At 69.5% G+C, this 55,367-nt stretch carries 57 protein-coding genes, 1 tRNA gene, 1 other RNA gene and 1 pseudogene (2 of these 60 only partly in view); 38 read left to right on the top strand and 22 right to left on the bottom strand.

What is annotated here, in order from left to right; genetic code table 11:
* Positions 1-301 carry the 5' portion of a hypothetical protein gene (locus tag VFQ64_RS01715; RefSeq protein ID WP_325101570.1) on the bottom strand. It extends 59 nt beyond the left edge of the window, so only the first 301 of its 360 coding nucleotides appear in the window; the start codon lies at positions 299-301; its stop codon lies off the left edge, out of view.
* Positions 302-488: 187 nt separating this feature from the next.
* Here VFQ64_RS01715 and VFQ64_RS01720 point away from each other — a divergent pair, with 187 nt between their 5' ends.
* Both VFQ64_RS01720 and VFQ64_RS01725 read left to right on the top strand, forming a co-directional pair.
* On the top strand, positions 489-1,538 hold the full coding sequence (locus tag VFQ64_RS01720; protein ID WP_325101571.1) for a Ppx/GppA phosphatase family protein: 1,050 nt from the start codon (positions 489-491) through the stop codon (positions 1,536-1,538).
* On the top strand, positions 1,535-2,197 hold the full coding sequence (locus VFQ64_RS01725) for an RlmE family RNA methyltransferase (RefSeq protein WP_325101572.1): 663 nt from the start codon (positions 1,535-1,537) through the stop codon (positions 2,195-2,197). The genes VFQ64_RS01720 and VFQ64_RS01725 overlap by 4 nt, the downstream gene beginning before the upstream one ends.
* A gap of 463 nt (positions 2,198-2,660) precedes the next feature.
* On the opposite strand, the gene rpoZ is transcribed toward VFQ64_RS01725, so the two are convergent.
* Complete coding sequence (gene rpoZ / locus VFQ64_RS01730) at positions 2,661-3,002, bottom strand: DNA-directed RNA polymerase subunit omega (protein WP_325101573.1); 342 nt, start codon at positions 3,000-3,002, stop codon at positions 2,661-2,663.
* 123 nt (positions 3,003-3,125) lie between these two features.
* Between rpoZ and VFQ64_RS01735 the strand changes: the two genes are divergently transcribed.
* The gene (locus VFQ64_RS01735) at positions 3,126-4,277 is read left to right on the top strand and encodes a phosphatidylserine/phosphatidylglycerophosphate/cardiolipin synthase family protein (RefSeq protein ID WP_325101574.1); all 1,152 of its coding nucleotides are present in this window, start codon (positions 3,126-3,128) and stop codon (positions 4,275-4,277) included.
* An 88-nt stretch (positions 4,278-4,365) separates the two neighbouring features.
* Here VFQ64_RS01735 and VFQ64_RS01740 read toward each other — a convergent pair whose 3' ends face one another.
* Positions 4,366-4,980 carry a class I SAM-dependent methyltransferase gene (locus VFQ64_RS01740; RefSeq protein WP_325101575.1) on the bottom strand — a complete coding sequence of 205 codons (615 nt, stop codon included), beginning with the start codon at positions 4,978-4,980 and terminating at the stop codon, positions 4,366-4,368.
* 127 nt (positions 4,981-5,107) lie between these two features.
* On the opposite strand from VFQ64_RS01740, the gene VFQ64_RS01745 reads away from it, so the two are divergent.
* Entirely contained in the window at positions 5,108-5,431 is a 324-nt protein-coding gene (locus VFQ64_RS01745) for an antibiotic biosynthesis monooxygenase (protein WP_325101576.1), read from the top strand.
* A gap of 29 nt (positions 5,432-5,460) precedes the next feature.
* A complete protein-coding gene (locus tag VFQ64_RS01750; RefSeq protein ID WP_325101666.1) occupies positions 5,461-6,723 on the top strand; it encodes an MFS transporter in 1,263 nt (420 codons plus the stop codon).
* Here the strand turns inward: VFQ64_RS01750 and VFQ64_RS01755 are convergent.
* The 4 genes from VFQ64_RS01755 to VFQ64_RS01770 form a co-directional block, all read right to left on the bottom strand.
* The gene (locus VFQ64_RS01755) at positions 6,690-9,134 is read right to left on the bottom strand and encodes an LpqB family beta-propeller domain-containing protein (protein ID WP_325101577.1); all 2,445 of its coding nucleotides are present in this window, start codon (positions 9,132-9,134) and stop codon (positions 6,690-6,692) included. The genes VFQ64_RS01750 and VFQ64_RS01755 overlap by 34 nt on opposite strands.
* A gap of 28 nt (positions 9,135-9,162) precedes the next feature.
* Positions 9,163-9,738 (bottom strand): hypothetical protein, encoded by a 576-nt coding sequence (locus VFQ64_RS01760; RefSeq protein ID WP_325101578.1) that lies wholly within the window; start codon positions 9,736-9,738, stop codon positions 9,163-9,165.
* 114 nt (positions 9,739-9,852) lie between these two features.
* Entirely contained in the window at positions 9,853-12,354 is a 2,502-nt protein-coding gene (locus tag VFQ64_RS01765; RefSeq protein WP_325101579.1) for an ABC transporter permease, read from the bottom strand.
* Positions 12,351-13,043 carry an ABC transporter ATP-binding protein gene (locus VFQ64_RS01770; RefSeq protein ID WP_325101580.1) on the bottom strand — a complete coding sequence of 231 codons (693 nt, stop codon included), beginning with the start codon at positions 13,041-13,043 and terminating at the stop codon, positions 12,351-12,353. Before VFQ64_RS01770 ends, VFQ64_RS01765 begins: the two co-directional genes overlap by 4 nt.
* A gap of 6 nt (positions 13,044-13,049) precedes the next feature.
* Here VFQ64_RS01770 and VFQ64_RS01775 point away from each other — a divergent pair, with 6 nt between their 5' ends.
* Positions 13,050-13,763, top strand: a complete 714-nt coding sequence (locus VFQ64_RS01775) for an arylesterase (protein WP_414712850.1) — start codon at positions 13,050-13,052, stop codon at positions 13,761-13,763.
* Between the two features lie 66 nt (positions 13,764-13,829).
* Here VFQ64_RS01775 and VFQ64_RS01780 read toward each other — a convergent pair.
* From VFQ64_RS01780 to dapB, 3 genes are all read right to left on the bottom strand, one after another.
* A tRNA-Arg gene (locus VFQ64_RS01780) sits at positions 13,830-13,906 on the bottom strand.
* Positions 13,907-13,960: 54 nt separating this feature from the next.
* Positions 13,961-14,617 carry an endonuclease III gene (gene nth / locus VFQ64_RS01785; protein WP_325101582.1) on the bottom strand — a complete coding sequence of 219 codons (657 nt, stop codon included), beginning with the start codon at positions 14,615-14,617 and terminating at the stop codon, positions 13,961-13,963.
* On the bottom strand, positions 14,614-15,336 hold the full coding sequence (gene dapB / locus VFQ64_RS01790) for a 4-hydroxy-tetrahydrodipicolinate reductase (protein WP_325101583.1): 723 nt from the start codon (positions 15,334-15,336) through the stop codon (positions 14,614-14,616). Before dapB ends, nth begins: the two co-directional genes overlap by 4 nt.
* 361 nt (positions 15,337-15,697) lie before the next feature.
* On the opposite strand from dapB, the gene VFQ64_RS01795 reads away from it, so the two are divergent.
* Together VFQ64_RS01795 and VFQ64_RS01800 are read left to right on the top strand one after the other, a co-directional pair.
* Entirely contained in the window at positions 15,698-17,083 is a 1,386-nt protein-coding gene (locus VFQ64_RS01795; RefSeq protein ID WP_325101584.1) for a DEAD/DEAH box helicase, read from the top strand.
* A gap of 196 nt (positions 17,084-17,279) precedes the next feature.
* Positions 17,280-17,546: a hypothetical protein gene (locus VFQ64_RS01800; protein ID WP_325101585.1), complete on the top strand. Its 267-nt coding sequence runs from the start codon at positions 17,280-17,282 to the stop codon at positions 17,544-17,546.
* A 155-nt stretch (positions 17,547-17,701) separates the two neighbouring features.
* Here the strand turns inward: VFQ64_RS01800 and VFQ64_RS01805 are convergent, their stop codons facing one another.
* The gene (locus VFQ64_RS01805) at positions 17,702-18,364 is read right to left on the bottom strand and encodes a nitroreductase (protein ID WP_325101586.1); all 663 of its coding nucleotides are present in this window, start codon (positions 18,362-18,364) and stop codon (positions 17,702-17,704) included.
* A gap of 71 nt (positions 18,365-18,435) precedes the next feature.
* Between VFQ64_RS01805 and VFQ64_RS01810 the strand changes: the two genes are divergently transcribed.
* From VFQ64_RS01810 to VFQ64_RS01820, 3 genes are all read left to right on the top strand, one after another.
* On the top strand, positions 18,436-19,605 hold the full coding sequence (locus tag VFQ64_RS01810; RefSeq protein ID WP_325101587.1) for an acetyl-CoA C-acetyltransferase: 1,170 nt from the start codon (positions 18,436-18,438) through the stop codon (positions 19,603-19,605).
* 135 nt (positions 19,606-19,740) lie between these two features.
* Complete coding sequence (locus tag VFQ64_RS01815; RefSeq protein WP_325101588.1) at positions 19,741-20,526, top strand: SDR family NAD(P)-dependent oxidoreductase; 786 nt, start codon at positions 19,741-19,743, stop codon at positions 20,524-20,526.
* A 1-nt stretch (position 20,527) separates the two neighbouring features.
* Entirely contained in the window at positions 20,528-20,971 is a 444-nt protein-coding gene (locus VFQ64_RS01820; protein ID WP_325101589.1) for an acyl-CoA thioesterase, read from the top strand.
* Positions 20,972-21,120: 149 nt separating this feature from the next.
* On the opposite strand, the gene VFQ64_RS01825 is transcribed toward VFQ64_RS01820, so the two are convergent.
* The gene (locus tag VFQ64_RS01825; RefSeq protein ID WP_325101590.1) at positions 21,121-21,900 is read right to left on the bottom strand and encodes a crotonase/enoyl-CoA hydratase family protein; all 780 of its coding nucleotides are present in this window, start codon (positions 21,898-21,900) and stop codon (positions 21,121-21,123) included.
* A 22-nt stretch (positions 21,901-21,922) separates the two neighbouring features.
* A complete protein-coding gene (locus VFQ64_RS01830) occupies positions 21,923-22,537 on the bottom strand; it encodes a response regulator transcription factor (protein WP_325101591.1) in 615 nt (204 codons plus the stop codon).
* 196 nt (positions 22,538-22,733) lie between these two features.
* Between VFQ64_RS01830 and VFQ64_RS01835 the strand changes: the two genes are divergently transcribed.
* Positions 22,734-23,156, top strand: coding sequence for a PaaI family thioesterase (locus tag VFQ64_RS01835; protein WP_325101592.1), 423 nt, complete (start codon positions 22,734-22,736; stop codon positions 23,154-23,156).
* A complete protein-coding gene (locus VFQ64_RS01840) occupies positions 23,153-23,539 on the top strand; it encodes a PaaI family thioesterase (protein WP_325101593.1) in 387 nt (128 codons plus the stop codon). The genes VFQ64_RS01835 and VFQ64_RS01840 overlap by 4 nt, the downstream gene beginning before the upstream one ends.
* Here the strand turns inward: VFQ64_RS01840 and VFQ64_RS01845 are convergent.
* Both VFQ64_RS01845 and VFQ64_RS01850 read right to left on the bottom strand, forming a co-directional pair.
* The gene (locus VFQ64_RS01845) at positions 23,518-24,093 is read right to left on the bottom strand and encodes a hypothetical protein (protein WP_325101594.1); all 576 of its coding nucleotides are present in this window, start codon (positions 24,091-24,093) and stop codon (positions 23,518-23,520) included. The genes VFQ64_RS01840 and VFQ64_RS01845 overlap by 22 nt on opposite strands.
* Positions 24,094-24,116: 23 nt before the next feature.
* The gene (locus tag VFQ64_RS01850; protein WP_325101595.1) at positions 24,117-25,100 is read right to left on the bottom strand and encodes a PQQ-dependent sugar dehydrogenase; all 984 of its coding nucleotides are present in this window, start codon (positions 25,098-25,100) and stop codon (positions 24,117-24,119) included.
* Here VFQ64_RS01850 and VFQ64_RS01855 point away from each other — a divergent pair.
* Entirely contained in the window at positions 25,084-25,272 is a 189-nt protein-coding gene (locus VFQ64_RS01855; protein WP_325101596.1) for a hypothetical protein, read from the top strand. The genes VFQ64_RS01850 and VFQ64_RS01855 overlap by 17 nt on opposite strands.
* Here VFQ64_RS01855 and VFQ64_RS01860 read toward each other — a convergent pair.
* Positions 25,256-26,410, bottom strand: coding sequence for a PQQ-dependent sugar dehydrogenase (locus tag VFQ64_RS01860; protein ID WP_325101597.1), 1,155 nt, complete (start codon positions 26,408-26,410; stop codon positions 25,256-25,258). The genes VFQ64_RS01855 and VFQ64_RS01860 overlap by 17 nt on opposite strands.
* Before the next feature lie 134 nt (positions 26,411-26,544).
* On the opposite strand from VFQ64_RS01860, the pseudogene VFQ64_RS01865 reads away from it, so the two are divergent.
* The 13 genes and pseudogenes from VFQ64_RS01865 to pnp all read left to right on the top strand — a co-directional run bounded on the left by VFQ64_RS01865 (position 26,545) and on the right by pnp (position 39,195).
* A pseudogene (locus VFQ64_RS01865) lies at positions 26,545-26,815 on the top strand (GIY-YIG nuclease family protein).
* 182 nt (positions 26,816-26,997) lie between these two features.
* Entirely contained in the window at positions 26,998-27,627 is a 630-nt protein-coding gene (rimP, locus tag VFQ64_RS01870) for a ribosome maturation protein RimP (RefSeq protein ID WP_325101598.1), read from the top strand.
* Complete coding sequence (gene nusA, locus VFQ64_RS01875) at positions 27,627-29,255, top strand: transcription termination factor NusA (protein WP_325101599.1); 1,629 nt, start codon at positions 27,627-27,629, stop codon at positions 29,253-29,255. The genes rimP and nusA overlap by 1 nt, the downstream gene beginning before the upstream one ends.
* A gap of 169 nt (positions 29,256-29,424) precedes the next feature.
* A complete protein-coding gene (locus VFQ64_RS01880) occupies positions 29,425-29,997 on the top strand; it encodes a DUF448 domain-containing protein (RefSeq protein WP_325101600.1) in 573 nt (190 codons plus the stop codon).
* Positions 29,998-30,104: 107 nt separating this feature from the next.
* Positions 30,105-32,819 carry a translation initiation factor IF-2 gene (gene infB / locus VFQ64_RS01885; protein WP_325101601.1) on the top strand — a complete coding sequence of 905 codons (2,715 nt, stop codon included), beginning with the start codon at positions 30,105-30,107 and terminating at the stop codon, positions 32,817-32,819.
* 118 nt (positions 32,820-32,937) lie between these two features.
* Entirely contained in the window at positions 32,938-33,330 is a 393-nt protein-coding gene (rbfA, locus tag VFQ64_RS01890; protein ID WP_325101667.1) for a 30S ribosome-binding factor RbfA, read from the top strand.
* Positions 33,331-33,361: 31 nt separating this feature from the next.
* Positions 33,362-33,622, top strand: coding sequence for an AbrB/MazE/SpoVT family DNA-binding domain-containing protein (locus VFQ64_RS01895; RefSeq protein ID WP_325101602.1), 261 nt, complete (start codon positions 33,362-33,364; stop codon positions 33,620-33,622).
* Positions 33,623-33,627: 5 nt separating this feature from the next.
* Positions 33,628-34,011, top strand: a complete 384-nt coding sequence (locus VFQ64_RS01900; protein WP_325101603.1) for a type II toxin-antitoxin system VapC family toxin — start codon at positions 33,628-33,630, stop codon at positions 34,009-34,011.
* A complete protein-coding gene (locus VFQ64_RS01905) occupies positions 34,011-34,598 on the top strand; it encodes a thymidine kinase (protein WP_325101604.1) in 588 nt (195 codons plus the stop codon). Before VFQ64_RS01900 ends, VFQ64_RS01905 begins: the two co-directional genes overlap by 1 nt.
* A gap of 55 nt (positions 34,599-34,653) precedes the next feature.
* Positions 34,654-35,343 carry an FkbM family methyltransferase gene (locus tag VFQ64_RS01910; protein WP_325101605.1) on the top strand — a complete coding sequence of 230 codons (690 nt, stop codon included), beginning with the start codon at positions 34,654-34,656 and terminating at the stop codon, positions 35,341-35,343.
* A gap of 2 nt (positions 35,344-35,345) precedes the next feature.
* Positions 35,346-36,350 carry a tRNA pseudouridine(55) synthase TruB gene (gene truB, locus VFQ64_RS01915; RefSeq protein ID WP_325101606.1) on the top strand — a complete coding sequence of 335 codons (1,005 nt, stop codon included), beginning with the start codon at positions 35,346-35,348 and terminating at the stop codon, positions 36,348-36,350.
* A gap of 22 nt (positions 36,351-36,372) precedes the next feature.
* On the top strand, positions 36,373-36,642 hold the full coding sequence (gene rpsO / locus VFQ64_RS01920; protein ID WP_325101607.1) for a 30S ribosomal protein S15: 270 nt from the start codon (positions 36,373-36,375) through the stop codon (positions 36,640-36,642).
* A 156-nt stretch (positions 36,643-36,798) separates the two neighbouring features.
* Positions 36,799-39,195, top strand: coding sequence for a polyribonucleotide nucleotidyltransferase (pnp, locus tag VFQ64_RS01925; protein ID WP_325101608.1), 2,397 nt, complete (start codon positions 36,799-36,801; stop codon positions 39,193-39,195).
* 77 nt (positions 39,196-39,272) lie between these two features.
* Here pnp and VFQ64_RS01930 read toward each other — a convergent pair whose 3' ends face one another.
* Both VFQ64_RS01930 and VFQ64_RS01935 read right to left on the bottom strand, forming a co-directional pair.
* Complete coding sequence (locus VFQ64_RS01930; RefSeq protein ID WP_325101609.1) at positions 39,273-39,665, bottom strand: response regulator transcription factor; 393 nt, start codon at positions 39,663-39,665, stop codon at positions 39,273-39,275.
* A 34-nt stretch (positions 39,666-39,699) separates the two neighbouring features.
* On the bottom strand, positions 39,700-42,258 hold the full coding sequence (locus VFQ64_RS01935) for a response regulator (protein WP_325101610.1): 2,559 nt from the start codon (positions 42,256-42,258) through the stop codon (positions 39,700-39,702).
* Between the two features lie 205 nt (positions 42,259-42,463).
* Here VFQ64_RS01935 and VFQ64_RS01940 point away from each other — a divergent pair, with 205 nt between their 5' ends.
* The 3 genes from VFQ64_RS01940 (at position 42,464) to VFQ64_RS01950 (ending at position 46,734) form a co-directional block, all read left to right on the top strand.
* Positions 42,464-43,939 carry an ATPase domain-containing protein gene (locus VFQ64_RS01940; RefSeq protein WP_325101611.1) on the top strand — a complete coding sequence of 492 codons (1,476 nt, stop codon included), beginning with the start codon at positions 42,464-42,466 and terminating at the stop codon, positions 43,937-43,939.
* Positions 43,926-45,959: a hybrid sensor histidine kinase/response regulator gene (locus VFQ64_RS01945; RefSeq protein WP_325101612.1), complete on the top strand. Its 2,034-nt coding sequence runs from the start codon at positions 43,926-43,928 to the stop codon at positions 45,957-45,959. The genes VFQ64_RS01940 and VFQ64_RS01945 overlap by 14 nt, the downstream gene beginning before the upstream one ends.
* 67 nt (positions 45,960-46,026) lie before the next feature.
* Positions 46,027-46,734, top strand: a complete 708-nt coding sequence (locus VFQ64_RS01950) for a TonB family protein (protein WP_325101613.1) — start codon at positions 46,027-46,029, stop codon at positions 46,732-46,734.
* Between the two features lie 250 nt (positions 46,735-46,984).
* Here VFQ64_RS01950 and ssrA read toward each other — a convergent pair.
* Positions 46,985-47,345, bottom strand: a transfer-messenger RNA (tmRNA) gene (gene ssrA / locus VFQ64_RS01955).
* Positions 47,346-47,387: 42 nt separating this feature from the next.
* On the opposite strand from ssrA, the gene VFQ64_RS01960 reads away from it, so the two are divergent.
* On the top strand, positions 47,388-47,819 hold the full coding sequence (locus VFQ64_RS01960) for an Rrf2 family transcriptional regulator (RefSeq protein WP_325101614.1): 432 nt from the start codon (positions 47,388-47,390) through the stop codon (positions 47,817-47,819).
* Between the two features lie 39 nt (positions 47,820-47,858).
* Here the strand turns inward: VFQ64_RS01960 and mscL are convergent, their stop codons facing one another.
* Positions 47,859-48,308, bottom strand: coding sequence for a large conductance mechanosensitive channel protein MscL (gene mscL / locus VFQ64_RS01965; protein WP_325101668.1), 450 nt, complete (start codon positions 48,306-48,308; stop codon positions 47,859-47,861).
* 90 nt (positions 48,309-48,398) lie between these two features.
* Here mscL and VFQ64_RS01970 point away from each other — a divergent pair, with 90 nt between their 5' ends.
* Genes VFQ64_RS01970 through VFQ64_RS01985 form a run of 4 tightly spaced genes read left to right on the top strand, consistent with a single transcriptional unit; the run spans position 48,399 to position 51,002 of the window.
* Complete coding sequence (locus tag VFQ64_RS01970; protein WP_325101615.1) at positions 48,399-48,986, top strand: LemA family protein; 588 nt, start codon at positions 48,399-48,401, stop codon at positions 48,984-48,986.
* A gap of 5 nt (positions 48,987-48,991) precedes the next feature.
* Positions 48,992-49,849 carry a TPM domain-containing protein gene (locus VFQ64_RS01975; RefSeq protein ID WP_325101616.1) on the top strand — a complete coding sequence of 286 codons (858 nt, stop codon included), beginning with the start codon at positions 48,992-48,994 and terminating at the stop codon, positions 49,847-49,849.
* On the top strand, positions 49,843-50,511 hold the full coding sequence (locus VFQ64_RS01980; protein ID WP_325101617.1) for a TPM domain-containing protein: 669 nt from the start codon (positions 49,843-49,845) through the stop codon (positions 50,509-50,511). The genes VFQ64_RS01975 and VFQ64_RS01980 overlap by 7 nt, the downstream gene beginning before the upstream one ends.
* Positions 50,508-51,002, top strand: coding sequence for an NUDIX hydrolase (locus VFQ64_RS01985; protein WP_325101618.1), 495 nt, complete (start codon positions 50,508-50,510; stop codon positions 51,000-51,002). The genes VFQ64_RS01980 and VFQ64_RS01985 overlap by 4 nt, the downstream gene beginning before the upstream one ends.
* 3 nt (positions 51,003-51,005) lie before the next feature.
* Here the strand turns inward: VFQ64_RS01985 and VFQ64_RS01990 are convergent, their stop codons facing one another.
* On the bottom strand, positions 51,006-51,290 hold the full coding sequence (locus VFQ64_RS01990) for an NADH dehydrogenase ubiquinone Fe-S protein 4 (RefSeq protein ID WP_325101619.1): 285 nt from the start codon (positions 51,288-51,290) through the stop codon (positions 51,006-51,008).
* Between the two features lie 10 nt (positions 51,291-51,300).
* A complete protein-coding gene (gene hrpB, locus VFQ64_RS01995) occupies positions 51,301-53,799 on the bottom strand; it encodes an ATP-dependent helicase HrpB (RefSeq protein ID WP_325101620.1) in 2,499 nt (832 codons plus the stop codon).
* Positions 53,800-53,884: 85 nt separating this feature from the next.
* Here hrpB and VFQ64_RS02000 point away from each other — a divergent pair, with 85 nt between their 5' ends.
* The 3 genes in view from VFQ64_RS02000 to VFQ64_RS02010 are tightly spaced (at most 56 nt apart) and all read left to right on the top strand, a layout consistent with a single transcriptional unit that may run on beyond the window.
* On the top strand, positions 53,885-54,787 hold the full coding sequence (locus VFQ64_RS02000; RefSeq protein WP_325101621.1) for a cation diffusion facilitator family transporter: 903 nt from the start codon (positions 53,885-53,887) through the stop codon (positions 54,785-54,787).
* 56 nt (positions 54,788-54,843) lie between these two features.
* Positions 54,844-55,326: a type VI secretion system amidase effector protein Tae4 gene (locus VFQ64_RS02005; RefSeq protein WP_325101622.1), complete on the top strand. Its 483-nt coding sequence runs from the start codon at positions 54,844-54,846 to the stop codon at positions 55,324-55,326.
* Positions 55,323-55,367, top strand: the 5' end (the start) of a protein-coding gene (locus tag VFQ64_RS02010; protein WP_325101623.1) for a T6SS amidase immunity protein Tai4 family protein. 321 nt of this gene lie beyond the right edge of the window; only the first 45 of its 366 coding nucleotides appear in the window; the start codon lies at positions 55,323-55,325; its stop codon lies off the right edge, out of view. Before VFQ64_RS02005 ends, VFQ64_RS02010 begins: the two co-directional genes overlap by 4 nt.

Genomic DNA, 55,367 nt, shown 5'->3' on the forward strand with positions numbered 1-55,367 from the left:
GGCCGGGGAACAGGGCAGGCACTACCGCTTCCTTGAGGTCATGGAGATTACCCTCGAGCAGCCCGGCCCCAACGATCGCAAGGGCGAGTGCGATCAGCACATAGGCGACGAGGCGAAGGTTGACGCGCGGCCGCTGCCCCAACCGGTCGATCAGCACCGACGCGTCGGGCGAGCCCTGCTCGATCGCGACCATCACCGTCCGGTGCAGCGAGCGCAGGTTGAACGCGCGGAACCCCAGCGCGACGATCAGGACGAGGCAGATCGCCAGCGTGACGGTGACGATCATTTCGGTTTCAGGCATCGATGTTCCCCTTGTGCGTTGGTCTTACCCCTATGATGCCGCAACCCGGCCGATCGGATGACGGGTGGATGCGAAAAACCTGCGGTAACCACCGCAGCTTGTCGTTTTCCCGCCCGCGCGCTAGCACTTGCGACAAGCACCGAGCGGGCCTGCCCGTGACGGAATAACAGAAGAGAGAAACTGGCCGATGGGGGACATGTCCACCCAAGGGCCGCAGCGGCAGGCCCCCGTGACGGGACCGGACCGTCCGGCGGCGAACCGGCCCCAGCGAGGCCGCTGGTCCAACGCGCACGCCTTTGCCGCGCTCGACCTGGGCACCAACAATTGCCGCCTGCTGATCGCCCGGCCCCAAGGCGAGGGCTTTGCGGTGATCGACGCCTTTTCGCGCATCGTCCGGCTGGGCGAGGGGCTCGCCGCCTCCAACCGGCTGAGCGACGCGGCGATCGACCGGACGCTCGCGGCGCTGCGGATCTGCGCCGACAAGCTCAAGCGTCGCAACGTCACCCTCGCCCGCTCGGTGGCGACCGAAGCGTGCCGGCGGGCCGAGAATGGCGCGGAGTTCATCGCGCGCGCCTACGCCGAGACGGGCATCCACCTCGACATCATCTCGGCGGAGGAGGAAGCGCGCCTCGCGGTGCTCGGCTGCCATGCGCTGATCGAGCCGGGCGACGACCCGGCGCTGATCTTCGACATCGGCGGCGGCTCGACCGAGCTGGTGCTGGTCGACACCGCGGGACCGGTGCCACGCGTGCTCGACTGGCACTCGGCGCCGTGGGGCGTGGTGTCGCTGACCGAGAGCGCGGGCGGCGGGGACGGCCGCGAGGGAAGGCTGGCGGCCTATGCGCGGATGCGGGCGCTGGTGGCGGAGAGCGTCGCGTCGTTCGCGGCGCGGCTGCCGCGCGACGTCGGAAGACCGCGGTTGTTGGGTACGTCGGGGACGGTGACGACGCTGGGTTCGGTGCATCTGGGGCTCAGCCAATATGACCGCTCGGCGGTCGATGGGCTGATCGTGCCTGCCGCGGCGATGCGCCGGATCAGCGCCGACCTGGCCGGCATGGCCGTGAACGAGCGCGCCGGGCTGGCCTGCATCGGTCACGAGCGCGCCGACCTGGTGGTCGCGGGCTGCGCGATCCTGGAGACGATCATGGACCTGTGGCCGGCAGAACGGATCGGCATCGCCGATCGCGGCATCCGCGAGGGCATCCTGCGGCGGCTGATGGGAGCCGCTCGCCCATGAAGCCTCCGGGTCATCAGAGGGTCAAGACGGCCAGGAAGCGAACCGCGCAGTCGACGCGCTGGCTGGAGCGGCAGCTGAACGACCCCTATGTCCGCCGCGCCAAGGCGGAAGGGTATCGCAGCCGCGCGGCGTACAAGCTGAGCGAGCTGGACGAGCGGTTCGGCTTCCTCAAGGGGGCCAAGCGGGTGATCGACCTGGGGCTGGCGCCGGGCGGGTGGAGCCAGGTGGTCAAGCGGCGGCTGCCGGCGAGCACGGTGGTCGGCATCGATCTGCTGCCGGTCGACCCGATCGAGGGGGTCGAGATCCTGCTGATGGACTTCATGACGGACGCGGCACCCGACGCGTTGCGCGCGGCGCTGGGCGGGCCCGCCGATCTGGTGCTGTCGGACATGGCCGCGAACACCGTCGGGCACCCGCAGACCGACGCGCTCAGGACGATGGCGCTGGTCGAGGCTGCGGCCGAGTTCGCCTATGAGGTGCTGCGGCCGGGGGGAGCGTTCGTGTCGAAGGTGTTCGCGGGCGGGGCGGACACGACGCTGGTCGCGGAGCTGAAGCGGCGGTTCGCGACGGTCAAGCACGCCAAGCCGCCGGCTTCGCGCAAGGGCAGCGTCGAGTGGTTCGTAGTGTGTCAGGGGTTCAAGGGCCAGTCAGCGGAATAGCCTTGCTATTCCGCGTCGCGGACTGGCCCCGGCCGGCATGCGCAGCCATGTCCGACGACGGGGCTTTGCCGCGGCGGGCATTCGGAAGTTTAGGGGAAGTTTAGGGATAAACGCGGTCGACGGGGTGGGTCGAACTTGTCGAAGTTGCCGTGGTGCGCGCTTATCTTCCCCGACTTCATCTTCCCCGGCGGAGGCCGGGGCCCAGAATCGGGCTGCTCGGATGAGAAGCCCGTCCCAGTGAATGCGTGGCGACTGGGCCCCGGCCTTCGCGGGGAGGGGCTGGTGGCGTGGACATGCGAAAGAGCGGCGGCTTTTGGGCCGCGACTCGTCTAAACACATCCGGGGTATGTAGGACAGCGCCGCGGCAAAGCCGCGTCGTGACGTCGGACGGGCTCGGCATGGCCGACCCGCCGGCCGGAGTTCGGCTGATCCTCGGCTAACGCTTACGCGTTAGCTTCGGGCCTCACTCGTAATCCCCACCCATGTTCTGATTACGGGGCGGCGCCGCCGCGGTCAGCCGCAGGGCCTCGGCCGACGCTTGTAGCGAGCCGACCGCATCCGCCTCGTCGTCGTCGTCGATCTGGACCTTCTGCAGGCCGGTAACGATCGATTCGCGCAGGTGATCGGGGCGCACCGTCTCCTCCGCGATCTCGCGCAGCGCCACGACCGGGTTCTTGTCGCGGTCGCGGTCGATGGTCAGCTCCGCCCCACCCGAGATCTGCCGCGCGCGCTGCGCCGCGGACAGCACGAGATCGAAGCGGTTCGGAATCTTGTCGACGCAATCCTCGACGGTGACGCGCGCCATGCCGTGTCCTTAGGTAAAACAGACTATCAGGTAAGGCCGGAGCCGGTAGCGGCGGCCCCGGCGCAAGTCAAGGAAATCGGCCCTGCTTGCCCTTGGCGAGACCCTGCCCCATGCATCCGCACCATGGGGGCGCAGCCGACCTTTGCCGTCGACGGCAACGCGCTGACGCTGCTGGTCACCGGCCGCGACCGGCTGGACGCGCTGTTGGCGCTGATCGACGGGGCCCAGCGATCGGTGCGGCTGCTCTATTACATCTATGCCAATGACGAGGCCGGACGGCTGGTCAACGAAGCGCTGATCCGGGCGCGCGGCCGCGGTGCTGACGTGGCGCTGATCGTCGACGGCTTCGGCGCGGGCATCGCCGCCGACCGCGCCTTCTTCCAGCCGCTGGAAGATGCCGGCGTCCGGCTGTGCTGGTTCTCGCCGCGCTGGGGGCGGCGCTATCTGCTGCGCAACCACCAGAAGCTGGCGCTGGCCGATGAGCGGCGGATCATCGTCGGCGGCTTCAACATCGAGGACGATTATCTCGGCAAGGCGGAAGAGCCGTGGATGGTGTGGCGCGACCTGGGGCTGCTGGTCGAGGGGCCGGCGGCGGCGCGGATGGCAGGCTATTTCGATGCGCTGCACACCTGGACCAGCACGCCCAAGGCGAAGCTGCGGCACCTCAACCGCACGCTGAAGCGGTGGAGCGAGACCGAAGGCCCGGTGCGGTGGCTGATCGGCGGACCGATGCGGCGGCTGTCGCCCTGGGCGCGGGCCTTGCGCGCCGACATGCGGAGCGCGCGCCGGATCGACATCATAGCGGGGTATTTCGCGCCGAGTCCTGCGATCCTCCGTCACCTGGACCGCGCCGGCAAGCGTCACGCGCAGGTCCGGATCATCACCGCGCGGCTGTCCGACCATCCCGCGGCAGTGGAAGCAGGGCGCTTCACCTATGCCGGGCTGCTGCGCAAGAAGGTCCAGATCTTCGAATACGAACCGACCAAGCTGCACACCAAGCTGTATCTGGTCGACGATACCACGCATATCGGCTCGGCCAATTTCGACATGCGCAGCCTGTTCATCAACCTGGAGCTGATGCTGCGGATCGACGATCCTGCGTTCGCCGCGCACATGCGGGAGTATGTGGCGGGGGAGATCGCCAATTCGGAGGCGATCACGCCGGAGCTCTACCGCGCGCGGACCGGTTGGCGAACGCGGGTGAAGCAGTTCGTCGCCTATGCGCTGCTGGCGGTGGTCGACCCGACGGTTTCGCGGCGGCTCAACCTGGGGTGACCGTCCTGCCGCCCTTGAGCCGCCATCCGAGGTAGCGAGGACTCCGCGCTCACGCAAAGCTGGACCCCGGCTCGAGCCGGTGACGGGGTCAGTCCTTATGCGCCCAGTACAGTTGCGCCGGCGGGACGTTCCACCATTCCATGTCGTGGTCGATGCGGTCGAAATGGACCGCGACGTAATCGCGGACCTTGGGGGAGAATTGATAGACCAGGAACGCACCGCCCGGGCGGAGCACCTGGTGAGTGGCGGCGACGATCGCGGGGCCGACGCCCTCGGGGAGCGTCGAGAAGGGAAGGCCCGACAGCACATAATCGGCCGCGTCGTGGCCATGATCGGCGACGATCTGCTCGACGTCGGCGGCCGAGCCGCTCACCGCCGCGAAGCGCGGATCGGTGATGGTGTGGCGCAGGTAGCGGATGAAATCGGCGTTGGTGTCGATCGCGATCAGCTTCGCGTCCGGCGCCATGCGGTCGAGGATCGGCCGGCAGAAGGTGCCGACGCCAGGGCCGTATTCCACGAACAGCTTGCAGTTCGCCCAGTCCACCGGGCCCAGCATCTTGTCGATCAGGCGATCGGACGACGGAATGATCGAGCCGACCATCACCGGATGCTTCAGGAAACCCTGAAAGAACATGCCCCACGGCGTGGGCACCCCGGGGGCACGGGAGCGGTCGCGCCTGACGGCAGTGGTCGAACTCGGCATGAAGGCTCCCTGACAGTCTCTTAGCGCCGTCGCAATTCCGGGCGCGGTAATCAAGCCACGCCCGTCCGACAACCTTTTCGAAAGCCAAGGGTTGCCTCGTGACCGACGCGGCTTATCCAGTTCCGGGATGGACGACAGCCGCATAGGTCAAGTCGCGGTGATCTTCACCTCGCAGCGCAACGGCCGCGATCAGGCCGGGTACGATGCTGCCGTCGTGGCGATGGACGCGCTCGCGGCCGCGCAGCCAGGGTATCGCGGCATGGTCTCGGCGCGCGGAGCGGACGAATTCGGCATCACCGTCAGCTACTGGGCGGACGAGGCAAGCGCGCGGGCGTGGCGGGACCAGCCCGACCATGCGGCGACGCGCCAACGCGGCCGGACGCGGTGGTATGACGGCTACACCGTCACCGTCGCGCGGGTCGAACGCGGCTATGACTGGAGCATCGCGTGACCAAGAGCATCGACCGTAATTTCGCGCTGATGTTTTTGGTCATGCTGACGGTAGCGGCGGCGAACACCGCGCTGCAATCGGTGCTGCCGGCGCTGGGCCGTTCGCTGGGCGTGGCTGATTCGGCGGTGGCGGCGGCGTTCTCGGTTTCGGCGCTGCTGTGGGTGCTCGCCGCGCCGTTCTGGGCCAACCGGCTCGACCGGCATGGGCGGCGCACGATGATCCTGCTCGGCATGAGCGGGCTCGTCACCTCCTTGCTGGTGTGCGGCGTATTCCTGGTGGCGGGCATCAACGGCTGGATCTCGGGCGCGGCGGCGTTCGGGCTCTTCATCTTCGGGCGGCTGATCTATGGTAGCCTGGGTGCCGCCGCGCCGCCGGCCGTGCAGGCGCTGGTCGCCGGATCGACCACGCGCGAGGAGCGGACCAAGGCGCTGACACTGTTGGCGAGCGCATTCGGGCTGGGCACCATTGTCGGTCCCGCGATCGCGCCGTGGCTGATCCTGGGCAGCCTCGGCGGCGTCGAGATCGGCCTCGCCGGCCCCGCCTTCATCATGGCCGCGTTCGGCATGCTGGTCTGGCTATTCGTACGGCGCATGCTGCCCGACGACCGGCCGCAGCCGGCCAGCGACGAGGAGGGCAGCGGCGGCGCGCAGTCGGCTTACCCCTCGATCGGCGGCGCGCCGACCGGTGCGAGCGTCCGCGCGGCGACCGCCGGCAAGGGCAAGCCGGTCGGCTTTCTCGACCGGCGCATCCGCGCCTGGGTGATCGTCGGCCTGGTGATGGGGCATGCGCAGGCGATGACCAGCCAGGCGATCGGCTTTCTGGTCATGGACCGGCTGGGGCTGCCACCCGCGGGCGCGCTGGAATCGACGGGACTTGTGCTGATGATGGGCGCAGGTGCTGCGCTGCTGGTGCAATGGGGGATCATTCCGCTGTTGAACCTCAACCCGCGCCAGCTGGTGCTGGTCGGGCTGGTGATCTCCGCCGCTGGGACTGCGCTGACCGGACTGGCGGACTCGCTGTACGGCATCGCCTGCGCCTTTGCGCTTGCCAGCCTGGGCTTCGGCTTCTCGCGGCCGGGGTTCACCGCCGGCGCCAGTCTGGCGGTCGGGCCGGAGGCGCAGGGGTCGGTGGCGGGCAAGGTGACGAGCGTCAACGGCGCCAGCTTCGTGCTGGGGCCGAGCATCGGCGTCGGATTGTACGAGGCGCAGAACGCCCTACCCTATCTCACCGCCGGCGTGGCTTGCCTGGTGCTCGCGATCTACGGCTGGGCGGCGCTCAAGACCCCGGACTGAGCGGCGCCGGTCAGCCGCGCGCGGGCGGTGGCGAAGCGCGCCTTGATGCCGCCCCCCGCCGCGCCGGGATAGCCGCGGGCGAGCTGCGCGTCGGCAACGTCCAGCCAGCGCGATAGGTCGGCGGCGGCGGCGCGGACGGCGGCGGGATCGCTGCTGCCGCGCCGGCCGATCCACACCGGCGCGGTGTGCGCGAAGGGGTAGCTGTCCTGCGACGGCCAGGCGGTGGTGCCGCCATGCACCCGCGCCGCGACCCAGCCGCCGGCGGGCACCTCGATCGTGCCGCTGTAACGCCGGTGTCCCGCGAGCGCGCCGCCCGACCAGGCGACACGCCCGTTGACCAGCACCTCCACCTGCTCGGCTCCCGACGCGCTCCAGGCCTCGAGCGTGAAGGGCAGCCGCCCGCCGCGCGCGACGATGCCGCCCGGCCCCTGCCCCGCCACTGCGAACTCGAGCATAGGACCGGTGGTGACGAAGCTGCGCCCCGCCTTCACCGCCGCCAGATAGCCGGCGACGGTCAGCGGCCGGGCGGCGCGGGCGTAGATGCGCGCCGCGCCGATCGCCATCGTGCGGTGGAAATTGTGCATCGTGTCGCTGCCGCCCGACGGCATGATCGGCAGACCCAGGTTGAGCAGACGATACCAAGCCTGCGCCGTGCCGAGCTCGTCGCTCCACAGGCACGCGATCTCCAGCGTGTCGACGTCGCCCGCGAGCGCGTCCGGCACCAGCTCCAGCGGCAGGCCCGCAGCCGTCGCGCCGGCGGGGAACGGGTCGCGGCCGGAGACCGGATGGACATAGACGTTCATGCCGCCATGCGCCCGCGCGAACCGGAGCGGCGAGGCGTTGGACAGGTCGATCTGACCGTAGACGGGATAGCCGGGGCCGAAGAACCAGGGGTCATGCAGCCGATCGGCGCCGAGTACCGCGACATGACCGAGGAAGTGCGAGCGCACCTCCTGACTGAAGCGGATCAGCGGCGCCGTCGTGCGGTTGGCGCCCCACCAGCGTTCGTCGACCAGCGTCGTCTGGAGGTTGGCGAGCTGCGGCGTCGCGACATCCAGCCCCTCGGCGCGCATCGCGGTGACGAGGTCGTCGGGTTCGAGCTGGAACGGCCCGCCATAGTTGAGGTGGCTGTGCAGATCGGCCGCGAACCAGCCGCGCGCGGCGGCGTCGAACCCGGTGGCGGGCAGATCGAGGTCGATCGTCACCGCCTCCCCCGCGCGCACGACGCGGCGGACGGTGGCGGCGCCGTCGAAGCCGCGGCTGGCGGTGATACCGATCTCGCCGGCGGGAACCTCGACGGTGGTGACGCCCGCGGAATGAAAGAAGATGCGGCCATGCTGGCCGTCGAAATAGCTGATGCCGGTGGCGGGCGCGGCGGGATGGCCCCGTACGTCGGCGACCGCGATCCGCGCCGCCGAGGGCTTGCCACCCACGCGGGTGCGCACCGTCACGCGGGCGAGCGGCTCGCCACCGTTCCAGCCGCGCGGCGTCATGTCCTGCGACGCGCCGCCGGTCGCGCGGACGCGTTTCAGGAGGAAGCGTTCGTCGCGGCCGGGCTCGACATACCATAGCCAGTCGTCGCCGCCCCAGGCGGGCGTCAGCGGATAGCGCGCGTCGGTCGCGAGTCGGATCGTCTCGCCGCCAGTGGTGGCGGTGAGCAGCAGCGCGGTGCGGTCGCCGCCCTGAAAGGGAGTGAAGGCGAGGCTCCGGCCGTCGGGCGCGGCGGCGAGGCGCATCTGCGGCGCCAGGCCTTCGCGGCGGATCACCGTCGTCTTGCCGCTGGCGAAGTCGAGCGTCGCCACCGTGTCGCTGGCGCCGCTCGGCTTGGCGATGAAGGCTAGGCCCCCGGCGATCGGCTGCGGGTTGAGCTCCTGTCCGCGCGCCTCGGTCAGCCGGGTGCGGCGGTTGTTGGCGAGGTCGATGCGCCAGATGTCGAGATCGCCCGCCTCCGCCGAGGCATAGAAGACGCTGCGGCCGTCGGGCGCGAACACCGGGTCCATGTCCATCGCCGGCGTGTCGACGAGTACCCGGGCCTGTCCGCTCGCGACAGCCACCGTCCAGATGGCAAGATCGCGCGAGGAGTCGCGAACGAAGGCGATCTGCCGCCCGTCCGGCGACCAGGCCGGCCGCGAGTCCACGCCGCCATCGCGGGTCAGCGGCCGCGCCTGGCGGGTGCCCACGTCCATCACCCACAGCCAGCCGCGCGCCGCGAACGCCACCTGCCGCCCGTCGGGCGAAGGCGCGGGGTCGGTCGGACTGGTCGCAAAGGTCGGGAGGTTGAAGCCCTCCAGATAGACATGGTGCGAGACGTTGGCGATCTTGGGGTAGCGGTTGGTCCACTCCGCCGCCGTCGGCACCGCCAGTGCCACCACCGCCACGCCCGCCCATCGCAGCCACTTATGCCTGCTCATCCTCGCGAACTCCGTTTGCGTCGTCGGATCATGCCGTTGGCGGAGACATGCTGTCCAGCGGCGGGTGCGGATTGGACGCGAGCGCTGCTTGCCATAGAAGCCGCGACCAACGCCTGTTCTCCGCAGGAGCGAAATGCACCCCATCCTGGGTTGCTATCACCCTTGACGGCGGCGGGATGAATCGCGCGCGCCGTTCCGAGGAGACCTGCCGCAGTAATCGGTTGATCAGCACGATGCGGTTGATCGGTGTGGTCGCTCCTAATGGCGGCCGATCCGTCTCGCCCGGCCAAACGCCCATGACGGTCATTCGCGCTCCGGGACAGATGGTCATCATCAGCGCCGCGTCGCGGACGAACGCCTCAGCGCGCATCCTCGGGTCGCGCGCGTCGTTGATCCCTGCGGCGACGACAATGCTGGCGGGCCGGGCAACAAAGCACAGCGTCCTCGCCAGACCGATCAAGTCGCGCAGTGGCGCCCCGCCGTAACCCACCTTCAGAACACCCGGAGCCGGGTCGACCGCCTGATCAACCCGGCTGTCGCCGATCACGATGGCCACGGGTCGCTCGATCAGCGCATGTGCGAGGAACAGGTCGGTGCGCAGCATCCTTCCGGGGTGCCGTGCCGCGCTGCCGCCGATCGCGAGCGGAATGATCGTGGTGGCGAGCCCGGCGGTGAGGATCCCAATCAGGCCAGCCGCTGCTAGTCGCATGGCACAACCTTAAACCTGCCGCAGCGCCGCCGCCGGGCGGACGCCAAGAAGGGGCCAGGCGCCGGCGAGGCCGAGCGCCATGGTGACGGCGACGCCCGCCGCCAGCGTGCCGAGCACCAGCGGCCAGCTCGGCAGCCAGACGAACTCGAACAATTGCGTCACGACGTACCACGCGCCGCCGGCGCCGAGCGCCAGCGCCAGCAGCGCCACCGCGCCCGACAGCAGCGCATATTCGAGCGCCTGCGCCGTCAGCAGCTGCGCGCGGGTCATGCCCAGCGTCCGCAGCACCACCGCGTCGTAAGTTCTCGCCTCGCGCGCGGCGGCGATGGCGCCGACCAGCACCGCGACGCCGGCGAGCACCGTCACGCCGGCCGCCGCGCCGATCGCAGTCGCCATCTGGCCGACCAGCGTGCCGAGCTGTGCCAAGACGCCGCGCACCTCGATCACCGACACCGACGGAAAGGGCCTGAGCAATGCGCGGATCACCGGCCCCTCGCCGCCCGGCGGCAGCTCGACCGTCGCGGCGAGGTTGTGCGGCGCGTCGGCCAGCGTGTTCGGCGAGAAGACCAGCACGAAGTTGAAGCCGAGCGTGTCCCAGTCGATCCGCCGGAAGGACGCGACGCGGGCGGTGCGCTCGACGCCGAGGACGCTGACCGACAGTGAATCGCCGAGCCGCAGGTTGAGCGCCTTCGCCAGCCGCTCGTCGACCGACACCAGCCGCGGGCCTGCGTAATCGGCAGGCCACCAGCGGCCGGCGGTGAGGGTGCTGCCGGCCGGGATTTGCGCGGCATAGGTCAGCCCGCGCTCGCCGCGCAGCGCCCAGGCGCCCTCCGGGATCGTCCGCATGTCGGCGACGCGGGTGGTGCCATAGGCGGTGATCGTGCCGCGCAGCACCGGCACGGTGCGCACCTCGCCCCGCGGCGCGGCGGTGCGGACGATGCGCCGGAACTCGGCCTCTCGGTCGCGCGGCACGTCGAGCGCGAACAGCGCCGGCGCGCGGGCGGGGACGGTGCGCGCGATGTTCGCATCGAGGCTGGAGCGGATCGCCGCCAGCAGCACGAACAGCGTCAGGCCCAGGCCCAGCGCCACTACCAGCGCCACGGTGCGCGCGCCGGGGCGGTACAGGCCGCTGACCGCCAGCCGCACCAGCGGGCGGTGGGAGCGCGGCAGCCGCGCCGCGCCGCGCCGGATCGCCCAGCCGAACAGCGCCAGCAGCGCGAGCGCGCCCGCCACCGCCAGCAGGAATCCGCCCGCGAGCCAGGGCTGCGCGCTGGTCGCCATCGCCAGCGCCACCACGACCGCGAGCGGCACCCCCACCCACCAGACGAGGCTCCTGCGCGGCGGCGCTTCCGCCTCGACCGCGCCGCGCAGCAGCCCGGCGGCGCGGGTATGGGCGGCGGCGGTCAGCGGCGGCGCCGCGGCGGCGAGCGCGACCAGCGCGCCGTACAAACCCGCCAGCGCCAGCGGCCCCGCCTCCAGGGTGAACCCCGGCGCTACCGGCAGCACGTCGCGCGCCGCCCAGCCGATCAGCGGCACCGCGACGACGCCGATGACAAGGCCCAGCGCGATGCCGATGCCCGCGACCACCGCCACCTGGAGGAGGTAGATGCGCGTGACGGTCGCGCCCGTCGCGCCCATCACCTTGAACATGGCGATGCCGCGCCGCCGTGCCGCCAGGTACGAGCCGACCCCGTTGGCGATGCCGATGCCGGCGATCACCAGCGCCGACAGGCCGACCAGCGCGAGGAACTCGCCCATCCGCTCGACGAAGCGTGATGCGCCGGGAGCGGCGCGGTCGCGGGTGCGCACCTCCCACCCGGCCTCGGGCCGCGCGCGCTTCCATGCCGCCGCGACCGCCGGCGGGTTGCCGCCGGCCAGCCGCACGCGGTATTTGCGCTCGTACAGGCTGCCCGGCTGGATCAGCCCCGTGCGCGCGAGCCCTTCGAGCGAGATCAAAGCGACCGGGCCGAGCGTGAAGCCCTCGCCGAGGCGGTCCGGCTCGTTGGCGACGATGCCGCGCACCACGAACGCCGCGCCGCCGAGGCGGATGCGGTCGCCGATGGCGGCACCGAGCCGCTCCGCCAGCGCCGGCGCGATCCACACCCCCGCCGCGTCGCGCGCGCCTGATGGACCGCTGGCTTCCAGGCGGCCGTAGAGCGGATAGGCCGCGTCGACGCCCTTCAGTTCGATCGGCACTACCGTCGGGTCGGCAGTGCTGCCCGCGACGGCGCTCGACTGCATCCTGACCGTCTCGGACACGCGCCCCAGTCGTGCCATGTCGGCACGCTCGGCCGAGGTGGCGGCGCGCTGCGAAATGCCGAACTCGACATCGCCGCCGAGGATCACGGCGCCGCGCGCCGCGAGCTCGCGCCCGATCGCCTGCGAGAGGCTGCCGATCGCCGCGAGCGCGCCGACGCCGAGCACCAGGCAGACGAGCAGCAGCCGCAAGCCCCGGAAGCGCCAGTCGAGCTCGCGCCGCGCCAGCCGCCAGGCGATCGCCCAGTCGCTCATGCCGCGCTGTCGGCGACGATGCGGCCGTCCGCCATCTCGACCTGCCGGTCGCAGCGCGCAGCGAGCGCGCGGTCGTGGGTGATGACGATCAGCGTCGCGCCGGTCGCGGCGCGACGTTCGAACAACAGGTCCATCACCGCCGACCCGGTCGCGCTGTCGAGATTGCCGGTCGGCTCGTCCGCGAACACCAGCTGCGGCCCCGGGCCGAGCGCGCGCGCGATCGCCACGCGCTGCTGCTCGCCGCCCGACAATTGGGCGGGATAATGGTCGAGCCGGTGGCCAAGCCCGACCGCCTGCAGCTCCTCGGCGGCGCGCGGCCAGGCGTCGCCGCGCCGCGCCAGCTCCATCGGCACCGCCACATTTTCGCGCGCGGTCATCGACGGCAGCAGGTGGAAGGCCTGCAGCACGATGCCGATCCGTCCCAGTCGCGCAGTGGCGAGCGCATCCTCATCGAGGCCGCTGAAGTCACGCCCGGCAACCCGGACGTCGCCGCCGGTCGCTCGCTCCAGCCCCGACAGGATCGACATCAGCGACGACTTGCCCGATCCCGACGGCCCCAGCAGCGCGACGCTGGTGCCGGCCGCCACGTCGAGGTCGATACCGTGCAGGATCGCGGTCTCGCCCAGCGTCAGCGTGACACCGCGCGCGGCGATCACCATATCGGCCAGCATATCGGATGTGTCGGTCATGAAGGGATGCGGACCTTGCAGCGGAACTGGATGCGCTATGCGATGGGGGCGTTGCTGATCCAAGCCCTTCCCGGCTGCGATCGGGCACCGGCGCCTCCGCCGGTCGAGGCCAGCCCGGCCGGGGCGAGCACGCTCCCCGCGCGGCCGAGCGGGCCGGAGCGGCTGGTGGTCGCGTTCGGCGACAGCCTGTATGCAGGCTACGGTCTCGGCCGCGGCGAGAGCCTGCCCGACGACGTCCAGGCGCGGCTGCGCGCCGCCGGGATCAATGCCGAGGTCGTCAATGCCGGCGTGTCGGGCGACACCACCGCGGCCGGAAGGCAGCGGCTGGCGTTCGTGCTCGACAACCTGCCGCGCAAGCCCGACCTGGTGATGCTGGGGCTGGGCGGCAACGACGTGCTGCGCCAGATTCCGCCCGCCGAGACCCGCGCGAACCTCGCCGCGATGCTGACCGAGCTGCGCCAGCGCGACATCCCGGTGGTCCTCACCGGCATGCGCGCGCCGCCGAATCTGGGCGCCGACTATCAGCGGGCGTTCGATCGAATCTGGCCGGACCTGGCAAAGCAGCATGGCGCCGCGCTGGACCCGTTCATCCTCGAAGGCGTGATCGGCGATCCGGCACTGATGCAGGCCGACCGCGTCCATCCGACCCGCGAAGGCGTGCGGATCATCGCCGACCGGGTGACGCCGCTGATCGCGGACGCGGTGGCCGCGCGGCGGTGATGGCGAAGTCGCGGTGTTGACGGCGACCCGGTCGCCGGAAAGCTCGGGACACGATATCGGTGGGAATGGCGCACCCGACAGGATTCGAACCTGTGACCTACGCCTTCGGAGGGCGCCACTCTATCCAGCTGAGCTACGGGTGCGTGTTCCCCGGTTAGCAGCGTGGGTGCGGGCGCGCCAGTCCCTAAGGGCGGTCCCTAGCCGTTCGCGACGGTGCCGCGCGGCGCGGTCTTCGGCTTGAAGGCGCAGAGATCGGCGACCGGGCAGCGCCAGCATTCGGGCAACCGCGCCTTGCAGACATAGCGGCCGTGCAGGATCAACCAGTGATGCGCGTGGCGGCGGAAGGGAGCGGGGGTGACCGTTTCCAGGCGCTCTTCGACGTGCAGCGGCGTCTTGCCCGGCGCGAGGCCGGTGCGGTTGCCGACGCGGAAGACATGGGTGTCGACCGCGATCGTCTCCGCCCCGAAAGCGACGTTCATCACCACGTTGGCGGTCTTGCGTCCGACGCCGGGCAGCCGTTCCAGCGCGTCACGATCGGCGGGCACTTCGCCACCATGCTCGGCCAGCAGTTGTTCGGACAGGGCGATGACGTTCCTGGCCTTGGTGTTGTAGAGGCCGATGGTCTTGATGTGCTGCTTGAGCGCCACCTCGCCCAGCGCCACCATCGCGGCCGGGTTCTGCACCTCCGCGAACAACGCCTTGGTCGCCTTGTTGACCGATACGTCCGTCGCCTGCGCGGACAAGGCGACCGCGACCAGCAGGGTATAGGCGTTCACCCAATCGAGCTCGGTGCGGGGATCGGGATCGGCTTCGGCGAGCCGCCGGTAGAATTCGAACGCCTGCGCGCGCGTCACAGCCCCAGGACGTCGCTCATGCTGTACCGGCCGGCGGGCTGGCCGGCGAGCCACAGCGCCGCCTTGACCGCGCCATGGGCGAAGGTGGAGCGGTCCTGCGCGAGGTGGTTGAGCTCGATCCGCTCGCCCTCGCCTGCGAACACCACCGAATGGTCGCCGATCACCGAGCCGCCGCGCAGGCTCGCGAAGCCGATCGTGCCCTCCGTCCGCGCGCCGGTCAGCCCGGCGCGGCTCTCGACCTTGAGCTCGGACAAGGGCAACCCCCGCCCCGCCGCCGCCGCCTCGCCGAGTAGCAGCGCGGTGCCCGACGGGGCGTCGACCTTGTGACGATGATGCATCTCGGCGATCTCGATATCCCAGTCGAGCTTCGCCGCCGCCTCGCGCACCAGCCGCGCCAGCAGCGTCACGCCGAGCGAGGTGTTGCCGGTCTGCAGCACCGCGATCTCCTGCGCCGCCGCGTCCAGCATGGCGTGGTGACGCTCGCGCAATCCGGTGGTGCCCACCAGGATCGGTGTACGGGCGATGCGGGCGGCGAGGAGATGATCCTCGAGCGCGCCGGGCGCGGAGAAGTCAACCAGCACGTCGGCGCGCTGTGCCAGCGGCTGGCATTCGTCCTGCGCGTCGGCGCCCCCCGCCAGCGCCGCACCCGCCGCCTCGGTCGCGAGCGCGACGGCGCGGCCCATCCGCCCTTCGCTGCCGAGGATGCCGATCGCGATCATGGTTCGTTCCGAACTTGACGAAGTTGCCGGGATCGACGCTCATCCCCACGCCGCTCACCGATGCAAGCATGGGTATGGGGCGCTGCATATTGCGGGTGCGGGAGCGACGGCATCGCGCGCCCATGACATGGCCGGGCCGTGTAGGACAGCGCCCTTGTCGCTCGACTTGACATTTTGCACTGCAGCAGGCATGTGCGGCGGCATCGAGGCGTTCATGCAGCGTGATCGGCCCTTCATGGGTCCGGCTCCGCCTCGGTTGCTTGTAACAGGGCTTCCCAAATCACGCGGGGGTTCACACCACTCCCCGCCACTCGTGCGTTCTGTTCGCGCGAGTCCGGCACATACTGAAAGTGCTATTTCCATGTCATTCGCACATCTCGGCCTCGCCGAGCCGCTCGTCCGCGCGCTCGAGGCCAAGGGCTATACCGAGCCCACCCCGATCCAGCGTGACAGCATCCCGACGCTGCTCGAGGGGCGCGACCTGCTCGGCATCGCGCAGACCGGCACCGGCAAGACAGCGGCGTTCGTGCTGCCGTCGATCCAACGCCTCGTCGCCTCCGCCAAGCGCGTCCTGCCGACGCATTGCCGCATGCTGGTGCTCGCCCCGACGCGCGAGCTCGCCAGCCAGATTGCCGAAAGCGCGCGCGGCTATGGCCAGTTCAGCCGCATGAGCGTGGCCACCGTGTTCGGCGGCACGTCGATCAACAAGAACCGTCAGGATCTGTCGCGCGGCGTCGACATCCTGGTCGCGACGCCGGGCCGGCTGATCGATCTGGTCGAGCAGGGCTATTGCAACCTGTCCACGGTCGAGATCCTGGTGCTCGACGAAGCCGACCAGATGATGGACCTGGGCTTCATCCACGCCCTCAAGAAGATCGTGCGGATGGTGCCGCGCAAGCGCCAGACGCTGTTCTTCTCCGCCACCATGCCGGTCGCGATCCGCGAGCTGGCGTCGCAGTTCCTGACCGACCCGGCGACGGTGTCGATCAAGCCCGCCGCAACCACGGCGGAGCGGGTCGACCAATGCGTCACCTTCGTCAACCAGGCGGAGAAGCAGGCGCTGCTGACCATGATGCTGCAGAGCGAAAAGATCGAACGCGCGCTGATCTTCACCCGCACGAAGCACGGCGCCGACCGCGTCGTGAAGCTGCTCGCCGGCAACGGCATCGCGTCCAACGCGATCCACGGCAACAAGTCGCAGCCGCAGCGCGAGCGCGCGTTGGCGGCGTTCAAGTCGGGCCAGACGCCGATCCTGATCGCGACCGATATCGCCGCGCGCGGGATCGACGTGTCGGGCGTCAGCCACGTCTTCAACTTCGAGCTGCCCAACGTGCCCGAGCAATATGTCCACCGCATCGGGCGGACGGCGCGCGCGGGTGCGTCGGGCATCGCGGTCGCGTTCTGCGCCGATGACGAGCGGCCTTACCTGAAGGACATCGAGAAGCTGACGCGCCAGAAGATCGAGGTGCGCCCGCTGCCCGAGGACTTCACCAAGCAGGCCAATGCGATCAAGGCGACCCGCGTCCAGGCGATCGGCGCGGATCCGGCGCCGCGCGAAGATCGGCAGCGCGGTCCGGCACGGCCACGTGCCACGCACACGCCGCAGCCGACGCGCGGCTCGCCCCAGGGCGGCGCCAATACCGGCGGCCGCAACTATGCGGGTGCGAGCCGTGGCGGGGGCCAGGCCCGTTCGGGCGGTGGTCGCGGTCGTAGCGGCGGCGGCGGTCGCAGCGCGGCGGCGCGGTAGGCTCCTACTTCCACGCTTCTACCCTCCCCGGCGAAAGCCGGGGTCCAGATGCGAATATGCTGCGAAGGGTGTGGCATGTTCCCGGCGCGACCAACTGGGCCCCGGCTTCCGCCGGGGAAGGTAGAAGGCGATAGTATCGACGGAAACTCTCCCGTTCTGACCCGTTTCGCTCCCGAAGCAATTCGGGAGACATGAGATGGACGTATCCACCACCCCTGCCGTCGAGCGGGTCGCGCGCGTGCTGGCGGGGCAGCGGATCAGCACCAATGCGCTGGGTGACGAGGAGTCGGCCGGCCGGCATGTCGATGCGGTCTGGCGCGATTACCTGCCCGACGCGGTCGCGGTGCTGAAGACGCTACGCGAGCCCGACCCCGCGATGGCGGCGGCGGGGGATCCGCGGGTGTGGGAAGCGATGATCCTGGCCGGGTTGGAGCAGGGCAAGCCGACGACGGTGGTGTTGTAGCCTTTACCCTCTCCCCTTGCGCGAGAGGGAGGGAGCCGACGCAGTCGGCGGAAGGGTGAGGGGGCGACCGCGTAGCGGTCGCGCGAGCCTGCGGCTCGCCCCCCTCTTCCGTCTCGGCTACGCCGAGCCACCTTCTCCCGCGAGGGGAGAAGGCTTCAAAGCACCGTCAGCCACTCCGCTTCCGCCGCGCGATCGGCGCGCATGCGGTTGGCGGGTTCGGCGGGATCCTCATAGCCGATCGCGACGCCGCAGAAGAGCATCCGTTCCGGCGGCGTGCCCAGGAACCGCTCCACCGTCTCGGGGTACATCGCCCAGCATTCCTGCGGACAGGTCGCCAGCCCCGCCTCGACCGCGAGCAGCATCAGGTTCTGCAGATACATGCCGCAGTCCGCCCATTGCGGCGGGCCCATGCGCCGGTCGACCGTGCAGAAATACGACGCCGGCGCGCCGAAGAACTGGAAGTTGCGCGCGAACCATTGCAGCCGCGCCGCCTTGTCCTCCCGCGGGATGCCGAGATGGCGGTACAGCGCCTCGCCGACGCCGAAGGTGCGCGCCTTCGCGGCGTCGGTCATCTCGCGCGGATAGATGTCGTAGCCGGGCTTCTCCTTCTCGCGGCGCTCCAGCTTGTCGGCCATGATCGCCTTCAGCTCGGCCATCGGCGCGCCCTGGACGATGTCGATGTGCCAGGGCTGGATATTGCCGCCCGTCGCCGCCCGCGCCGCCTTGATCGCCAGCTCGCGCAGCAGCTCGGGTGCGACGGCCTTGTCGAGGAAGCCGCGGACCGATCGCCGGGCTGCCACCGCTTCGCTTACCTGCACGTCCGACCCCTTGCCGCTGCGCGCGCTTTGCGCGATGAGGACGAGGATAACAGTTGTTATGGAGAGTGGAAATGGCAGACGCTTTCATCGTCGAGGCGGTCCGCACCGCCGGCGGCCGGCGCGGCGGCAGGCTGGCGGCCTGGCACCCGGCCGACATGGCGGGCGAGGTGCTGAACGCTGTCGTCGATCGCACCGGCATCGATCCGGCCGCGGTCGAGGACGTCATCATGGGCTGCGTCAGTCAGGGTGGCGAACAGTCGTTCCAGGTCGGCCGCGGCGCGGTGCTGGCATCCAAGCTGCCGCAGTCGGTGCCCGCCGTGACCATCGACCGCCAGTGCGGGTCGTCGCAGCAGGCGATCCAGTTTGCAGCACAAGCGGTGATGAGCGGCACCCAGGACGTGGTGATCGCGTCCGGCGTCGAATCGATGACGCGCGTGCCGATGGGCTCGACCGGCATGCTGTTCGCGCAGGCGGGGCTCGGCAAGGCGATGAGCCCGAAGCAGGCGGCGCGGTTCCCGGATGTCCAGTTCAGCCAGTTCACGGGCGCCGAGATGATGGCGGCGAAGTACGGCTTTTCGCGCGAGCAGCTCGACCGCTACGCCTATGAAAGCCACCGCCGGGCGGCCGAAGCGACCGAGCGCGGCGACTTCGCCGACGAGATCGTCGCGCTGGAAGTCGAGACGCCCGAGGGCACGACGCGCCACGATCGCGACGAGGGCATCCGTTACGATGCGACGCCCGAATCGATCGGCTCGGTCAAACTGCTCAAGGAAGGCGGCGTGATCTCGGCGGCCAACGCCAGCCAGATCTGTGACGGCGCGTCCGCCGTGCTGGTGGTGAGCGAGGCGGCGTTGAAGGCGCATGGCCTCAAGCCGCTGGCGCGCATCCACAACCTGACGGTGACCGGCGGCGATCCGGTGATCATGCTGGAGGAGCCGCTGTTCGCAACCGATCGCGCGCTCAAGCGGGCGGGGCTGACCATCGACGACATCGACCTGTACGAGGTCAACGAGGCGTTCGCGCCGGTGCCGCTCGCCTGGCTGAAGCATACCGGCGGCGATCGGGACAAGCTCAACGTCAACGGCGGGGCGATCGCGCTCGGGCATCCGCTCGGCGCGTCGGGCACCAAGCTGATGGCGACGCTGGTCCACGCGCTGCACAAGCGCGGCGGACGCTATGGCCTGCAGACGATGTGCGAGGGCGGCGGGCTCGCCAACGTCACGATCATCGAGCGGATGTAGTCGCAACGATAAAGTACGTCGTCACCCTGAACTCGTTTCAGGGTCCATGCGAGACACAGGCGAACCGTTGGACGCTGCTGTCGCGCATGGATGCTGAAACAAGTTCAGCATGACGACATTAGAACAGGAGAGCTCATGAAACTCGACAACACCGTCGCCGCCGTCATCACCGGCGGGGCATCCGGCCTTGGTGCCGCCACCGCCCGCGCGCTCGCCGCCCGCGGCGTCAAGGTCGCGATCTTCGACCTGCAGAAGGAGAAGGGCGAGGCGGTCGCGGCCGAGATCGGCGGCACCTTCTGCGAGGTCAACGTGACCTCGGACGAGAGCGTCGTCGCCGGCTTTGCAAAGGCGCGCGGGGCCCACGGGCAGGAGCGCATCCTGGTCTGCTGCGCGGGCACCGGCTCGGCGATGAAGACCGCCAGCCGATCCAAGCAGGACGGCAGCATCAAGCATTATCCGGCCGACGCGTTCAACTGGCTCATCCAGATCAATCTGGTCGGCACCTTCCGCTGCGTCGCGCTGTCGGCGGCGGGGATGATGACGCTCGACCCGCAGAATGAGGACGGCGAGCGCGGCGCGATCGTCAACACCGCGAGCGTCGCGGGCGAGGACGGGCAGATGGGACAGGTCGCCTATGCGGCGTCCAAGGCGGGCGTCATCGGCATGACGCTGCCGATCGCGCGCGACCTGATGAGCGAGGGCATCCGCGTCAACACGATCCTGCCCGGTATCTTCGAGACGCCGTTGATGCTCGGCGCGCCGCAGCAGGTGAAGGACGCGCTGGCGGCGTCGGTGCCGTTCCCCAAGCGGCTCGGCAAGCCGGAGGAGTACGCCCACCTCGCGCTGACGATGATCGAGAACGGCTATTTCAACGGCGAGGACGTGCGGCTCGACGGCGCGATCCGGATGGCGCCGCGGTAAGGTGCCCCGCCCCGCCCCATGGCGTCTCTCGCCTGACGCCTATCCGCACAGCCAGCCGATCCAGACCCGGTTCGGCGACATGGACGTGCTCGGCCACCTCAACAACGTCGCCTTCGCGGCGCTGTTCGAGACCGGGCGGACCAAATTCAACCATCATGCGGGATTATGGGGCGCGCTGCTGAACCGCCGCGCGGTGGTGGCGCAGATGGAGATCAACTATCTCGCGGAGGGCCAGTACCCTGACGATGTCAAGATCGCGACGGGCATCGGCGAGATCGGCAACCGCAGCTGGCAGATCCTGGCGACGATGTTCCAGGGCGGGCAGCCGATCGCGACCTGCGACGCGACGGTCGTGATGGACAAGGACGCGGGCGGCAATGGGCTGCCGGACGCATTCCGCGCCGAACTGGCGAAGTGGCGGGTGCGGGAGGGTGGTGAAGCCTGAGTCTGAGCCTTGCCCTTCTTCCCCGGCGAAGGCCGGAGTCCAGGTGCTATGCCTCATGTCGCGGGGGTCAAGCCTCACCTACCGCAACCTGCGCAACTGGGCCCCGGCCTTCGCCGGGAAAGATGGGCGCCGGAGCCCGTCTTTCCCCCTCAGTCCTGAAACACCGCCGCGCGCTTCTCCATGTTGGCGCGGACCTGTTCCATCATGTTGGGCTTGCCGATCACCTTGATCTGCTCGTCGGTCTCGGCCTGGAGCATCGTCAGCGGGTCGGCGTCGTGCGCCATGTTGCACAGCCGCTTGGCGCCGCGGATCGCGTGCGGGCTCCTGGCGGCGATCTGGCGCGCGAGCTCCATCGCGGCGGCGTGGGGATCGTCGGCGATGCGGGTGACGAAGCCGTGGTGGAGCGCTTCGGCCGCGTCGAACTCGCGCGCGGTGTAGGTCAGCTCGCGCAGCACGTCGTCGCGCACCAGCCCGCGCCAGATCGGAAAGCCGGCCATGTCGGGGACGAGGCCCCAATAGGTCTCGCGGATGGCGAAGCGCGCGTTCGGCGCGGCGATGCGGATGTCGGCGCCCGACATGATCTGGAAGCCGCCGCCGAACGCGACGCCGTGGACCGCGGCGATGACCGGCATGGGCAGGTTGCGCCAGCCCCAGGTGACGTGCTGCGGCAAGATCGCGCCCTGCGCATTGCGCTCGCGGCCCGTCCCGCTGCGGCCGGCCTGCATGCTGGCCATGTCCAGCCCGGCGCAAAAGGCGCGGCCCTCACCCGACAGCACGACGCAGCGCACGTCGGTGCGCTCCGCCAAAGCGTCGATGGCGGCGCCGATGCCTTCGAACATCGCGGGATCGAGCGCGTTCATCTTGTCGGGGCGCGCCAGGCGGACATCGGCGATGCCGCCCTTAAGGACGGTGGTGACCCGGTCGGACATCAGGCTCTCCTTTGCAGGAGCGTTACCCCGCCGCGCCGCCGCCCGCAACGACGAGCCGGTAGCCGCGCCCGCGCTCGGTGATCACCGTCACCCCGCCGCTGACGAGCTTTGCCCGCAGCCGCGAGACGTGAACGGCGATGACGTTGGTGCCGGGGTCGAAGCCGCGCCCCCAGATCGCGCTGTGCAGCGTTGCATGATCGACCACGATGCCGGCATGTCGCGCGAGATAGAGGAGCAGCGAGTATTCGCGTGGCAGCAGCGTCATCGGATGGCCACCGCACGTCACCCGGCGGTCGAGCGTGTCGATGGCGATGTCGCCGACCTGCACCAGACCGGCATGGGTCCGACGGACCAGCGCCGACAGTCGAGCGACGACCAGGCTGTCGGGATCGGTCGCAAGCACCACGTCGTCGGCGCCCTCGTCAAGCAGCCGACCGGCGCGGCCCGCATGCTTCGCCTCGACGATCGCCGGACACAGCGGCCGGTCGTGATCTTCGCTGACCAACGCGGCGGAGAAGGCCGCGCCCGACGACTTCGCTACCAAGCCACGCGCCGCCAACAGCCCGATCAGCGCGGGGCGGTCGACGCCGAGGAGCAGCACCGGAAGCACCCCCGCCTTGTATCGCTGCCCCGCCACGGCCGGCCGCCATCAAGCTCCGTTTCGGACCGGCTTTCGTCGAGAGCGGGGTCGCGTTGCGGCATCGCAGCAATCCATAGGCATCAATGGCTTCCCCGTTTCGTTACGCTATGGCTAGGGGCGCACGGGAGCGGGGCTTAGTTACAATGCTGCAATGTTTGCCGGGCGGGGGCCGCCGCGTGTAGTGACCCAGCGCATGGCCGACCCCTTCGACGTCAAGCGGTTCACCGCCCGCGGCTTCGGCGGCCATGGCGGACGGCTGGGCATCGGCTATTATGCGCATGGGTTGGATTGGGTCGAACTGGCGCTGCCGTGGCATGCCGATCTGGTCGGCGATCCGGAGCATGGGGTGCTCGCATCGGGGCCGATCATCACACTGATGGACATGGCGACCAGTTTCTCCGTCTGGCAGAAAAAGGGCGCGTTCGTGCCGCATGCGACGCTCGACCTGCGGGTCGACTATCTCCGCCCCGCCACTCCGAGCCGGACGGTGATCGGGCGGGGCGAATGCTATCGGCTGACCCGCGCCATCTCCTTCATCCGCGGCACCGCGCATGACGGCGACCCGGACGACCCGATCGCGCATGTCGCGGGCACCTTCATGAACGTCGACGCATGACGGAATTGCCGCCCTATGCCCGCACCCTGGGGCTGGAGCAGGAGCCGCAGGCCAGCGGACCGCCGCTGCTGGTGATGCCCTTTGCTGATCCCGTGCTCGGCAGACCGGGCTTTCTGCATGGCGGGGCGATCACGGGACTGCTCGAGATGGCGGCGATCGTCGCGCTGCGCCACGCGCTGGAGGACGAGGGGGGCGGCCGGATCAAGCCGGTCAACGTCACCGTCGACTTCATGCGCGGCGGCCGCGACAAGCCGACGCGCGCGGCCGCGGTGGTGGAGCGGCTGGGCACCCGCGTCGCCAATGTCGATGCCACCGCCTGGCAGGACGACCGCGCAAAGCCGATCGCCCGCGCGCGGATGAACTATCTGATCGTGCGGGACTGAGGCCGGCGCAACAACGCGCGCACGCGGGCGGCATCTGCGCTCCCGGCCGGAAAAATGAAAGCGCCCGAACACGGCGCCTGCAGCACCGTCGGCGCCTTTGGGCCCGGGCCCGGTGCGACATAACCGCTGGGACCGCGCAGCGGCGGCAAGGATCCGCGGGGATCGCGCAGGGCGATCAGATACTGGCCTGGTGCCATCTGCTCGGGTTCGCTGAAGGTTGAGGCGTCCCAGGTAACGTCGATCCGCCGGCCGGCGCGGCCGGACAGCAGCGCGTCGACGATGATCGTGAACCGGGCGTAGTCGGTGATGAAGCCGGAGGGTTTGATCGTATCGACGTAATTCGGATCACGCCGGCGCTGCAAGGCGACGTGCTCCCGCCAGCGCCGCCGTGCGCCCGGATCGAGCACCAGCCGGTAGTCGGTGATGCGTCCCACCACGACGGTCTGCGCATACCGCACATCGGCGAGTTGCTGAGGAAGGTACATCGGACAGGCGTGGGCCGGCGCTGCTGCCAGGGCCAGCGTGATCGCGACCAGGCAGGGATTGATCCGCATCGCGATGACGCCGCGAGCGCCCGTCACGCGGGGTCGAGCCGCACCAGCCGCCCGGAACCGCCGTCTTCCAGCACCCAGATCGCGCCGTCCGGGCCCTGCTCGACCTCGCGGATGCGGGCGCCGAGCGCGATGCGGGCTGCTTCGGTTGCGGTCGAGCCGGTCACGCGGACGCGGACGACGCCCTGCTGAACGAGGCCGGCGAGGATGAAATCGCCTTGCCAGCCCGAGAAACGCGTGCCGGTGTACTGGATCATGCCGCCGGGCGCGATCACCGGCGTCCAGCTGACCAGCGGCGGCGCGAACTCGGGGCGGGTCGCATGGCGCGGCAGCACCTCGCCGTCATTGCCCTCCGACACGATCCGCCAGCCATAGTTTCGTCCGCTCGTGATCAGGTTGAACTCGTCGCCGCCCTCCGGTCCCATCTCGCTGGAGAACAGCCGACCATCGGTCGCGAAGACGAGACCATAGGGATTGCGGTGGCCGAGCGTGAAGATTTCCGGCCGCGGGTCGGCGACTGCGGGCAGCACACCGTCGGGCGGAATGCGGACGATCTTGCCCAGCGTTTGCGCGGTGCTCTGCGCCGGCGAGCCAAGATGGCGCTCACCCGAGGTCACATAAAGCATGCCGTCCGGCCCGAACGCCATCCGACCGCCGAAGTGCCGCGTGTCGGTGACCTTGGGCACCGCGCGCCAGACGGTCTGTACCCCGTCGAGCCGCCCGCCGCCGCCGTCGAGGGTCAGCGTGCCGCGCGCGACCGCCAAGCCGCTGCCGCCGTTACCCGCCTCGGAGAAGCTCAGATAGACTCGACGGTTGGTCGCGAAGCCGGGATCCAGGGCCACGTCCAGCAGCCCGCCCTGACCCGCGAAGACCACGGCCGGCACGCCCGCCACCGGCGCCGAGACAGCGCCGGCGGTCGTGACAATCCGCAGCGCGCCGCCGCGCTCGGTCACCAGCAGGCGTCCGTCGGGCAGGAACACCATCGCCCAAGGGTTGCTCAGCGTCGCCACCGGGGTGCGCGTCACCGCCGAGGTGACGGGGGTGGGACTTGGCGTACTGCTCGGCGCCGGACTGGGCGTCGTGGTCGGCGTCGGGCTTGGCGACGATATCGGCGGCACGCCACCGCCGTCCTCGCCGCCGCAGCCCGTCAGCAGCAGCGCGAGCGCTAGGCTGGCGGTGTAAGCCTGAGCAGCCGCCCCTGCGAACCGCGTCCGCCGTCCTCCAGCACCCAGATCGCGCCGTCGGGGCCCTGCTCCACCTCGCGGATACGCGCGCCCATTGGCCATTGGTCGCCCTTCCTCGCCGTCGTGCCGTTCAGATCGACGCGTACCAACGCCTGCGACGATAAACCGCCGATGAACGCGTCTCCTTTCCAGGCCGGAAAGAGGTTGCCCGAGTAGATCATCAGTCCACCCGGCGAGATCACCGGCGTCCAGTTGACCTTGTACTTCTCCAGGTCCGGGCGGGTGGCGTGGTCGGGAATGTCGCGACCGTCATAATGGTCGCCGTCCGATACCAGCGGGTAGCCATAGTTGCGGCCGGGCAGGATCAGGTTGAGCTCGTCGCCGCCCTTGGGGCCCATCTCCTGCTCCCACAGATTGCCAGCCCCGTCGAAGGCGATGCCGAGCAGGTTGCGGTGGCCATAGCTCCAGACCTCCGGCGCGAAACCCTGCTTGGCCAGCGGATTGCCGGGCGCGGGCTTGCCGTCCAGCGTCAGGCGCAGCACCTTGCCGAGCGTCGCCGCCTTGTCCTGTGCCGGCGTGAACTTCTGGCGCTCGCCATTGGTGAAGAACAGGTGCTTGCCATCGGGTGCGAAGGCAATGCGGCCGGAGTAGTGGCCGTCGCCTGCCACGAACGGACGCGCACGGAACAGCACGGCGACGCCCTCCAGCCGCTCCGCGCCGGCGGCACCCGTCAGCGTACCACGCGCGAGCACGATGCCCTTGCCGCCCGCCCCTGCCTCCGACCAGGACAGATAGACCCGGCGGCTGCGCGCGAAGTCCGGCGCGAGGACCACATCGTGCAGGCCACCCTGCCCGGCGCTGTCGACCGGCAGCGTCGCCGCCGTGCTGCGGGTCGCGCCATCGGCGGAAACGAGCAGCAGCCGCCCGTCCTTCTCGGTCACCAGCATGCGGCCGTCGGGCAGGAAGGTCATCGCCCATGGTGCGTCGAAGTCGGCGACTGGCGAGACCGCGAAGGGCCGGGCGGCGGCCGTCGGCGCGTGCTCCCCCGCCCGACTCTGGCCCGGTGGCTGGCCGGCGGGTTGCTGGGCGCTGGTGCAGGCGGCGAGCGCCAAGGCGGAGAGGGTCAGGTGGCGCAAGGGAGCTCCTTCAACTATGGGGCGGACCGGTGGTTGGGCAACGTAGGACGATGTAGGCCCGACCTCCACCCCCGTGAAGGCGGGGGCCCAGTTGCGGAGCGCTCAAGGTGGGAGAACATGCCTGCGTTTACATCATGGCAAGCCAGCGAAACGGAACAATCTACATCGGCGCCGCCGTCGATCTGCCGCGCCGCGTGTGGGAGCATCGCCATGGGGTGGTGCCCGGCTTCACGCGGCAACACGGGTGCAAACTGCTGGTCTGGTACGAGTGGGCGGGCGACTGGGAGCCGGCTCGGCCCGCGCGAACGGCAGATGAAGAGATGGAACCGGGCTTGGAAGCTGCGTGAAAGCGAGGGCTTGAACCCGGACTGGCAGGATCTGTACCCGCGCATCGCGCTTCCATGAGCGGATCGCAACTGAGCCCCCGCCTTCGCGGGGGTGGTGCCTGGGTCCCCACGACGCTTCACGAGTAGCTTGCTCCCCGCCCCGCTCTCGCCTATATCGCGCTCACTCTCTTACATCGTCAGGTGAAAAGAGGCTGCGGGGCTGGCTCCGCGGCGCCCAAGACCTGCATCTGAAAGACCCTGTTGACGGACGACGTCGCCCTGTCCCGCCTGATCGAGCCCGAAGCCCGTGCGCTCGGCTTCGATCTCGTGCGCGTGAAGCTGTTCGGACGTGGCGACGAGCGCACCCTGCAGGTGATGGCGGAGCGGCCGGACACGCGCCAGCTGACGATCGACGATTGCGCGGAGTTGTCGCGCCGCATCTCCGACCGGCTCGACGCGCTGGAGGCGGAGGGCCGCGATCCGATCGAGGACGCCTACCGACTCGAGGTTTCGTCGCCCGGCATCGATCGTCCGCTCACCCGCCTCAAGGATTACGCGGACTGGACCGGGCACGAGGCGCGGGTGACGCTGGCCGAGAAGCTCGACGGGCAACGCACCTTCAAGGGCGACCTCGCCGGTGTCGAGGAGAAGAACGGGCTCGTGATGCTCCGCTCGGCGGCGGGCACTGTGTCGATGCTGCCGTTCGACAGGATCGAGGACGCCAAGCTGGTATTCACCGACCGGCTGCTTGCGGCCACCGCACCGCTCTCCATCGAGGGCGCTGACGAGGTATTCGAGATGTCCGCAGACGCGGATGAGTTTGGAGTGTCCGCGGACGCGGACGGGAAAGACGAACCGGCCGAAGACGCCGAGCAAGAGGAACTGAACTGATGGCCGTTGCCACCGCACCTTCGGGCGCCACCGCCAACCGCGCGGAACTGATCGCGATCGCCAACTCGGTCGCGGCCGAGAAGATGATCGACAAGGCGATCGTCGTCGAGGCGATGGAGGACGCGATCCAGCGCGCCGCCAAGGCCCGCTACGGTGCCGAGAACGATATCCGCGCGAAGCTGGACATCACCAGCGGCGATCTGCGCCTGTGGCGCGTCGTCGAGGTGGTCGAGGCGGTCGACAACTATTTCACCCAGGTCGACCTCAAGGGCGCGGAGAAGCTGCAGCCGGGCGCGTCGGTGGGCGACTATATCGTCGATCCCCTGCCTCCCATCGAGTTCGGCCGCATCGCCGCGCAAGCGGCCAAGCAGGTCATCTTCCAGAAGGTTCGCGACGCCGAACGCGAGCGCCAGTACGAGGAGTACAAGGACCGCGCCGGCGAAATCATCACCGGCGTCGTCAAGCGGGTCGAGTTCGGCCATGTCGTCGTCGACCTGGGCCGCGCCGAGGGCGTCATCCGCCGCGACGCGCAGATCCCGCGCGAAGTGGTGCGCGTCAACGACCGCATCCGCAGCCTGATCCTGAAGGTGGTGCGTGAGAATCGCGGGCCCCAGATCTTCCTCAGCCGCGCGCATCCCGACTTCATGAAGAAGCTGTTCGCGCAGGAGGTGCCGGAAATCTATGACGGCATCATCACCATCATGGCCGCCGCGCGTGACCCCGGCAGCCGCGCCAAGATCGGCGTCATCAGCCGCGATTCGAGCATCGACCCGGTCGGCGCCTGCGTCGGCATGAAGGGCAGCCGTGTCCAGGCGGTGGTGCAGGAGATGCAGGGCGAGAAGATCGACATCATTCCCTGGTCCGAGGACACCGCGACCTTCGTCGTCAACGCGCTGCAGCCGGCGAGCGTCAGCCGCGTCGTGATCGACGAGGAAGAGGACCGGATCGAGGTGGTGGTGCCCGACGACCAGCTCAGCCTCGCGATCGGCCGGCGCGGGCAGAACGTCCGCCTCGCCAGCCAGCTGACCGGCAAGGCGATCGACATCCTGACGGAAGCCGACGCGAGCGAGAAGCGGCAGCGCGAGTTCACCACCAACACCGAGACCTTCCAGAACGAGCTCGATGTCGACGAGACGCTGGCGCAGCTGCTGGTCGCCGAGGGCTTCTCGTCGCTCGAGGAGGTCGCCTATGTCGAGCCGGACGAGATCGCGGGCATCGAGGGCCTGGAGGAGCTCGCCGACGAGCTGCAGAGCCGTGCGCAGGAAGCGCTGGAGCGGCGCAACGAGGCGGCGCGCGAGGAGCGCCGGGCGCTTGGCGTCGACGATGCGCTGGCCGAGATGCCGTATCTGACCGAGGCGATGCTGGTCACGCTGGGCAAGGCGGGGATCAAGACGCTGGACGACCTCGCCGACCTCGCTACCGACGAGTTGGTCGAGAAGAAGCGGGTCGAGCCGCGCCGCCGCAACGAGGACGCACCCAAGCGGCCCGAGCCAAAGGGTGGCATCCTGTCCGACTATGGCCTGAGCGACGAGCAGGGCAACGAGATCATCATGGCCGCGCGCGCGCATTGGTTCGAGGATGAAGCTGCTCCGGCTCCGGAGGACGCTGATGCGGAATCCGGACAATGAGGCGGTAGGAGCTCGCGAGCTCCCCTCCCGCTTGCGGGAGGGGCTGGGGGAGGGCTTGTCGGCTCTCCCGACGCATGGTGACATTCCCTCCCCTAACCCCTCCCGCAAGCGGGAGGAGAATCCCCGCTCGTGCATCCTGACGCGCGAGCGGGACTCGCGCGACTACCTTGTGCGCCTGGCGCTGTCCCCGGATGGCGAAATCCTGCCCGACGTGCGCGCCAAGGCGCCGGGACGGGGCGCGTGGATCGGCGTGACGCGGGCGGAGCTGGCGACCGCGCTCGCCAAGGGCAAGCTGAAGGGGACGTTATCGCGGGCGTTCAAGGGCGCCGCCTTCACTCTGACGCCCGAGCTGCCGGCGAAGATCGCGAGCGCGCTGGAGCGCAATGCGCTCGATCGGCTGGGGCTGGAGGCGCGCGCCGGCACCGTGCTGACCGGGTCGGAGCGGATCGAGGCGGCGGCGCGGTCGGGGCAGCTCCACGGCCTCTACCATGCCGCCGATGCCGGCGCCGATGGCACGGGCAAGCTCGCCCAGGCGTGGCGCGTGGGCCGCGACGAGGAGGGCACGGGGCGCAAGGGCTTAACATTGCCGGTGTCGCGCTCCATATTGTCGGTGGCGCTGGGGCGCGAAAACGTGGTACATATCGGCGTGACCGACCGTGCTGCGGCAGGGCGGGTGAGCGAGGCGCTCGACCGCTGGCTGCACTTCATCGGCCCCGACGGGCCTGTCGAAGTGAAACTTTGATGGGAACCCAACCCCTGCCTTTGCCTTGCGGAACGGCCTCGCAAGGCGCATCGGCACCCGGCGTTTCGCCGGAGCCTGCCGGCCGTGGTATTGAACGAGGAATCTGAGTGAGCGAGACCGACAACGACAAGCCCAAGCTCGGCATGCGCGCGCCCCTGGGGCTGAAGCGCACCGTGGAGGTGGGCAAGGTCAAGCAGAGCTTCAGCCACGGCCGCACCAACACGGTCGAGGTCGAGGTGAAGCGCCGCCGTATCCTCGGCCCCGGCGGCGGCCAGCCCGCCGCCCCGGTCGCCGTGCCCGAGCCGGTGGCGGCGCCGGTCGCCCGTGCGCCCGAGCCCGTCGCGCCCCGCGCGCCCGCCGGCGAAACCGCACAGGAGCGTCAGGCGCGTCTGTTGCGCGACGCCGAAGAGCAGCGGATGCACTCACTGGAGGACAGCCGCCGCCGTGAGATCGGCGAGCGCGAGCGCGCCGCCGAGGACGAGCGCCGCCGCGCCGAGGAGCGCACCCGGGCCGAACAGGAGGCCGCAACGCCCCCTCCCGCGCCCGTCGCGCCGTCGCCGGCCACTACACCGGCGCCGGTCGAAGCTGCGCCGGAGCCGGAGCCCGCCCCCACGCCGCGGCCGGAGCCCGAAGTGGTGCGCGCCGCGGAGGCCGCGGCCCCACCGCCGCCGCCTCCCCCGCCGCCGCCCCTCACCGCGCTGGCGCGTGATCCGGCGATGCCGGCGCCCCGCCGCTTCTCGCCCGTGGCGCGCCCGGACATCCCCAAGCCGCAGCCCAAGCCCGAGCCGGTAGCGGCACCGGCTCCGGCCCCCGCCGCGCCGGCTCCAGCCGGTCAGGCAGCAGGTGCGCGCGCTTTCGGCCCCGGCGCCGCGACGCCGCGCGCCGGCGCGCCGGCGGCTCGTCCGCAGCAGCGCGATCGCAAGGGCGATGAGCGCCGTGGCGGCAAGCTGACCGTCAACCGTGCGCTCGGCGAAGACGGCGCGCGTTCACGCTCGCTCGCCGCGCTCAAGCGTGCGCGTGAGAAGGAGAAGCGCCACTTCGGCCCGCGCGAGGCACAAGCCAAGCAGGTCCGCGACGTCCAGGTGCCGGAGGCGATCACCGTCCAGGAGCTCGCCAACCGCATGGCGGAAAAGGGCGCCGACCTGGTCAAGACGCTGTTCAAGATGGGCATGCCCGTCACCATGACGCAGACGATCGACCAGGACACCGCCGAGCTGCTGGTGACCGAGTTCGGCCACAACATCAGCCGCGTCTCCGCGTCCGACATCGACCTGCGGAACGACACGACCGACGACGCGCCCGAGACGATGGTCGCGCGGCCGCCGGTGGTCACGATCATGGGCCATGTCGATCACGGCAAGACCAGCCTGCTCGACGCGCTGCGCGGCACCGACGTGGTGCGCGGCGAGGCCGGCGGCATCACCCAGCATATCGGCGCCTATCAGGTCACGCTGAAGGACAAGTCCAAGGTCACTTTCCTCGACACGCCCGGGCATGAGGCGTTCACCGAGATGCGCGCGCGTGGTGCGGACGTCACCGACATTGTGGTGCTGGTGGTCGCGGCCGACGACGGGCTGATGCCGCAGACGATCGAGGCGATCGCCCACGCCAAGGCGGGCGGCAAGCCGATGATCGTGGCGATAAACAAGATCGACAAGCCCGAAGCCAATGCGCAGCGCGTCCGCGAGCGCCTGTTGTCCGAGGACGTGCAGGTCGAATCAATGGGCGGCGAGGTCCAGGACGTGGAAGTCTCCGCGACCAAGAAGACCGGACTGGAGGACTTGATCGAGAAGATCCAGCTCCAGGCCGAGCTGCTCGAGCTGCGCGCCAATCCCGACCGTTCCGCCGAGGGCACGGTGATCGAGGCAAAGCTGGACAAGGGCCGCGGCCCGGTCGCGACGGTGCTGGTCAACCGCGGTACGCTGCGCGTCGGCGACGTGTTCGTGATCGGCGCAGAGAGCGGCAAGGTCCGCGCGCTGATGGACGACAAGGGTCGCCAGGTGAAGGAAGCAGGTCCGGCGATGCCCGTCGAGGTGCTGGGCCTGTCGGGCGTACCGCAGGCGGGCGATCCGCTGCAGGTGGTCGAAAACGAGGCGCGCGCCCGCGAGGTCGCTGCCTATCGCGCCGGCGTCATCCAGAACAAGCGTACCACCAACGCGCCCGCCAGCCTGGAGAGCATGTTCTCCGCGCTCAAGGACAAGCAGGCGATCGAATATCCGCTGGTCGTCAAGGCGGACACGCAGGGGACGATCGAGGCGATCGTCGGGTCGATCAACAAGATCTCCACCGACCTGATCCGCGCGCGCATCCTGCATTCGGGCGTCGGCGGCATCACCGAAAGCGACGTGACACTGGCGGCGGCATCGGGGGCGCCGATCATCGGCTTCAACGTCCGCGCCAATGCCAAGGCACGCGAAATCGCCGAGCGGCAGAAGGTGGCGTTGAAATATTACGACGTCATCTATGACCTGGTCGACGAGATCCGCGCCGGCATGGCGGGCGAGCTCGGGCCGGAGGCGTTCGAGACGGTCGTGGGCCGCGCGGAGATCCGCGAGGTCTTCTCCGCGGGCAAGATCGGCAAGGCCGCCGGTCTGCTGGTCACGGAGGGCATCATCCGCAAGGCGCTGAAGGCGCGCATCACGCGGGCGGACGTCATCATCTATCAGGGCGAGATCGCGTCGCTCAGGCGGTTCAAGGACGATGTGGCGGAGGTTCGCGCCGGGCTGGAATGCGGTGTGACGTTCACGCAGAACTTCACGGACATCAAGCCGGGCGACGTCCTGGAGACATTCGAGGTCGAGATGCGCGAGCGGACGCTGTGATCCGCTCCCCCTCCCGCTTGCGGGAGGGGGCTGGGGAGTGGGCTCCCCGGTCACCGTTCCCGTATTTGGCTGGCCGTGGGCCCACCCCCGGCCCCTCCCACAAGCGGGAGGGAAGATGATGAAGAGCGACGCCACTCCAGAGACCCGCTCCGTCCGCCTGCTCCGCGTCGGCGAGCAGGTGCGGCATATCCTGTCCGAGCTGCTCCAGCGCGGCGAGGTGCATGACGATACCTTAGCCAAGCATCTCGTGTCGGTGACGGAGGTACGCATGTCGCCGGACCTGCGCCACGCGACGGTGTTCGTGAAGCCGCTGCTGGGCAAGGATGAGGACGTGGTGCTGAAGGCATTGCGCACCAACACAGCCTTCTTCCAGCGCGAGGTCGCGCACCGGGTGCAGACCAAATACGCGGCCAAACTGAAGTTCCTGCCGGACGAGAGCTTCGACGAGGGCACGCGGATCGACCAGCTGCTGCGCAAGCCAGAGGTGGCGCGCGACTTGAGCCAGGATTGACAGCTCGCCAGGTAAGACGCATCTTACCTGCATGAACATGTACACGAAGCTCTCGGGCAAAGGGCAGATCGTCCTGCCGAAAGCGATGCGTGAATTGAAGGACTGGCCGGCAGGTACAGACCTGGAGGTCGTTGACGCCGGCACCGGCGTGCTGCTGCGGCCTCGGGGCCCTCGCAAGACGCTGACCGTCGAAGAGGCGGTCGCGCGGTTGCGCAAGATTTACGTTCACCAGGGTCCGCCCGTGCCGCTCGATCAGCTCAGCTGGAACGCCGAAGGAGACGATCAGCCTTGAAGGCGGTGGACACTAACGTCCTCGCCCGCTTTCTGCTTCGCGACGATGACGAGCAGGCGCGGCTGGCCGAAACGGTGCTGGCGAAGCCAGTCTGGGTAACCACATCTGTCTGGCTCGAGCTGGGCTGGGTCATGGGCAAGCAGCTCAATCTTCAGCGCCAAACGCTTGCGGACATGTTGGAAGCCTTGCTCGAGCTCGAGACGATCAATACCGCCGATGGTGCCGGGTTGCGGTGGGCCGTCGATCGGTTGCGAGCCGGCGCCGACTGGGCGGATGTTGTCCATCTGATCTCCGCAAGCGGCAATGCCGCTACATTCTGCACCTTCGACGCCAAGCTGAAGCGACAGGCAGGCTCCGCCTCACCTGTCGGCATCGAGCATATCGTCTGATGGCCAAGCTCTATTTCTACTACGCCTCGATGAACGCGGGGAAGTCGACCAACCTGTTGCAGGCCGACTTCAACTATCGTGAGCGGGGGATGCGGACGATGCTGTTCACCGCCGGCGTCCACGACCGTGGCGGGGCGGGGGTGATCGACTCCCGCATCGGCCTGAGCGCGGCGGCGACGCCGTTCGACGTCGGCACGGATATCGTTCAGACGGTTGCGGCAGAGCAGGCGCACGGACCTGTGGCCTGCGTCTTGGTGGATGAATCGCAGTTCCTGTCCGCCGCGCAGGTCGATCAGCTCGCGCATGTCGCCGATGTCCTGAGCGTACCTGTCCTCGCATACGGCCTGCGCACGGATTTCCGCGGCGAACTTTTCCCCGGCTCGGCGCGGCTGCTCGCGATCGCCGACAGTCTGATAGAGATCAAGTCGGTGTGCGAATGCGGGCGAAAGGCGACGATGAACCTGCGCGTCGACGCCGCCGGCAACGCGGTGGCGGAGGGTCGTCAGGTCGAGATCGGCGGCAATGACCGCTATGTCGCGATGTGCAGACGGCACTTCAATCAAGCACTCCGGACAACGCTAGACTGACAGCCGTTGCAGGGGAGCGGCGACTGTGGCAGCGCTCCGCCGACGGAGATGCGGCATGTGGCGTAAGGCAGTTCAAGCGGCTTTGCGCCAGCGTGGTTATGTGCTCCGGCGCGAGCCCGAGCTCTCGGCGTTCCTGCGCAGCCGCGCGGTCGATCTGGTGGTCGATGTCGGTGGCAATGTCGGCCAGTTCGCCAGCGAGCTGCGCCACCTGGGCTATCGAGAACGCATCTGGTCCTTCGAGCCGGTCCAGGCGATCCATGCACAGCTTGCGCGCACCGCCGCGACCGACGCGCGCTGGCGGACGACCCGCACCGCCCTGGGGGCGCAGCCGGGCACGGCGAGCATCAACGTGTCCGACCTCGACGTGTTCAGCTCGCTGCGCTCCGCGACCCCGACGGCGGTCGCCTTCGACCCGCGATCGGCGGCATTGCGGACCGAAGAGGTGCCGATCGCAACCCTCGACTCCTTCATGGCCGACGACCCGGCACGCGCGCCGTTCATCAAGATCGACACCCAGGGCTTTGAGCGCGAAGTGTTGGAAGGCGCCGGCCAGACGCTGGCGCGCGCCGTCGGACTGCTGATCGAGCTCCCGATCGCCGACTTGTACGAAGGCGCCTGGCGGTTCCCGGAGGCGATCGACACGCTCGACAGGCTCGGCTTCGTCCCCGCTCAGTTCCGCGCCAACACGCCCGACCATGACGGGGTGAGCGCGTTGGAATTCGACTGCATCTTCCGACGCAAGTAGCGGTGCATGGCTGGCTGATCGTCGACAAGCCGCTCGGGCTGGGGTCCACGCAGGGTGTCGCCGCGGTCAAGCGGGCGCTTCGCGACGGCGGTTATGCCAAGGTCAAGGTCGGACATGGCGGGACGCTCGATCCACTGGCGACCGGCGTGCTGCCGATCGCGTTGGGGGAGGCGACCAAGCTGGCGGGGCGGTTGCTCGACGGGGACAAGGTGTACGCGTTCACGATCCGGTTCGGGGCGGAGACGGATACGCTCGATCTGGAGGGCAAGGTTGTCGCCGCCAGCGAGGTGCGGCCGACGCTCGCGGGTATCGAGGCGGTGCTGCCGCGCTTCACCGGCGCGATCGAGCAGGTGCCGCCCGTTTATTCGGCACTGAAGGTAGATGGCGTGCGGGCGTACGACCTGGCGCGAGCCGGCGAGGAGGTGGTGCTCGCGACGCGCAGCGTGACGGTGCATTCGCTTGCGATCCTCCCCGCCACGGGGAGGGGGACCGCCGCTGAAAGCGGGGGTGGAGGGGCCGGGCCGCAAGAGCAATCCTCTGCGGAGAAGCCCCTCCACCATCCGGCTGCGCCGGACGGTCCCCCTCCCCGTGCCGGGGAGGTTCTGGAAGAGGTCACGCTCACCGCGCATGTCTCCAAGGGCACCTACATCCGCAGCCTTGCCCGGGATATTGCGCGCGCACTCGGAGCGGTCGGGCATGTCACCATGCTCCGCCGCACCAAGGCCGGCCCATTTACCCTTGCGTCGGCGATATCGCTGGACATTCTGAGCCAAGCGGGTAAGGCGCGCAGCCTTGAACACCACCTCCTGCCGCTCGGCGCAGGGCTGGACGACATCCCGGCTCTTCCGCTTAGTCTCGACCAGGCAGGGGCGCTCCGTCAGGGGCGCGTGCTGGTCGGGATCGATGCCCTTGATGGCGTGACCCTCGCGACCCTCGACGATGTGCCCCAGGCATTGGTCGAGATCATCGACGGGCAGGTCCGCGTGGTCCGGGGTTTCAACCTGTAACTCGATGTCGAGGACGTAACGCATGACGATTACCGCCGAGCGCAAGGACGCGCTGATCAAGGAACATGGTCGCGCCGAGGGCGACACCGGCTCCCCCGAAGTCCAGGTCGCGATCCTGACCGAGCGCATCCGCAACCTGACCGAGCATTTCAAAGGCCATGCGAAGGACAATCATTCGCGCCGCGGCCTGCTGATGATGGTCAACAAGCGGCGCTCGCTGCTCGACTATCTCCGCAAGACGGAGGGGCAGCGCTACCTCGACCTCATCGCGAAGCTCGGGCTTCGCAAGTAATTCGCAAGGGCGCCTTCGGGCGCCCTTGTCGCATCCGCCCGCGCGCAATTCGGCGTATGTGGGCACGGAGCGACACATCGCTCCACACCGAAGCGGGCCGGCTTAGCCCGCAGATAGGCCCCGCTCACATTGGGTGAGCGGAGTGAAGGAAATAGAATGTTCGATACCAAAAAAGTCAGCATCGAGTGGGGCGGCCAGACGCTGACCCTCGAGACCGGGCGCGTCGCCCGCCAGGCCGACGGCGCGGTCCTCGCGACGCTCGGCGAGACCGTCGTGCTGTGCGCTGTCACCGCCGCCAAGTCGGTCAAGGAAGGGCAGGACTTCTTCCCGCTCACCGTCCATTACCAGGAGAAGTTCTCCTCGTCCGGCCGCATTCCCGGCGGCTTCTTCAAGCGCGAGCGCGGCGCGACCGAGCGCGAGACGTTGGTTTCGCGCCTGATCGACCGCCCGCTGCGGCCGCTGTTCCCCGAAGGCTTCTATAACGAGATCAACTGCATCGCGCAGGTGATGAGCTATGACGGCGAGAACGAGCCGGACCTGCTGGCGATGATCGCGGCTTCGGCGGCGATGACTTTGTCGGGTGTGCCCTTCATGGGCCCGATCGGCGCGGCACGCGTCGGCTATCAGGATGGCGAATACATCCTGAACCCCAGCGACGCGCAGGTCGCGGCGGGCGAGCTCGACCTGATCGTCGCCGCCACGCACGACGCGGTGATGATGGTGGAATCGGAAGCCAAGGAGCTGTCCGAGGACATCATGCTGGGCGCGGTGATGTTCGCGCACAAGGCATCGCAGGATGTCATCAACGCGATCATCAAGTTGGCCGAGCAGGCCGCCAAGGAGCCGTGGGACCTGCCCAAGGGCGCGGACCTGTCGGGCCACAAGGCGAAGCTGAAGGAGTTGATCGGCGGCGACATGGCGGCGGCGTACAAGCTGACCGACAAGCAGCAGCGCCAGACCGCGATCAACGCCGCCCGCACGAAGGCGCGCGAGGCGTTCGAGACGCTGAAGCACGAGAGCCCGGCCGAGTATCTGGGTACGCTGAAGCTGGTGAAGAAGGTCGAGGCGGAAATCGTCCGCGGCCAGATCCTCAACGACGGCGTCCGCATCGACGGCCGCGACACGAAAACGGTGCGTCCGATCGACGCGACGGTACACTTCCTGCCGCGCGCGCACGGCTCGGCGCTGTTCACGCGTGGCGAGACGCAGACCATCGCCACCACGACGCTGGGTACGCGCGACGCCGAACAGATGATCGATGGGCTGAACGGGCTCAGCTACCAGCACTTCATGCTGCACTATAACTTCCCGCCCTATTCGGTCGGTGAAGTCGGTCGCTTCGGTGCGCCGAGCCGTCGCGACATCGGCCACGGCAAGCTCGCCTGGCGGGCGCTGCACGCCGTGCTGCCGACCAAGGAGGAGTTCCCCTACACGATCCGCGTCACCTCCGACATCACGGAGTCGAACGGCTCCTCGTCGATGGCGACGGTGTGCGGCGGCTCCTTGTCGCTGATGGACGCGGGCGTGCCGATCAAGCGGCCGGTCAGCGGCATCGCGATGGGCCTGATCCTGGAGGGCGAGAAGTTCGCCGTGCTGAGCGACATCCTCGGCGACGAGGATCACCTGGGCGACATGGACTTCAAGGTCGCCGGCACGTCGGAGGGCATCACGTCGCTCCAGATGGACATCAAGATCGCCGGCATCACCGAGGAGATCATGCGGGTCGCGCTGGCGCAGGCCAACGAGGGCCGTGCGCACATCCTGGGCGAGATGGCCAAGGCGCTCGATCATACGCGCGAGGAGCTGTCGGCTCACGCGCCGCGGATCGAGAGCTTCCAGATCGACAAGTCCAAGATTCGCGAAGTGATCGGCACCGGCGGCAAGGTGATCCGCGAGATCGTCGCCACCACCGGCGCCAAGGTCGACATCGACGACGAGGGCGTGATCAAGGTCAGCTCGTCCGATCCGGCGCAGATCGAGGCGGCGATCGCCTGGATCAAGGGGCTGGTCGAGGAGGCCGAGGTCGGCAAGGTGTATGACGGCAAGGTCGTCAACATCGTCGATTTCGGCGCGTTCGTGAACTTCATGGGCGGCAAGGACGGGCTCGTCCACGTCTCCGAGATGAAGAACGAGCGAGTCGAGAAGCCCGGCGATGTCGTGTCCGAGGGCCAAGCCGTGAAGGTCAAGGTGCTCGAGATCGACCCGCGCGGCAAGGTCCGCCTGTCGATGCGTGTCGTCGACCAGGAGACCGGCGCCGAACTGGAGGACACCCGTCCGGCGCGCGAGCCGCGTGAAAGTGGCCGTGACGGCGGCGGTCGTGACCGTGGTCCGCGTGGCGGCGGCGGCGATCGTGGTCCGCGCCGTGACGGTGACGGTGGTCCCCGGGGCGATCGGGGTCCGCGTCGCGATGGCGACGGTGGTCCGCGTGGCGATCGCGGCCCGCGCCGTGACGGTGGCGGCGAGCGTGGTCCGCGTCCCGAGCGCGCTGCTCGCGACGACAACGGCCCCGCGCCCGAGTTCGCGCCGGCCTTCCTGACCGGCGACCGCGACTGATCGTATCGGTTAAACGCAAGACAAGAAGGAGGCCCGGAACTCAGGTTCCGGGCCTTTTTCACGACCGTACCCGGTGATCAGGACTGCGAAGCGGCTCCCCTCGCCCTTCGTGCGAGCAGTTCGTTGACGCGGAACACCAGCTCGTCGGGGTCGAACGGCTTGGTCATATAGTCGCTGGCGCCCTCGAAGAACGCGATCTCGCTGTCGCGGGTGCTCTGCCGGCCGGTCAGGATCAGCACCGGCGTATCGCAAAGGTCAACCGAGTCGCGCATCTGCCGCAGCACCAGCAGACCTGAAATCTCGGGCATGTTGCAGTCGAGGATGACCAGGTCGGGCCGGCGGGCGCGGATCACCTTCAGCGCATCGGCGCCATTGTCGAGCACGCCGACCGCATGGCCGGCGCCGATCAGTGCATCCCTTGCCAGTTCGCCGACGATCTCGTCGTCGTCCGCCATGATGATGCGCGCCATGCGGTCTCCAATCCAGAATGCGACGGGTGGTTCCTCAAGCGGCGTCGCGCATCGCGTGCACGGCGGCGCGGATGCATGCCGCCCGCTCGGACTCATCCCAGACGGCGATGCCCTCCTCCAGCTCGCGCGCGAGGTCGCCCAGCGCCGGCTCCTCGAACATGGCAGCGGTGCCGGCGAGCTTGTGGAGCAGCCCCGACACGTCGCTCAGCTCGGCGTCCGAGAAGGCGCCGCGGCGGACGAGTTGATCGAGTGCCGCCAGCGTCTCCTGCCGGCGCGCGACGTAGCGGTCGCGGATGCTGCCGCTCGGCTTCGCCGCCGCTTGGACCGGCATGGCCTCCGCCGGGCGGTGCTCGCCCCATTGCCGCAGCGCCGCCCCGAGCGTGGCGAGCATCACCGGCTTGGCGAGATGATCCTGCATGCCGGCCGCGAGACAGGCCGCGACATCGTCCGCATAGGCGTTGGCGGTGAGCGCGACGATCGGCAACTCCGCCGCGGACACGCCGCGCGAACGCAGCCGGCGCGTCGCTTCCAGCCCGTCCATGAGCGGCATCTGGACGTCCATCAGCACGAGGTCATAGGGTTGTCCCGTCCCCCGCGCGGCCTCGACCATGGCGATCGCCTCGCTGCCGTCCGCGGCGACATCGGCGGTCCAGTCGAGTTGCCGCAGCATGGCGGAGATGAGCAGCTGATTGACGTCGTGGTCCTCCGCCACCAGCACGCGGCGGCGCAGACCCGAGGGCGCTTGCGCGGCGGGGGCTACCGCCGCCGGCGCGGGCGCGGGCCTGGCGGCGGCGCACGCCGCCTCGTCGGCGGGCACGAGGGGCAGGGTCAGCACGAAGCATGAACCCGACGCGCAGCCACCATCGAGCACCAGCGCCCCCCCCATCAGCTCGGCCAGCCGGCGGCTGATCGGCAGGCCGAGGCCGGTGCCGCCGAAACGTGCGGCGGTCCCCGTCTCGGCTTGGACGAAGGTGTCGAAGATCGCGGCCTGCTGACCCGCGGGAATGCCGATACCCGTGTCCTCGACCTCGATCGACAGTATCGTGCCTTCAGGCGTTTCGAGCGATGCTGCGCGCATCGTGATCGTGCCTTCAAGGGTGAACTTCGCGGCGTTCCCGAGGAGGTTGAGGACGACCTGACGCAAGCGCAGCCCGTCGCCGCAGACCATCGGCGGCAGCGCGTCCGCGATCTCGACCTGGAGGGTCACGCCCTTCTGCGCGACCGCGGGCATGACCAGCCGCGCGCATGCCCTGAGCGCATGGCGCAGGTCGAATGCTTCGCTGGCGATGCGCATCTGCCCGGCCTCGACTTTCGACAGGTCGAGGATGTCGTTGAGCAGCCGCATCATCGCGCGCCCCGAATCGGCGATCAGCTCGGCCCGGCGGCGCTGTTCGGGGTCGAGATCGCCCGCGAGGAGCAAGTCGGTGAAGCCGATTACGCCGTTCATCGGCGTACGGATTTCGTGACTCATATTGGCGAGGAAGGTCGATTTCGCCTGCACCGCCTGTTCGGCATGACGCCGTGCCGACTTCAGCGCGATCTCCAGCTGCTTGCGCTCGCTGATGTCGCGGACCGAGGAGATCACCTCGGCGGGTCGCCCGTCCGCATCGCGCACCAGCCCGGCATTGGACTCCACCCATCGCCACGGATCGGGCCCGCTGCGCCCGGTGGTCCGGTAGGTGAGCGACAGGCGTTCCACGCTCCCGTCGCGCAACTGCTCAAGGGCATCGGTGAGGAGCGGCAGGTCGTCCGGATGAACGCCGTACGCGACGTGCTGTCCGACCACGGCGGCCGGGTCGACCTGGAGCACATGCCCGGTGGAGGGCGACGCGTAGAGGAAGGTGCCGTCGAGGGCGATGCGGAACACCGCGTCGGTGGCATTGGTCGCCAGCAGCCGCAGCTGCGCTTCGACCAGCTCGCGCTTGTGGATGTCGTCGGCCAGCTCGTCATTGGCCTGGCGCAGCGCGCGCAAGCGGAGCACGCGGTCATGCCAGACGAGGCCGGCCAGCAGCAGGATCAAGGCCACGCTGGCGCCCAGGACGCCGCGGGCGATACCCTTTAGGCGAGTTGCACGGCGTTCCCGTTCGCGCAGGAGCCGTGTCTCCTCGTCGTAAATGCGCTTCACCAATGACGCGATCTCGACATTCACCCGCCGGCTGGCCGCGCCGCCGACGATCCGCCGCGCCTCCTCGCCCCGGCCGCGGCGGACCAGGTCGAAAGTCAGATCGGTTTCGGCGAACTGCCGTCGCATCGCGCTGTCCAGCTTGGCGAGACTGGCCTGTTGGCGCGGGTTGTCGGCGGTCATCGTCTTGACCTGCGGCAGATGCGTGGTGGCATCGCGCCGGGCCGTGAGTGCTGCGACGAGATCGGCGGGGTCGCGGGTGAGCAGGAACTCCATGCGCGCGACCTCCGCGCGCAGCCGCGCGATCCGTACTCTGGCTAGCCGTTTCTGCACCTCCGTGGTGTGGAGCACCCAGCCGTTTGACAGGTTCTGCTGACGCTGCACGCCCGCCGCCGCGAGGCCGCAGCACAGCAACAGCGCGAAGCTGAGCATGACGAGGATCGGAGATCGCGCGCGGATTGGAACGGACATGAGGTCTCCCTATGCCGTGGATCTCCTAAACGCCGATGGTTACCGCTCTGATAACCGCGTTGCGCGTTGCGTCCGCGACGCGCGTCGGCCCTTCGAACTTCAAGCCGGCGTAACCTACTGATTCGAGTTGCCCCAAAGGGCGTATTGAGGCAGCGACGGGCAATATCGGGGTTCGAGGATGATGGCGAAAGAACAGCAGCGTGCGATGACCGGGGTACCCGGGCTCGACGAGATCCTGGGCGGCGGGCTGACCCCAGGACGCGTCTTCCTGGTCGAGGGCAGTCCGGGCACCGGCAAGACCACCACGGCTCTGAAATTCCTGATGACCGGCGCGGATGCGGGTGAGCGCGGGCTGTACATCACCCTATCCGAAACCGAGGAGGAGCTGCGCGAGAGCGCGATCTCGCACGGCTATGACATCGGCGACCGGTTCGAGATCTTCGAACTGGTGCCGCCCGAGACGCTGCTGGACGAGGAGCAGCAGCAGAGCCTGCTCTATTCCTCCGACTTGGAACTCGGCGAGACGACGCGCAGCATCTTTGAGGCTTTCGAGCGGCTGCGGCCCGAGCGTGTCGTCCTCGACAGCCTGTCCGAGATCCGGCTGCTGGCGCAGAGCTCGCTCCGCTATCGCCGTCAGATCCTGGCGCTGAAGCACTATTTCGCGAAGGCGGGTGCGACGGTGATGCTGCTCGACGACCTCACCACCGACACGCTCGACAAGACGGTGCACTCGGTGGCTCATGGGGTGATCCGGCTGGAGGAGCTGGCGCCCGAATACGGACCGGAGCGCAGGCGCCTTCGCGTCATCAAGTTCCGTGGGCGACGGTTCCGTGGCGGCTATCACGACTTCGTGATCGAGCATGGCGGCGTCCGCGCCTTTTCGCGGCTGGTCTCGGCCGAGCACCGCGTCGCCTTCAAACGCGAGACGTTGAGCAGCGGCGTACGTCAACTCGACGCGCTGCTCGGCGGTGGTGTCGAGCGCGGGTCGAGTACGCTGATCCTTGGACCGGCCGGTGCAGGCAAGTCGCTGCTGACGCTGACCTTTCTGACGGCGGCGGCCGCACGGGGGGAGCGGTCCGCCTTTTTCGTGTTCGACGAGGAATTGGGGCTGCTGTTCCAACGCGCGCTGGGACTCGGCATCGACCTGCAGGCGATGATGGACGACGGCATACTGTTCATCCACCAGGTCGACGCGGCCGAACTGAGCCCCGGCCAGTTCACGCAAATGGTGCGCGACGTGGTCGAGCGGAACGGTGTCACCGCGGTCGTGATCGACAGCCTCAACGGCTATCAGGCGGCGATGCCGGAGGAGCGATCGCTCATCCTGCACATGCACGAGCTGCTGCAATATCTGAACCGGCGCGGGGCAGCGACCTTCCTCACCGTCGCACAGCACGGTCTGGTCGGCGACATGAAGAGCCCGGTGGATGTCACCTATCTGGCCGATACCGTGGTGCTGCTGCGCTTTTTCGAGGCGGTCGGTCGGGTGCTGCGCGCGATCTCCGTCATCAAAAAGCGCACGGGCGCGCATGAGAACACCATCCGCGAATACCGGATCGGCGCGGACGGGATCACGCTGGGCGAGCCACTGAGCGACTTCCAGGGCGTGCTGCGCGGGGTGCCTTCCTATGTCGGCGGCGGCCAGAATCCTCTGTTGAGCGAACAGCTTGCCGACGACTGAGGCATCGGAACGGGCGTTGATCCTGGCGCCGCTCGGCCGCGACGCGGATGTCGCCGCGCGCATGCTGGCGGAAGCGGGGCTGGCGTCGCGCTCGTGCCGTGACTTGTCCGAGCTCGCCACCGAACTCGGCCGCGGCGCGGGCATGGCCATCGTCACCGAGGAGGCGCTGGCGGCCGGCGGCGACGTGCGCGACGTGGCCGGGTGGCTGGCCGCGCAACCGGAATGGTCCGATTTTCCCTTCGTGCTGCTGACGCATCGCGGCGGCGGACTGGAGCGGAACCCGAGCGCGGTGCGGCACCTGAAGCTGTTGGGCAACGTCACGTTCGTCGAACGGCCCTTTCACCCCACGACGCTGGTCAGCCTGGCCGAGGCGGCGCTGCGCGGGCGGCGGCGTCAATATGAGGCGCGCGAGCGGCTGGAGATGCTGCGCGAGAGCGAGCAGCAGTTCCGCACGCTCGCCGATTCGATCCCGACGCTGTGCTTTACCGCCGACGCGGACGGATCGGTGACCTGGTACAATCAGCGATGGTACGAATATACCGCCGCGACGCCCGAGCAGATGGCGGGCTGGGGGTGGCAGTCGGTCCACGATCCGGCGGTGCTACCCGAAGTGCTCGAACGATGGGCGTCGGCGATCGCCACGGGCGAACTGTTCGAGATGGTCTTTCCGCTGCGCGCAGCCGACGGCAGCTATCGCCCCTTCCTCACGCGCGTGCAGCCGCTGCGCAACACGGCGGGTGAGGTGGTGCGCTGGTTCGGGACCAACACCGACATCTCGGCCCAGCAGGCGGCCGAGGAGGCGTTGCGCAAGCTCGCCGACGAGCTGGAGGAGCGCGTCGAGCAGCGCACCCGCGAGCGCGAACAAGCGCAGGACGCGCTGCGCCAGGCGCAGAAGATGGAAGCGATCGGCCAGCTGACCGGTGGTGTCGCGCATGACTTCAACAACCTTTTGACCGTGATCCGCGGCTCGGTCGATCTGCTGCGCCGCGACGGCCTGTCCGAAGACAAACGGCGTCGTTATGTCGACGCGATCGGGTCCACCGCCGACCGGGCCGCCAAATTGACCGGGCAATTGCTCGCTTTCGCCCGACGCCAGGCACTGACGCCCGAGCCGTTCGACGCCGGCGAGAGCCTGGAGGACGTGGCGGGCATCGTGCGGACACTCACCGGCTCGCGTGTCGAGCTGGAGCTGGAGCTGCCGTCGGAGCCGGTCTGGGCAGTGACCGATCGCGGTCAGTTCGACACCGCGATCGTCAACATGGCGATCAACGCGCGCGATGCGATGGGGGGCGAAGGGCGGCTCGTGATCCGGCTGGCGTCGGTGTCCGGTATTCCCGCGATCCGCGGCCATGCTTCGGTAGCGGGCGATTTCGCGGCGGTGACGATCAGCGACACCGGCAGCGGCATCGCCGAGGAGGATGTCGGCCGCATCTTCGAACCCTTTTTTACCACCAAGGAGGTGGGCTCCGGCACCGGCCTCGGCCTCAGCCAGGTCATCGGCTTCGCCAAGCAGTCGGGCGGTGACGTCCAGGTCACCAGTCGCCCGGGCGAGGGCGCGACCTTCACTCTCTATCTGCCCCGCGCGCGTACCGAGGATCGCACCGTCGCGGCCGCGCCGCCCGCCCTCGCCGATGGCGGTGGCCTTTGCGTGCTGCTGGTCGAGGACAATGAGCAAGTCGGCGCTTTCGCGACGCAGGCGCTGCGCGAGCTCGGCTATGACAGCGTCCACGCCACCGACGCCGAGCGCGCGCTGGCGGAACTGGAGCGCGACCGTACGCGGTTCCACATCGTCTTTTCCGATGTCGTCATGCCGGGGATGAACGGAATTGAACTCGGCCACGAGGTGCGGCGACGGTTCCCGGGTGTGCCGGTGGTGCTGACCAGCGGCTATAGCCAGGTGCTGGCCTTGAACGGCTCCCATGGCTTTGAGTTGCTGCACAAGCCCTACTCGGTCGAGCAGCTGTCGCGGGTGCTGCGCGCCGCTTCGGCCGATGGCGGGCGCGGCGCGGCAGCCCATTAGCAGCCCTCGTTAAGCCGCCATGCGTTAGGCGTGGCCAATGACCGCGCGACTGAACAAAGGCGATCGCATGGTGTCCGCGCTCGTCTCGGCCGGGCTGGTGGCACTGTTGCTTTGGGCCTTGCTGGTCGGGCTGTCGGTGGCGCGGGGCGGCGCCGTCTCGGAGGGACTGAAGCTGTTCGGCGTCACCCGGCCCCCTCCCCCGCCACCCGAGAAGGACCCGCCGAAACCGGTGCGCAACTTCCGCCCGGCGGGCGAAGCGGCGCCGCCCAACTTCCGCGCCAAGCCGACCGAGATCGTTGCTCCCGAGCCGGTGGTGACGATGCCGCTGCCTCCGCCGCCGGTGGTGGTCGCGCCGGTGGCGGGGCCGGGTACGCAGGCGAGCGCAGGCGCGGCGGACGTGCCGGGCCCGGGCACGGGCGCCGGTGGCGAGGGCGATGGTTTCGGCGCGGGCGGCTCCGGCGACGGCGATGGTGCAGGCGACGTGCCGCCGCGGCGTGTCGGCGGCCGCATCCGCGACTCCGATTACCCGCTCGCCGCCGGCGAGGAGGGTGTCGGCGGGACGGTGGGTGTGCGCTTCGTCGTGGAGGTCGATGGCCGCGTGCCGTCTTGCGAGGTGACACGCTCGAGCGGCAGCCGCCTGCTCGACGACACCACCTGCCGGCTGATCGTGCAGCGCTTCCGCTATCGTCCGGCGCAGGACGCGCGGGGACGGCCGTTCCGGTCGGTGATCGTGCAGAACGAGACGTGGGTGGTGCGGGAGGAGATGGAGGAATGAGCCCGGCTTGAGTTCCTCCCCGGCGAAGGCCGGGGTCCAGTCGCGGGCTGGGAGCGGCGATGCCCGACGTTTGAATGCGCCGAGCCTGGGCCCCGGCGTTCGCCGGGGAAGCGGTGAAAAAGCAGAGGCGTCGTGACGTCGGACGGGAGCGCTTCGCTTCCCGCCGGCCGCGCTTGCGCAAGTCAGCCGGGCGTGGCCGGCTGCGGCGCGGCGCGGTGGGGACTTCTGTTGCCCGGCGTCCCCTGACCGCTGGAATCCCCTTCTGTTGCCCGGTGGGGTCCGACCGCGCTAACTTGGAATAACTTCAGGCCGTGAGGCCGTCAGTTACGCCGCGATCGCGAGTGCTTCGTTATCGTTGGCACTTATGGTTTAGGCCGTCACGGTGGTCCCATCCCGAGCGAAAGTCCGCGCCGTTCAACACACGTCGATCCTGGTTCGGCCCCATCAGAACCCGTCCCTGCCACTCTAAAAGAGTTTGGGGGCGGTTTATGGTGGAGCCGCCGGGTACTGCCCCCGGGTCCGCTGCGCCTATTATACACGGTCGTTTATCGCCATAGCCGGGCGAACCCGGCCCGACCGATATAGTCGCTCGCCCAAGTTCTTGCAAACCCCGCCTTTCGCGCGCCACAAACTCCCACTACCGGCCCGGTAGTATGCTCACCCAACGCTCTCGCTACGCCATGCGCGCGATGCTGTTCCTGGCCGAAGCACCGGCCGGCAGCGCGCCGATCCCCATGACCCGCATCGCGATCGCCGCCAATGTGCCGCGCAAGTTCCTGGAGCTGATCCTGGCCGATCTGCGCGAGGCCGGGCTGCTGCACTCGCACCGTGGCAAGATGGGCGGATACTGCCTGTCCCGTCCGCGTCACCTGATCTCGCTCGGCGACATCATCCGCGTGATCGAGGGGCCGTTGGCGCTGGTACCCTGCGTCAGCCGTACCGCCTACCGCCCGTGCGGCGACTGCGTGTCGGAGGCCGATTGCGCGATCCGCCATGCGATGATGCGCGTCCGCGACGAGACCGCGCGCATCCTGGACGGGACGAGCCTGGCGGACGCGGCGGCGGAGGAACTGGCGGTTGCGTGACTCGATCCGCTCGCGCCGATGGCCGCACCGGCCTTGAGGTTACCCGCCAGAACGCGCCCGCAACTCATCCCTGATCTCGCGCAGCAGCCCGATCTCGACTGGCTCCGGGGCGGGAGTGACCGGGACGGTGTCGCGCTCGAGCAGCGCGGTGGCGCGGGTGACGGCGCGCAGCAGCAGGAAGATGATGCCCGCGACGATCAGGAAATTGACCGCCTGGGTCAGGAAGGCGCCATAGCCGAGCAGCGGCACGCCGGCCTTCTTGAGCGCAAGATAGTCGGTCGCCGAACCGGCATAGCCTGCCGGGATCGCACCCAACCGGATGAAGTAGCTGGAGAAATCGAGGCCGCCGAAGATGCGGCCGATGATCGGCATCAGGATGTCGTCGGTCAGTGACGACACGATCTTCCCGAACGCGGCGCCGATGATGACGGCGACGGCGAGATCGAGCACGTTGCCGCGCATCACGAACGCCTTGAACTCCTTGAGCATCATCGTCCCCTCCCAGTCCGCGGGAAGCTAGGGCCCGATTGCACTTTCGCCAACCGGGCGGGCTCGCTTATACGCCACGCCAACAGGAGGATGCCCATGCTGACCCGTTTCGTGCCGCTCGCGCTCGTCGTCCCGCTCGCCGCCTGTGGGATCAACAGCGTCCCCACCGCCGAGGAGAATGCCAAGGCGAAATGGGCCAATGTGCAGAACCAGTATCAGCGTCGCGCCGACCTGATCCCCAACCTGGTCTCCACCGTCAAGGCGGCGGGCGCGCAGGAAAAGGCGATCCTAGTCGAAGTCACGCAAGCCCGCGCCGCCGCCAACACCGTGCAGCTGACCGGTGCCGACCTGACTGATCCGGCCAAGGTGCAGCGTTACGCGCAGGTGCAGGGCACCGTCGGGCTGTCGCTGCAGCGGTTGCAGGAGGCATATCCGGAGCTGAAGAGCCAGCAGGGCTATCAGGACCTGCTCGTCTCGCTGGAGGGAACCGAGAATCGGATCACCAACGCGCGTAGCGACTATAACGAGGCGGTGCAGGCCTATAACACTCGCATCCGCACCTTTCCCGACGCGATCGGGGCCAAGGTGATCCACGGCGCCAAGCCGATGGTGCCGTTCCAGGCGGTTACACCGGGAGCGGAGACCGCGCCGCCGGTCAATTTTGGCAACGCGAGCTGATCCTCGTGCGCCTGTTCGCGCCGGGGTTGCTGCTGCTGGCGAGTCCGGCCGCCGCACAGACCTTCCCGCCGTTCACGGGCTTGGTAGTCGACGCGGCGAACGTGCTGCCGCCGGCGACGGAGGCGGACCTGACCGCCAAGCTGCAGGCGCTGCAGCGTGACACCAAGCGGCAGCTGGTGGTGGCGACGATCCCGGACCTGCAAGGGCAGGAGCTGGCGGACTATGGCCTGAAGCTCGGACGCTACTGGGGTGTGGGCCTGCGCGATGTCGACAATGGCGCGATCCTGTTCATCGCGCCCAACGAGCCCGCCGGCCGTCGCGGGCCCCGCATCGAGGTCGGCTATGGCCTGGAGCCGGTGCTGACCGACATCTTCGCCGGCCGCGTCATCCGCGACCGAATGATGCCGCTATTGCGGAGCGGAGACGTGCCCGGCGCGATGACGGCGGGCACGGACGCGCTGGTCGCCCAGCTTCGCGCCGCGCCGGAGGAGGCGAAGGCCGAGCTCGACGCGGCGGTGGCCGAGTTCAACCGCACCCACCAGCGCGAGCGCACGGGCGGCGGCGGCGGCGGCGGGCTGCCGCTGGGCGCGATCTTCTGGGGTGTGGTCTTCCTGTTCGTCATCCTGCCGATGCTGCGCGGCGGTGGACGGCGGCGCGGGCGGCGGTGGAGCGGCGGCGGCGGCAACCTGCCGATCGTGCTCTGGGGTCTCGGCAACGCGATGGGCTCGAGCCGTGGCGGCGGCTGGGGCGGCGGTTCCGGCTGGGGTGGCGGCGGCTCGAGCGGAGGCTGGGGCGGCGGCGGCTTCTCCGGCGGCGGCGGCGGCGGCTCCTTTGGGGGCGGTGGGGCGTCGGGGTCATGGTGATCTCCGAAGCCGACCACGCCCGCGTCACTGTGGCGGTGATGGAGGCGGAGCGTCATACGGCGGGGGAGATCGTCACGGCGGTGGCGGAGAAGTCCGACAGCTATCACGATGCGGCGCTGCATTGGGCGGTGCTGGCGATGCTGGGCGTTCCGGCCGTGCTGGCGTGGCGACCCGAGCTGGCGCCGCGCATCTGGGAGGGGCTGGTGGAGAGCTGGTCGCCGCAGCCGGCGGGCGCGCCGTTGCTGGTCGCGCTGGTCGGCAGCGTGCTCGTGTTCCTGCTCTTCCGGCTGCTGTTCACCTGGCAGCCGCTGCGCATGGCGATGACGCCCGGCGCGACCAAGACGCGGCGGGTGCGGCGGCAGGCACTGGCGCTGTTCCGGGTCGGGGCCGAGCGGCGGACGCGGGGGCGGACGGGGGTGCTGATCTACCTGTCGCTCGCCGAACACCGCGCGGAGATCATCGCGGACGCGGCGATCCACGACAAGGTCCCCGAGGATGTCTGGGGCGAGGCGATGGCGGCGCTGCTCGGTCCGGTGCGTGACGGCCGCGCGGGAGACGGGCTGGTCGCGGCGATCGCACAGGTCGGTGCGGTGCTGGCGGAGCATTTCCCGCGCGGCGAGAACGACGTCAACGAACTGCCCGACCGGTTGATCGAACCGTGACGGCCGAGACGGTCTGGGCGGGCAAGTTCCTGTCGGTCGTGCAGGACGGCCGGTGGGAGTATGTGGCGCGCACGGGCTCGGACGGCGCGGTGGTGATCGCCGCCATTGATGACGACCACCTGCTGCTGATCGAGCAGCATCGCATTCCGGCCGGCCGCGTCTGCCTGGAGCTGCCCGCCGGATTAATCGGCGACGAGGGCGGACCGGAAAGCGCGATCGCAGCCGGCGCGCGGGAGCTGGAGGAGGAGACCGGCTACCGCGCCGCGACGGTCGTGGAGATGGGCAGCTTCTATTCCTCGCCCGGGCTGACATCGGAAAGCTTCACGCTGGTGCGCGCGACCGGGCTGACTCTGGTCGGCGAGCCGGAGGCGGGGATCGTCGTCCACCGCATGGTGCTGAGCGAGGTGGCGGCGTTCGTCGCGGCTAAGCGCCGCGCGGGCCTGGGCATCGATGCCAAGCTGTTGCTGGTGCTGGGCGCTGGACTGAGCTGAGGCTCAGCGGAAATTGTCGGCGTAGGCCTGGAGCTTGAGGCTCGCATTCTGCGCCGGCACGACCGAGTAGCTGTGGCCCTGACGCTCGCAATAATCGATCGCCGCCTCGACGGTCGGGAAGGTCAGCCCCACCACCTGCGCCTGCGTCTCCTGCCCGCCCGCCCAGCCGGTCAGCGGATCGGCGCGCTGCGGGTCGTCCGACGCGAACTCGACCAGCCAGACGCCGGCGCGGGCCTTGCCCGACTGCATGGTGTTCTTGATGCGTTGGAGGATGCGCGCGTGAGCCATGTTCGTGTCCTTACCGTTGCCCGGCAGAACGCGCATCTGCCTTTTTGGTGCGCAGCGTCGCGGCCGCGGCCGCCGGATCGTCGGGCCAGGGGTGCTTGGGATAGCGGCCGCGCATCTCCTTCGCGAGCGCGGCCCAGCTGCCTGCCCAGAAGCCGGGCAGGTCGCGGGTGGTCTGGATCGGGCGGCCGGCGGGTGAGGTCAGGCTGAGGACGAGCGGCACCCTGCCCTCCCCCACCACCGGGTGCTCGGCGAGGCCGAACAGTGCCTGGACGCGGAGCGTCACGCGCGGGCCGCCTTCGGCCGCATAGTCGATCGCGTGGGTGGAGCCGGCGGGGCTGGTGAACTCGGCGGGGGCGAGGCGGTCGATGCGCTGCAGGTCGGTCCAGCCGATCAGGTTGCGCAGCGCATCGGTGAGGCCGGTGACCTGATCGAGGCGGCGCTTGCCGGCGAGGAGCGGCGGTAGCCACTCGTCGAGCCGTGTGAGCAGCGCTGCGTCATTGAGCGGCGCGCCGGCGAATGCGGCGCGGGCGCGGAGTGACTGGGCGGCGTCCCTCCACGGCAGCAGCGCCAGGCCATGTTCGCGCACGCCCCCGAGCAGTGCCGCGGTAACGGCTTGCGGCTCGGCATCCGCGTCCGGACCGGCGGAAAGGCGCAGCCTGCCGAGCACCCGCTCGCGGCGGGCCTCCACCGCACCTGTGGCGGGATCGAAGATCACGGTTCGCCGCGTAGCGATGCCATCGGCGAACAGGCGTTCGACGGTGGCGAGGTCGATCCGCGTGGCGGCGAGGATGCGGGCGCCGCTCGCGGCGCCTTGGGTCTCTGCGACCGCCAGCCATTCGGCGCGGGCGAGCGACGAAGCTGGGTCGAGGCGGAAGCCGCGACCGCCGGTGGATGCCCAATGCTCGCCGGTGGCGTCGCGACGGCGGGCGACGCGATCGGGAAAAGCGAGCGCGATGCAGGTGGCGAGTGCCTCTCCGCTCTCGCCCGCGGGAGCGGGTCCTGCCGTCACATCCCCTCCCCTAGCCCCTCCCGCAAGCGGGAGGGGGATGCTGGCGGCCCACCGCTTCGCCAGCTTCCTTGCGGCGTCAGCCTTGCCGCCCCGTTCGCTCCGCCAGCGGCGGAGGCGCACCTCCAGGTCGGGGTCGGTGCCGCCGAGGCCGCGTTCGGAGAGCAGCACCGCCGCCTCCGCCGCGACACCGGCCAAGCCGCGCGCGCCCGCGATCAGCAGCATGTGCGCGAGCCGCGGCGGCATCGGCAGCCCGGCGATGGCGCGGCCGTGCGGGGTCGGGCGGCCGTCGGCGTCGAGTGCGTCGAGCGTGCGCAGGCGTTCGGTCGCCTCGGAGACTGCGGCGGCGGTGGGCGCGTCGAGCCAGCGCAAACTGCGCGGGTCGGCGACGCCCCAGATTGCGCAGGCCAGCACCAGCGCCGACAGGTCCGCGTCGGCGATCTCGGGCGGATCGAACGGTGGCAGGCCGGCGGTCGCGGCCTCCTCCCACAGCCGGTACGCGACCCCCGGCGCCTGGCGCCCGGCGCGGCCAGCGCGCTGGTCGGCGGCGGCGCGGCTGGCGCGTTCGGTCACCAGCCGGGTCATCCCCGCGCCGCGATCATAGCGCGGGCGGCGTGCCAGGCCGGAGTCGACGACGATCCGGATGCCGTCGAGCGTCAGGCTGGTTTCCGCGATGCTCGTTGCCAGCACCAGCTTGCGACGGCCGTCCGGTTCGACACGGATCGCGGCGCGTTGCTCGGCTGGGTCGAGCTGGCCGTGGAGCCGGTGGAGGACCACGTCGTCTGGCAAGCGATCCAGCCGCTCGCCAAGTATCTGGGCAGTGCGCTCGATCTCGGCGACGCCGGGCAGAAAGGCGAGCACCCCGCCCTCTTCCTCGGCGAGCGCGCGGCGGCAAGCGGCGGCGACCGCATCCTCGATCCGCTGGTCGCCGGATCGGCCGATGTAACGGTAGGCGAGCGAATAGCCCCGGCCGGCGCTCTCAATCACCGGGGCATCTTCCATCAATGCCGAGAACCGTGTGCCATCGAGCGTCGCGGACATGGCGACGAGCCGCAGGTCCGGCCGAAGGCCGTCCTGCGCGTCCAGGGCCAGCGCCAGGCCGAAGTCGCCGTCGAGGCTGCGCTCGTGAACCTCGTCGAACAGCACCGCTGAGACGCCCGCAAGCTCCGGGTCCGCCTGGATGCGGGCGACGAAGATGCCCTCGGTCAACACCGTCAGCCGCGTCGCGGCCGAGCGGCGACTGTCCATGCGGGTGGCATAGCCGATGGTCGCGCCGACTGGTTCGCCCAGCTGCTGCGCCATCCGCTCGGCAGCGGCACGCGCGGCGAGGCGGCGGGGGCTGAGCAGCAGGATCTCGCCGGTACACCACGGCTCGTGGAGCAAAGCCGGCGCGACCGCCGTGGTCTTGCCTGCGCCGGGTGGGGCTACGAGCACCGCGTTTGGGCGCTCGCGCAGGCTGCGGAGCAGGTCGGGCAGGACGGAGTGGATCGGCAGGTCGGCCATGGTGCGAGTGGCTTAGGCGATATGGGCGCACGCGCGCTACCAGCGGGGCTGGCACCGGTCACTGCCGCTGCTAGGATGAGCACCGATGGGTCATGGTCATCATCATCACGGGCACGACCATGGCCACGCGCACGGACCCACCTCGTTCGATCGCGCCTTTGCGTTCGGCATCGGGCTCAACCTTCTCTACGTCATTGCCGAGGCGAGCGCGGGGCTGTGGTGGGGCTCGGTCGCGCTGCTGGCGGACGCGGGGCACAATCTGTCCGATGTCGCCGGACTGGGCGTCGCGTGGGCGGGCGCGGTGCTGGCGCGGCGCCCGGCGACCAAGCGCTTCACCTATGGCTTCAAGAGCTCGACCATCCTTGCCGCGATGATGAATTCGCTGCTGCTGATGGTGGCGCTGGGCGCGGTGGTGCTGGAGGCGACGCGGCGGCTGGGCGAGCCGGCGCCGCTGGTCGGCGGGGAGATCGCGGCGGTCGCGGCGGTGGGGATCGCCGTCAACGGCTTCACCGCCTGGCTGTTCGCGCGCGGGCGGCACGGCGACGTCAACATTCGCGGCGCCTACCTGCACATGCTGAGCGACGCGGCGGTGTCGGCGGGCGTGGTGGTGGCGGGGCTGCTGATCTGGTGGACCGGGTTCGGCTGGATCGACCCGCTGGTCAGCCTCGCCATCGCGGGCATCATCTTCTGGCAGACCGCCGGGTTGCTGCGCGAGACCGTGGAAATGGCGCTGCAGGCGGTGCCGCGCGACCTCGACTATGACAAGGTGCGCATGGCGCTGCGCGTGCTGCCGGGCGTGGAGCGGGTTCACGACCTTCATATCTGGCCGATGTCGACGACCGAACCGGTGTTGACCGCTCATCTGGTCATGCCCGGCGGCGTACCGGACGATGCGTTCCTGCGGAGTGCGCAAGCGATGCTGCGCGAGAAGTACGGTATCGGCCACGCGACGCTGCAGGTCGAGCGCGGCGATGAGGGACGTTGCTGACCATTGCGGGGGGCCTGCGCGGGGGCTAGCCTGGCATAGTCATCGGAGGGGTCATCATGCCACGTCCCGCTTTCGCCCCCGCCTGGGCAAAATTTGCCGAGGTCAACGTCAAGGTCGCGGGGGTCGGCACGAAGATCGGAGGCAAGGTCGAGCACAACATCGTCAGCGGCACGTTCCAGAACGCTTGTCCGATTCGGATGAGCTACGTTCTTAACTACACTGGCGTCCCGGTCCCCTCCGCCGGCTATCATGTGGTCAGCGGCGCCGACAAGAAGTGGTACATGTACCGTGTACCGGAGATGATGCAGTTCCTGGAGCGCAGCTTCGGCAAGGCGGACGCCACCCATGCGGCGCCGACCCCGCAGCATTTCGCCGGCAAGAAGGGCATACTGGTGGTGCGCGGCAAGGGCTGGAGCAACGCGGTCGGCCACGTCACGCTCTGGAACGGCGGGATGTGTTCGGACAGCTGCCACCTGATGGAAGATCCCGACAACGGCACCTTCACGCCCGACACTGCATCCCTGTGGGTGCTGCCGTGAGGGCGCTAGCGGGCGCACTGGCGCTATTCGCGACGGCCGCG

The sequence above is a fragment of the Sphingomonas sp. genome (assembly GCF_035714405.1).
Lineage (GTDB): Bacteria > Pseudomonadota > Alphaproteobacteria > Sphingomonadales > Sphingomonadaceae > Sphingomonas.

Coding starts and splice junctions, on each gene's coding strand:
- rbfA (WP_325101667.1), top strand. CDS start 32,938: ATGAAGAGCGACGCCACTCCAGAGACCCGCTCCGTCCGCCTGCTCCGC.
- VFQ64_RS01800 (WP_325101585.1), top strand. CDS start 17,280: ATGGACGTATCCACCACCCCTGCCGTCGAGCGGGTCGCGCGCGTGCTG.
- VFQ64_RS01905 (WP_325101604.1), top strand. CDS start 34,011: ATGGCCAAGCTCTATTTCTACTACGCCTCGATGAACGCGGGGAAGTCG.
- VFQ64_RS01815 (WP_325101588.1), top strand. CDS start 19,741: ATGAAACTCGACAACACCGTCGCCGCCGTCATCACCGGCGGGGCATCC.
- VFQ64_RS01725 (WP_325101572.1), top strand. CDS start 1,535: ATGAAGCCTCCGGGTCATCAGAGGGTCAAGACGGCCAGGAAGCGAACC.
- VFQ64_RS01970 (WP_325101615.1), top strand. CDS start 48,399: ATGCCCATGCTGACCCGTTTCGTGCCGCTCGCGCTCGTCGTCCCGCTC.
- rpsO (WP_325101607.1), top strand. CDS start 36,373: ATGACGATTACCGCCGAGCGCAAGGACGCGCTGATCAAGGAACATGGT.
- pnp (WP_325101608.1), top strand. CDS start 36,799: ATGTTCGATACCAAAAAAGTCAGCATCGAGTGGGGCGGCCAGACGCTG.
- VFQ64_RS01935 (WP_325101610.1), bottom strand. CDS start 42,258: ATGTCCGTTCCAATCCGCGCGCGATCTCCGATCCTCGTCATGCTCAGC.
- VFQ64_RS01960 (WP_325101614.1), top strand. CDS start 47,388: ATGCTCACCCAACGCTCTCGCTACGCCATGCGCGCGATGCTGTTCCTG.
- VFQ64_RS01755 (WP_325101577.1), bottom strand. CDS start 9,134: ATGAGCAGGCATAAGTGGCTGCGATGGGCGGGCGTGGCGGTGGTGGCA.
- rpoZ (WP_325101573.1), bottom strand. CDS start 3,002: ATGGCGCGCGTCACCGTCGAGGATTGCGTCGACAAGATTCCGAACCGC.
- VFQ64_RS01940 (WP_325101611.1), top strand. CDS start 42,464: ATGACCGGGGTACCCGGGCTCGACGAGATCCTGGGCGGCGGGCTGACC.
- VFQ64_RS01745 (WP_325101576.1), top strand. CDS start 5,108: ATGGACGACAGCCGCATAGGTCAAGTCGCGGTGATCTTCACCTCGCAG.
- VFQ64_RS01765 (WP_325101579.1), bottom strand. CDS start 12,354: ATGAGCGACTGGGCGATCGCCTGGCGGCTGGCGCGGCGCGAGCTCGAC.
- VFQ64_RS01910 (WP_325101605.1), top strand. CDS start 34,654: ATGTGGCGTAAGGCAGTTCAAGCGGCTTTGCGCCAGCGTGGTTATGTG.
- VFQ64_RS01795 (WP_325101584.1), top strand. CDS start 15,698: ATGTCATTCGCACATCTCGGCCTCGCCGAGCCGCTCGTCCGCGCGCTC.
- VFQ64_RS01775 (WP_414712850.1), top strand. CDS start 13,050: ATGCGGACCTTGCAGCGGAACTGGATGCGCTATGCGATGGGGGCGTTG.
- dapB (WP_325101583.1), bottom strand. CDS start 15,336: ATGATCGCGATCGGCATCCTCGGCAGCGAAGGGCGGATGGGCCGCGCC.
- VFQ64_RS01895 (WP_325101602.1), top strand. CDS start 33,362: ATGAACATGTACACGAAGCTCTCGGGCAAAGGGCAGATCGTCCTGCCG.
- VFQ64_RS01720 (WP_325101571.1), top strand. CDS start 489: ATGGGGGACATGTCCACCCAAGGGCCGCAGCGGCAGGCCCCCGTGACG.
- VFQ64_RS01990 (WP_325101619.1), bottom strand. CDS start 51,290: ATGGCTCACGCGCGCATCCTCCAACGCATCAAGAACACCATGCAGTCG.
- VFQ64_RS01845 (WP_325101594.1), bottom strand. CDS start 24,093: ATGCGGATCAATCCCTGCCTGGTCGCGATCACGCTGGCCCTGGCAGCA.
- VFQ64_RS01825 (WP_325101590.1), bottom strand. CDS start 21,900: ATGTCCGACCGGGTCACCACCGTCCTTAAGGGCGGCATCGCCGATGTC.
- VFQ64_RS01835 (WP_325101592.1), top strand. CDS start 22,734: ATGGCCGACCCCTTCGACGTCAAGCGGTTCACCGCCCGCGGCTTCGGC.
- VFQ64_RS01950 (WP_325101613.1), top strand. CDS start 46,027: ATGGTGTCCGCGCTCGTCTCGGCCGGGCTGGTGGCACTGTTGCTTTGG.
- VFQ64_RS01740 (WP_325101575.1), bottom strand. CDS start 4,980: ATGCCGAGTTCGACCACTGCCGTCAGGCGCGACCGCTCCCGTGCCCCC.
- VFQ64_RS02000 (WP_325101621.1), top strand. CDS start 53,885: ATGGGTCATGGTCATCATCATCACGGGCACGACCATGGCCACGCGCAC.
- mscL (WP_325101668.1), bottom strand. CDS start 48,308: ATGCTCAAGGAGTTCAAGGCGTTCGTGATGCGCGGCAACGTGCTCGAT.
- VFQ64_RS01980 (WP_325101617.1), top strand. CDS start 49,843: ATGGTGATCTCCGAAGCCGACCACGCCCGCGTCACTGTGGCGGTGATG.
- VFQ64_RS01930 (WP_325101609.1), bottom strand. CDS start 39,665: ATGGCGCGCATCATCATGGCGGACGACGACGAGATCGTCGGCGAACTG.
- VFQ64_RS01750 (WP_325101666.1), top strand. CDS start 5,461: ATGTTTTTGGTCATGCTGACGGTAGCGGCGGCGAACACCGCGCTGCAA.
- VFQ64_RS01735 (WP_325101574.1), top strand. CDS start 3,126: ATGGGGGCGCAGCCGACCTTTGCCGTCGACGGCAACGCGCTGACGCTG.
- nusA (WP_325101599.1), top strand. CDS start 27,627: ATGGCCGTTGCCACCGCACCTTCGGGCGCCACCGCCAACCGCGCGGAA.
- VFQ64_RS01810 (WP_325101587.1), top strand. CDS start 18,436: ATGGCAGACGCTTTCATCGTCGAGGCGGTCCGCACCGCCGGCGGCCGG.
- hrpB (WP_325101620.1), bottom strand. CDS start 53,799: ATGGCCGACCTGCCGATCCACTCCGTCCTGCCCGACCTGCTCCGCAGC.
- VFQ64_RS01770 (WP_325101580.1), bottom strand. CDS start 13,043: ATGACCGACACATCCGATATGCTGGCCGATATGGTGATCGCCGCGCGC.
- VFQ64_RS01760 (WP_325101578.1), bottom strand. CDS start 9,738: ATGCTGCGCACCGACCTGTTCCTCGCACATGCGCTGATCGAGCGACCC.
- VFQ64_RS02005 (WP_325101622.1), top strand. CDS start 54,844: ATGCCACGTCCCGCTTTCGCCCCCGCCTGGGCAAAATTTGCCGAGGTC.
- VFQ64_RS01840 (WP_325101593.1), top strand. CDS start 23,153: ATGACGGAATTGCCGCCCTATGCCCGCACCCTGGGGCTGGAGCAGGAG.